This window comes from Ciceribacter lividus, from assembly GCF_003337715.1.
GTDB lineage: Bacteria > Pseudomonadota > Alphaproteobacteria > Rhizobiales > Rhizobiaceae > Allorhizobium > Allorhizobium lividum.
The window spans coordinates 115343-171650 of record NZ_QPIX01000006.1; the positions used below are offsets into that span (position 1 = coordinate 115343).

A 56308-nucleotide genomic window follows, 5' to 3' on the forward strand; every position below is an offset into this window, starting at 1 on the left:
GTCTGAACCGCGCGTTTGATATCATTCCCGGCAAAGAGAGATCCTCCCGGATGAGTCGTGATCGTTAGCGACCCCTTGGTCGCATCGGCCACGCACGTGGCGAATTTGGCGCCATTTTCGGAATGATAGTTGCTGGCCGGATAGGCCATCGGCATGTCCCAGCTCTCCGCGCGGGCCTGCACGGCAGCGAGCGCGAGCAATGAAACCCCAAGGAGTCCAATTTTCTTTATCATTTGAATGTTCCCACAAAATTCGTTGGCGTTGTTTCCGCGACTTTGAGCTTATTCATTTTTGGAGAACACGGCACCGATATTTTGCCGGAATTGCGGGCAAAACCGTCAAAGTGACGGTGGCACACCTCAAACTGTGGCTTCGCCTGGCCGTGACCGTCAATTTCCAACTTTTTGATGGGCCTCGATACTGGTACCCGTGAGGGCACCACAATGCCGACGAACTGAACTGAGGCCGGGGACGCCATGAACAAACAGGGATTACAACCGTTTATCGGCATTCTTGCGCTTGATACATCCTTCCCCAGGATCAGGGGTGATGTGGGCTGCCCGGACAGCTATCCGTTCTTGTCAAAAGTCGTGATCGTTAATGGTGCCGACAGTCCGGCAATCGTCCGCGACGGCGAGCCTGATGGAGCTTTGCTCGAGCGTTTTATCGCGGCGGCCATCGAACTCGAGCGGAACGGCGCGTGCGCGATCGTCTCGACTTGCGGTTTTCTGGTCAGCGCGCAAAGGAAGATTGCCGATGCCGTCAAGATTCCGGTTATGCTCTCCGGCCTTTCGCTCTATCCGGTCGTCGCGGCATCCTGCCCCGGTCGCGTCGGCATTTTGACGGCGTCGCGCAAGGCGCTTGGACCCAACGCACTCGCAGCAGCCGGCATTGATCCAAAGCAGGTGGCCATTGCAGGCATGGATGGTGCCTCCGTTTTTGCAGAGACATTTCTGGCGACCAAACAACGCCAGAACACGTCGTTCGACCGTGACTCCATGGAACGGGCCGTGTGCAATGCAGCCCTTGACCTGCAAAAGTCGGAACCTGACCTTTCCGCCATTCTTCTCGAATGCGGAAACCTGCCACCCTATGCGCCGGCAATCCGCAAGGTGACCGGACTTCCGGTCTTTCATCTGCTGGACGCGGCAGCTCTCTTGATGGCTGCAAACGCGAAAGACTGAGGATGCGGTCAACCGCTCGATTTGGCGGCGAGCAACTCGACGGGGTGTTGGGCGCGCTTGCCTGAAAACCGTTTCACCTGACAGCGACAGGAGAAACCGGTAACGAGCGCGGGGCCGTTACCTTCCTCGATCCGCTGACGCCACGACAGGTCATAAATCTTCCTCGACATTTCAGCGTGTTCACGTTCATGGCCGAAAGTGCCCGCCATGCCGCAGCAGCCGGTCGCCAACGGGTTCACAGACAGCCCGAACGCCGCGAAAATGGATTGCCATCGGTTTGCGCTGCCCGGATCAGAGGCCTTTTCTGTGCAATGAAGGTAAAGCGGCAAGTCGGTTCTATCGGACTGCGAGGTTCGCCGCCGGATGCGGCCCGCGAGAATTTCGCCTTCCAGAAAGCGGTCGATGGATACTATCGCAACTTTTCCGGCTTCTTGCGAACCATACTCATCGCTTTCCATTGCCTGCACGACAGGTTCGATGCCGATCAGCGGATATCCTTCTTTCGCCAAGGTTTCCAAGCCGGCCGATCTTCGGCCGGCTGTCTTTTCAAATGCATTCTTGAAACCCAGGACGTGCTGCGCCTTTCCGTTTGGCAGAGGAGCGGTTCTCACGACGCGATATCCCAGATTTTCCAGAAGCGCTTGGCAGGCGTCGATCACCGCGCCGTCGAAAGTCGCCAGAAACGTATCCTCAACGAGAACAACCGTCCTGTCATTGGCCCCATGGCACCTGAAGGCACCGCGCGCCGATTTCGGAGTGGAAACTCTTGGAAGATCGACCAACCCCATTGCTGACAACAGCGGCCCTGAAATGTGCATCAGCACATTGGTAAAAGCCGGCGACAGACGCATCAGCGGCCCGAGCGTTTCCAGCCCACCCAGAAGATAATGCCGCAGCGGCCGACGGTGGCGCTGGTAATAGGAAGCCCAGAAGCGCGAACGCATGGCGGGAATATCCACCTTCACCGGACATTGCGATGCGCAGGCCTTGCAGCCGAGACAATCCGAAAGGCTTTCATGGAGAGCGGCTTCAAGTTCCGGAAGCAGCCGCCTTGCGCCGTTGGCCCGAATGCCACCGCTTTCTATATCCGACCGCAGACGCAACCATTCGCGGATCAGCGCGGCACGGCCTTTCGGCGATTTGCTTCGATCACCGGTCGCTTTGTAGGAGGGGCACATCGCGTCGTCGAAATTGCGGTTGAAGCACTGGCCGTTGCCATTGCATCTGACCGAAAGCTCAAATCCTCCGAGCATTTTGCTGTCGATTTGCGCGTCGCGGCTCCCTCGGAAGGGGACTTCATCGATTGCCTTCAATGCCTGCTTCGGATTCGGGTTCGCGATCTTGCCGGGATTGAGAATGCCATGTGGATCGCACACATTCTTGATCCGGCAGAGGGCGTCGTAAAGCCTCGCCCCAAAAACCATCGGCACATATTCGCCGCGAACGCCTTTGCCATGTTCTCCCCAGATCAGGCCGCCGTGGGATTGCGCCAGTGCCGCGACAGCATCCGACACCTTGCGGATCATCGCGGCGTCATCCGGGCGGCGCATATCTAGTGCCGGACGAACATGCACGCAGCCGACATCGGCATGGCCGAACATGCCATAAGCCAGTCCATGGGAATCGAGAATGTCGCGGAAGCCTTTGACGAACGGCCCAAGGTTTTGCGGTGGCACAGCCGCGTCCTCGACAAAGGGTGTTCCCTGCCGGCTCTTGTCCATACGGCCAAGAAGGCCGACGCATTTTTCGCGCAGAGACCAGAGCTGCGAGATCACATGGGGGTCGCGAACCACGCGTTCATCGAGGACGGAGGATGGCCGTTTTTCAAAGATGGCTCCCAGCCTCTCGATGGCGCTCTCGAGTTCGGTGTCATCGTTGGCCTGCACCTCGACGAAATTCAATCCCCCGACTTTGGCTTTTCCGGAATGGGAGAGCACAGCTTCAATATCGGCCCAGACCGGATCGGACTGTGCAAGCCCGAGAATTTTGTCATCGATGAATTCGACAGCAACCGGATCGGCGGCCACCAGCCGCTCGACATCCGAAAGCGCGGCCATCGCATCGTCATAGGCGACGACCATCAGCGCGCGCAGCGGCTTCTTCTTCAAGAGACGCAAGTTGAGGCGCTTGGTCAGCGCCAGTGTACCCTCCGAACCGCAAAGCAGTTTCGAAAGGCGAAAAACACCATGATCGTCGCGTACTTCCTTCAGATTGTAGCCGGTGAGCCCCCGGTTCATGATCGGGAAAACACGCGCTATCTCATCGGTCTCGGCATCAAGAATATCCCGCAAGCTCCTGTGCAGTACTCCGGGCAGATCGTCACGCTCACACACGGCGGCAAATCCTTCCGCATCGAGCGGCGCAGCCTGCCAGTCGCTTCCGTCTGAGAGGACGACATCCATGGAAAGCACATGATCGGACGTGCGGCCGAAAATCCGCGATCCCTTGCCGGATGCATCGGTTGCCGCCATGCCGCCCAGCGTCGCGCGAGACGCGGTGGAGACCGTCGGGCCGAAAAAGAGCCCATGTGGCGCGGCGGCGCGGTTCAGTTCGTCAAGGATGACGCCGGGCTCCACTACCGCCGTTCGAGTTGCCGGATCTATCCCCAGAATGCGGTTCAGATAACGGGAACAATCGACAATGACGCTGTCGCTCAACGATTGCCCGTTCGTGCCCGTTCCACCGCCGCGCGCCGCAATGGCGGTTCGGGTTTCTCGAGCGGCCCGCATGATCCGATTGAGGTCTTCCGGCTCGCGCGGGAAAAGCACCGCCTTGGGCAAACGCTCGTAGATGGAATTGTCCGTAGCGAAAACCGTGCGCTGGGCGTGGCTCAATCCAAGTTCGCCGCCAAAATGCCAAGTCTCCAGCGCCTTGAGAAAGCGCTGGAGGTTACTGTCGTCTGTCGTGCCAGACAGGATTGCCTTCATTCAGGCAGCCTTGTCGACACTTGTCAGCAGGTGTGTCTGGCCGAGCGACATCAGCGCCGCTTTCAGGCTGTCGGCCTCTGTTTTTGAATAAAGGTCGAGCTCATAGATCACCTGTGCCCCCAACGCTTCTTCGAATGCAGCCTGATTGGCTTTTTCCAAATAGTTGGATTGCGCGTCGGAACCGAGATTGGACTGGAAGATCCCTGCTGCGGAAACCGGCAGGAAATCCTCATAAACCTGCGGATCGGCGATCAAGGCACCCGAGCCAAGAAGGTCTTCGAGACTCGAGACTTGCTTGTCAGACCTTGCACCCGGAGCCACGCGATAACGGAAATAGGCGAGCTTTTCGCGACGAAGCGTCTCAAATTCATCCGGGAATGCCTCGAACTGCTTTTCGAGTTCAGCTTCGTAGGAAGACGCGTCCTCCCCCTTGCGGCCGACGGCAACCGCCCGGCGGGTCTTGCCAAGCAGTTCGTCATAAAGGGCGCGGCCCTTCGGCGTCAGAGCTATCCCGCGTTGTTCGATTTCGCCGAAACGCGCGGTGTGGGTGCCTTGGTTGCCGCCATTCTCTCCGGCAAAATTGACCTCTTCCTCGAGCGCCTTGAAAGAGGTCTGACGCAACAGGATGTCGGCCTTGCGGCGCGGCGGCCCTTCAACGATGGCCTTCGGAGCAATGCCCCGCTCCGGCATACCTTTTTGAACCGCATCGATGTCCAGTGTGCGCGGTGTCAGATGGTTAATGTGCGGGCCGCGGAAGCTGACGACATCTGCAATCAGGCGGTGGGCGTCATGTAGCCGTTTGTAGGTATTTGCCGAAACGGTCGCCTCAGAATGCCAGCGGAATGTTTCCAGCGCTTCGGCCACGAATTCCCTGGCTTGCTCTTCCGTAAGGCCTCCGTTCTTCTCGGCGGTCGCGATCAGCTCGAGCGCGCGGTCGGTAACGATCTTGCGCTTGGCGAGAATGCCCGCCGCTTCTTCCGCAAGTCCGCGGTCCTCCAGCAGCTCAAGCCGGATGAGCGAGGTGAAGACGCGGAAGGGATTGCGTGCAAGCGCGGCCTCATCGACGGGGCGGAAGGCCGTCGAATGGACTGGGAGACCGGCGACCGAGAGATCGTAATAGCCGACCGGAAACATGCCCATGACGGCAAACATGCGGCGAATGTTGAACAGCTCTTCTGCGGTTCCAAGCCGGATCGCGCCATGGCGTTCAACATCGAGGCGCTCCAGCTCGTCCGCCGCTTCCAGCCGGGTCTTCAAGGCGGGATCGGCGGCAAGGACGGCTTCGTTGACGTCGCGCACCAGGTCGATCAGCGTGCCGTATTGCGGGACCTCCTTGCGGTACATGTCGGACATGGCGCTGGAAAACAATGTGCGGATAGTGTCGGAATGAACGAGGTTTGACATGGTATTCTTGTCGGTTCCGTTTCTCAGAGGTCGAACTTCACGCCCTGGGCGAGCGGCAGTTCGGAAGAATAGTTTACGGTGGAGGTCTGCCGACGCATGTAGCCCTTCCAGGCATCCGAGCCGGATTCGCGGCCGCCGCCGGTTTCCTTCTCACCACCGAACGCACCGCCGATTTCAGCACCCGACGGGCCGATATTGACATTGGCGATGCCGCAGTCGGAGCCGACTGCGGAGAGGAAGGTTTCGGCTTCGCGCACATTGAGCGTGAAGATGCAGGAGGAAAGCCCCTGCGGTACATCGTTTTGAATTTCGATTGCCTCTTCCAGCGTGTCGTAGCCGAGCACATAGAGGATCGGTGCGAAGGTTTCTTCCCGAACGGTATCGGTCTGCCGGGGCATCTCGACGAGTGCGGGCTCTACATAGGCGCCGCCCTGCGGAACATTCGTGGTCACCGTGCGTCCACCTTGAACCTTGCCGCCTTCGGCCTTGGCCTTTTCGATCTGGGCCAGCATACGGTCGCGTGCGCCATGATCGACTAGCGGGCCGATGAGCGTGGTGCTCTGACGCGGGTCGCCGATGGGAAGCGATGCGTAAGCCTTTGCCAGCCGCTCGACCAGTTCTTCGCGGATGGAATGATGCGCGATCAGGCGGCGAAGCGAGGTGCAGCGCTGACCGGCAGTACCGACGGCGGAGAACACGATGGCGCGAACGGCCATGTCGAGGTCGGCGGAGGGGGCGACGATCATGGCGTTGTTGCCGCCAAGCTCGAGGATCGGACGGCCCCAGCGCGCCATCACCTTCGGGCCGACAATGCCGCCCATGCGGGTCGAACCGGTCGCCGAAATGATCGGTACGTCTTTCGAGGCGACGAGTGCTTCGCCGATTTCGGCGCCGCCGATAACGAGCTGAACCAGGCCTTCCGGCGCATCCGCACCAAAACGCTTGACTGCGCGATCCATGATCTTCATGCAGGCAATGGCCGTCAGCGGCGTCTTTTCAGACGGCTTCCAGATGACGGGATCGCCGCAAACCAGAGCGAGCGCCGCATTCCAGCTCCACACGGCGACGGGGAAGTTGAAGGCGGAAATGACGCCGCAAGGCCCCATCGGATGCCAGGTTTCCGACATCTTGTGGCCGGGGCGCTCGGAGGCGATCGTCAGGCCGTAGAGCTGACGCGACAGGCCGACAGCGAAATCGCAGATGTCGATCATTTCCTGCACTTCGCCGAGACCCTCGGAGACGATCTTGCCCGCTTCCAGCGTCACCAGCGCGCCGAGTTCCTTCTTGGAAGCGCGCAGCTCCTCGCCGAGGATGCGCACGAGTTCGCCGCGGCGCGGCGCCGGAAGCTTGCGCCATGCCTTGAAGGCGGCCTGCGATTTGGCGATGACGGCCGGCATTTCGCTCGCCGCCGTTTCCTTGACCTTGGCGATTTCGGCGCCGTCGATGGGGCTGAAAACGGCAAGCGTACCGCCGTTGAGTTCCTGCTCGCTCAAGCCAGTCGCCGCGAGAATATCGTGATGGTTCATCTTTGGGCTCCTTCGAGATTACTGGGCGATCCGGCTGGAAACCGTCGCGGAAATGCGGGCAAGGCCGGCATCAAGTTCCTTGTCTGAATAGGCGAATGACAGCCGTGCGTGGCCGGGCAGTCCAAAGGCGCGGCCGGGCACAATCGCAATGCCCGCTTCGTCGAGAAGCCATGCGCAGAATTCCGCGTCGGAAGAAAATCCGCATGCCGCCATGGCGCCCTCGATATTGGGGAAAGCATAGAATGCGCCATCGGGAACGGGGCATTCGATCCCGGGAACGGCATTCAGCGCACTGACGACCTTGTCGCGCCGGGCCAGCAATGTGGCGCGGCGGTCGTCCAGAAGCGCCTGATCTCCTGTCAGAGCTGCAAGCGCCGCAGCCTGAGCGATCGAGCAGGCGCCGGAAGTAATCTGACCCTGCACGGCGCCCATCGCCTTGATCAGTTCGGTCGGGCCGATGCCCCAGCCGATGCGCCAGCCGGTCATGGAATACGCCTTGGAAACGCCATTGACGATCAGCGTCCGCTCAGAAAGCTCCGGTGCCACGGCGGTGAAGGAATGAAACGGGACGAAATTCAGATGCTCGTATATCTCGTCCGCCACGATCCAGACATTGGGGTAGCGCGCGAGAACCTCCGCAAGCGCCTTGATCTCCTGCCGACCATAAATCGCGCCGGAAGGGTTCGAGGGTGAATTGAGCATCAGCCAGCGTGTGCGCGGCGTGATCTGGGCTTCGAGCGCGGCCGGGGAGAGCTTGAAACCCTCCGTCATCGGACACGGGACGACGACCGGCCTGCCCTCGGCCATCGATACGATGTCGGAATAGCTGGTCCAATAGGGAGCCGGCATGATCACTTCGTCGCCCGGTTCAAGCGTTGCCAGCATGGCATTGGCCAGAACCTGTTTGGCGCCTGTCGAAACGATCACCTCTTTCGGGGTGACGCCATTGATTTTGGCAATGGCGGCGCGAAGTTCAGGCGTCCCGACCGTCGCCGGATAGCGCGTCTTGCCGGCAAGTGCCGCTGCATGGGCGCCTTCAACGACATGCTGCGGGGTTGGAAAATCCGGCTCTCCCGTTGCAAATGAAATGACGTCCCGGCCTTCGGCCCGCAGCACGGCCGACCGTTCGGCAAGCTGAACGATCTCGGATATTTCGAGTGATGCGATCCGGGATGCGCGCCGGAACCCGGCCGCTCCGGCTTGTACCTCAGTTTCCGGCATAGCAGGTTCCGTTCTTCGTCTTGAGGAAGGCTTCCAGTGAGATATCTTCCTGCTTCAGGAAACCGGTTCCCAGCAGAAGTTCGGCGGCCAACGCGCCAACCTTTCCAGGACCAAGAACAGCAACCTTCTCCATGTTCACCTCACGACGTTGACCCAGCTGATCGTAGCCAATTTACGCTTGAACAAAATGCCACATTTATGCATTTTTCGATGAGTATATGTAATGAATGGAACTTCGCCATGGACACGCCTCTGCATCTTCCAAGCCTTGCGGTTCTTCGCTGCTTCGAAGCTGCGGCAAAGCACGAGAGTTTTACGGCGGCAGCCGAAGAACTCGGCCTGACCCAGGGCGCGATCAGCAGGCATGTGAAGGAGCTGGAAGACCAGATCGGGGTCGCCCTCTTCCGCCGCGAGGGCCGGGGCGTCCGCCTCACCGACGCCGGGCGCAGTTTTGCCGGGGAGCTGCTCGGCGATCTCGACCGCTTGCGGCGGACCATTGCGCATGCCGTCGCGGCGGGCAGTTCCACCCAGTTGCTGTCGATCGCGGTCTTGCCGACATTCGGATCGCGCTGGCTGGTGCCACGGTTGCCGGACTTCAAGAGCGGACGCGAGAATCTCGAACTGGTGGTCTATAGCCGTTCCGAACCATTCGAATTTGCCGAAAGCGGTATCGACCTCGCCATTCACACAGGCCCGAACGACTGGCCGGGGGCGCAGTTGACCCCCCTTTGCCCGGAAGGGCTTGTAGCGGTTGCTGCGCCGCAGCTTGTCGAAAGGTTCGGCTTGAGCTGTGCGGAAGATGTATTCGAAATGCCGCTGCTGCATTTGTCTTCCCGCCCCTTGCTATGGGAAAAATTTCGCCAGACCATGCCGGGCGTTGATCACCCGGTGCGCAAGGGAAGTTATTTCGACCAGTTCGCGCTGGTGATTGCCGCAGCGGTTGCCGGTCTAGGGGCCGCGATCCTGCCCACCTATCTCATCGAGAAGGAACTGCAGTCCGGCGCGCTGTGTCAGGTCTCGACATTGCCGGAAACCTTTGGGCGTAACTATTACATTGCCACGCCTGCCGGCGCGGGAAAGCCGCTGGCGACGCAATTCTCAGTCTGGATACGCAAGCAGGTCAGCCGTCCCCTCAGACTCTAGAGTATCCGTATTGGCCAAGTCAGGGCTCATGAAGCGAGTTGAAGTCTCGGAGCGGGTTGCGGCGCCGAAATCGTGGCGTTTCGAGCAAATTTGCTTGCGAGTACAACCATCGTGTCGATGGTCGTGATACCTGGAATCGCCGCGACCTCTTCCACGAGCGCATCGAGGTCTTCCGCGCACGGTGTACGCACCGTGCACATCAGGCTGTAATTGCCGCTGACGGTGACGCATTCGTGAATTTCGGGATAGGATTCGAGCGTCGAAACGATCCGGCTCCAATGCGCCCGGTTGCACGTGATGAAGAGCATGGTGCGCGTTTCCTGAACATCGAGTTCAGGCCGCACGATGGCTGAATATCCCATGATCACCCCTTCGCGCTCCAGTCGGGCGATCCGCTCATTCACCGTCGATCTTGCCACTCCCAGTTTGCGGGCAAGTTCCGAGGTCGAAATTCTGGCGTCTTCTTCGAGTGCTGCGATCAGGTTCCGGTCGATCGCGTCCCGCTTGCGAATATACATGTTCTGAACCCCTCATGCTTTTTGTCAATTACACTGCCAAGAAGCCATCCTGACAAAAACCGTGGAATTCGCATTCTATCATGTATATAAGTCATGATTATGCGGCGCTTTCTTCCCTCTCTCACAGCCCTGACAGCTTTCGAAGCGGCGGCCACCTACCGCAACTTCACCCGCGCGGGCGAAGATATCGGACTGACCCAAAGCGGCGTGAGCCGGCAGGTCAGCAATCTGGAGAACTTGCTCGGCGTGCGTCTTTTTGAACGCATCGGTCCGCGTCTCCTGCTCACGGAGGCGGGGCGCAACTATCTGGAATCGATAACAAAATACCTTGACGGGTTGGAAGAGGCCTCCATCGACGCGGTGCGCGGTTCCAAATTGCAGGACGCAACACGTATCGGCGTTCAGGACAGTTTCGCCAGCCAGTGGCTGGTGCCCCGCATGGCCGGGTTCATGAAGCGATTTCCCGATACGCAATTCAACATGGTGCCGACCACGGACACCCCGGATTTTTCGGAGAACAACATCGATGTCGCAGTGCTGCGCGGCCGCGGTGCATGGACCGATGCGCATGCCTACAAGCTTTTTGAAGAGATGATAACGGTTGTCGCCGCCCCGTCTCTGATACCAAAGGGAGAGAAGCTGGAGCCGCAACTCTACAATAAATTTCAGAAAATTCAGAACGCGCGCCGCCCCGACAGCTGGCTGCGCTGGCTGGAAGCGATGAAGATGGCGCATGAAGGGCCGATTTTCGGCCCGCGTTTCGCCCAAACAACCATGGTCATCAAGGCTGCGGTCTCGGGACTGGGGCTGGCCGTCGTCCCCATGGTCATGGTCGAAGATCTGTTGCGGGATGGGCAGTTGCATTGTCCGTTTGGCGATCCGGTGCCAAGCGGCTACAGCTATTTTGTCGTCTACCCGATGAACAAGGGCGTTTCAAAACGCGTGATGGATTTCCGCGACTGGATTATTTCCGAAACCAGACGCCTGCGATTGAAACCGGCCCGAAGCGTCTCGCCGACAGTCTGAAACGCTCATTGTCCATCGCTATGTCGACGCATCCGGCGATCCGGAATCACGCTACCCTTTTCCGGCCGGAAGCTTAAGAAGCTCGGCGGGTAATGAAACGCTCCGGATTGAACGGCGCCGCATCGATGGCCGGCGTTTTACCTTCCATGAGATCGGCGAGAACAAGCGCCGTACCCGGGCCGGTGGCAAAGCCGATATGCTGGTGTCCGAAGGCAAAATAGATATTGCGGCTCGATGGTGCCAGACCGATGGCCGGCCGGCTGTCTGGAAAGGTTGGACGGCGGCCAAGCCAGGATTCGTCCTGGACCGGTTCCCCCAGGAAAATGGCTTCACGCGCCGCCTTTTCCGCCTGCTTCAGCTGCCGGTCGGATTTTGGAGCGTCGCAGTCGGCGAGTTCCACCCCCGTCGTCAGGCGGAGACCTTGTGTCATCGGGGCGAGCACATAGCCGCCACCGGTATCGTAGACAGGCCGCGTCAGTCGTTTCCGGTCGGAGCGGGAAGCGCCGGAAAAATGCATATGATAGCCGCGTTCGTAGGCCATCGTGACATCGTAGCCCGATTGCTTGAGGAAATTGCGCGACCAGGGCCCAAGGCAGACGATGAGCTTGTCTGCACGCAGTGTCTCACCGGAACTCAAGCGAGCTTCCGTTCCGTCGTCGTTTTCAGATATTCTCTCGACCCCTGATTGAACGAAGACGCCACCCGTCTCGGCAAAACGCCGGGCATAGCCGGTGACGATAGCGCCGGGATCATTCACCGAATAACTTCCCTTGATCCAGAGCCCGTGCTTGAAAATCGGCATCAGCGCCGGTTCCAGCTCGGAAATCTCCTGCGGGCGCAAGTGCGAAACAGGCACTTCATGCGCGGCAAGCGTTTGCCTCAAAAGGGCTGTCCGTTCAAAACTCTCCTGCTCACGGTACAGAAAGATCCAGCCCTGATCGGAAAGGTGCCCCCGCATTCCGGTTTGATCGAGAAGCTGCAAATGTTTTTCGATGGAAAGCCGGATCAGCGAATCGAGCGCCTGCGTTGTCTTTCGAAACACGCTTGGCCGGGATGAAAGCATGAAGCGTACGGCCCATTTCAGATTGGCTGCCAGAAACCAGGGATCATAGCGCAAGCCGGCCCCGCGATTTCCTATGAGACCCGGGAGCTGCGAAAGCAGCGTGGGATTGTTGATCGGCATGAGTGAAGACCGCGCCAGAACGCCGGCATTGCCGTATGACGTTTCTCGGCCGGGCTCACTTTTATCAAGTAGCGTGACCTTCGCCCCGCGTTTCGAAAGCTCGAGGGCGGTGCTGACGCCCACCATGCCAGCTCCCACGACAATGATCGATTTTCCCGTGACGCTCATGGGCTCTTGGCTCTTCCTGTTGCTTTTCTTGAGCTGCACAAGTCCTGGTGGCGCGCCTTGCGCAGGCACAAGTTCAAGTCAGAGATACTGGATTTCGGCAGCCTCGAGGCTGAGAGGATCGTGCCCGCGTTTCGTCAGCCACGAATAGACCGGCGGCACGCGATCGGCAATCGACTCGACATGAACGTCAATGAAGCAGGGTCCTTGTTCATGTGCGAACGCCTTGGCAAGCGCGTCGTCGAGCTCGTCCGCCGATTTCGCGGGCCATGCCTTGAGATCGAACGCCTCTGCGATTGCCTGCCCGCGCGGCGGCGTGAAATCGACACCGAAGCACTGATTGTGACCCTTGAGACGGTGCAACCCCTTGATCCAGCCAAAATGCCCATTGTTGAAAAGGATCAGGATTGCCGGAATTTTCAGGCGCACCAGTGTTTCCAGTTCGCCAACGGTCATCCCGAACGAGCCATCGCCGAACATTCCGATAGGACGCCGCGTCGGATCAGCCCGCCAGGCCCCTACCGTTGCCGGAAGTGCCGATCCCAATCCGCCAAACGCGCGCGGGATGGCAAACCGCGTACGGGGATCGTTGATCTTCAGGAAACGCGTCATGTGCGGGGTCGGCGTGCCGGCATCGGAATAGATCAAAGCCGGCTTGCCGGATGCTTCCAGTGCCTGATTGAAGCAGCGCACGGCCCGCTCGGGGCGCAGGGGAACGCTGCTTTTGCTCAGAAGGCTTTCAGCATTTTCCCAGAAGTTGGAGCGCATTTCGTTGAGATGGTCGATCCACGGCTGATAGTGTTCTCCGGTGAAGCTGCCGGGTATGGCGGTCAACAGATCGTTCAGCACGAGCTTTGCATCGCCGGCGATCGAAATCACGTTTTCATAGTTGTTCGCCATGATTTCAGGATCGATGTCGATCTGTGCGACGCGCTTGTTCAGCGTGATCTTCGGAAAGGTCCAGCCGATGGTGACGACAGATCCCATCTTCGAGCCGACGAAAAGCACGAAATCGCTTTCCTCCATCGCCCGGTTTGCATGGGGGTGATACCCGTTGTCGCCAATCACGCCGATGGAAAGGGTGTGGTCGTCGGGCATCGTGCCCTGGCCAGTCATGGTCGTGCAGACCGGGATATTCAGCCGCTCGGCGACGGCGAGAATATTGTCGCCGGCACAGGAGCGGATGACGCCGCCGCCCGAAACGATCAATGGACGCTCGGCTTTAGACAGCTTCTCGAGAAGGCTCTCCACCAGTCCGGGCGCGGGCCGTGTCGGGAATGCCGGGAAGGTCTTGCAGTCTTCCTCAATGTGCACCGAAACTCGGGCGGGATCGACATCCGCCTTCAACATGTCTTCCGGGATTTGCAAATGGACCGCGCCGGGCTTTCCGGAGCAAGCTGCGCGGAACGCGCGGCGAATGATTTCCGGCAGTTTTTCCGCCGACTTGACCTGAACAGACATTTTGGTCACCGGCTCGAAGAGCCTGGCGCAGTCGAGCTCGGTCAGTACGCCGCGCCCTTCGCCGGGCAGCGGAATGTCGATGGTCAGCAGGATGACCGGCACGGAGGACGCATTCGATTCGGCAATCGGCGGGAGCGAATACATTGCGCCCGCGCCGGACGGGCATTCCACGATCCCCGGCTTGTTCGTGAAGCGTCCATAGGCGTCCGCCATGAAGCCGGCGGAGCGCTCGTCGCGCGCCATGACATGCGTGATCCTGTCCTCGCGCATCTGCAAGGCTTCGTAGAGCGGCACGTTCGTATCGCCGGGCACCCCGAAAATCGTGTCCACGCCATAGCCGATCAGCATTTCGACAAGAATGTCAGCACCCTTCATGATTCACCAGTTCCTCAATCGCCTTTTCAGCAATCTAGGAGGAACGCCTGCCGCCACCTACAGGCAGATTGGCGGATAAAGTTTGACGATCCGGCGATTTGGCGGCACCACAACTTGGCCATCTGGATCCTATTTTGGCGCTACGGACCTGCCCCTGAACTTTCATCCGGCTGCGATTATGAACCGCTCCAGGTTTGAACCGCTATTAAATACGCTGCCTGACAGCCGTGGGGGTTGAGCCGATTCCGGCATTCATACGGACGGTGGGCGATGTTCGCGAAAGGCGGTCGCAAGCGTCCGGAGCGCCTGACGGGATTTGGCATCAGAGAGCGTGGAAAGCAGCACGATCTCCGAAGAGGGAAGCGGAGGGAGTCCAAACCGCTCGGTGACTTCCATCGTCCCGGCCGGGGCAAGCCGGCAGGAGAAAACGGCGGTAGCCAAACCGGCAGCGACCGCATCTGCGACGACAGAGGAGCCGCCCCCGAGGAATACCTCCGTCCAGGCGATTCCCGCCGCATCGAGTGCGCGCGTGGCGATGTCGCGAACGCCGCAGGATGGCGACAGCGCGGCTAGACGTAGCGGCTCGCCTTCCCGATAAACGAAGGTCGGCGTCGCGAACCAGCCGAAATGTTCCGGTGCCAGCACCTGGCCGTCGCGCCGGTCATCCTCTCGCCGAATGATCGCCGCATCGATATCGCCGCGATCGAATGCGTCCAATAGATTGCGTGAATTGTCGAGCCTGACTTCGATGGTGAGCGCAGGATCGTGCGCATTCAGGCGTGCCAATAGCGTCGGGATCTCCGGGCCTGCGACATGGGTGGCGATCCCGAGTGAAAACCGGCGGCGGACCGAGGAGAGCCCCGCGATGGCGCGATCATGCGCCGCGAGCAGGTCGCGCGCCGAGTCGAGAAACACAGCGCCTTGGGCCGACAAACGCACAAGCCGCGGTGTGCGCTCGATCAGCTTTAGGCCGAGACGCTCCTCCAGTCGCTTCAGCTTGACGCTGATCGCGCCCTGCGTGGTGCCAAGCACCTCTGCAGCGCGGGTGAAGCTTCGGTGGTCTACGATGGTCACGAAGGCCTTGACGGCATCGATGTCCAGAGCGGTCATTCCAGTCATCCGATTTTGTTGTCTTTGAAATATCAAATCATCCCATATTCGAATGATCAAGCGACATCTATGTTGAGCCGCACTGCAGCAGGCGAGCCGGATACGCTTCAGTGACGTCAACACCGGACTTCGCCGTCGCCACTCGTAACGTCGAAAGGCCGAACCATGATCCCAGCTTTCACCCGCCGAAGCACGATCGCTTTGGCTGCAGTCTGCCTATCTTCACTCATGTTCGGTCTGGAGATCTCCAGCATCCCGGCGATCCTGCCGACACTCGAGCAGGTGCTGCACGCTGATTTTCCGCAGTTGCAATGGATTATGAACGCCTACACCATCGCAGTGACGACCGTCCTGATGGCAATCGGAACATTGGCCGACCGCTACGGGCGCAAACGAATCTTCCTGATCGCCATCGCCGCATTTGGCGCCACGTCACTGATTTGCGGGCTGACCGGCAATGTCTCAGTGCTGATCCTCGCTCGGTTCCTTCAAGGCCTCAGCGGTGGCGCGATGCTGATCTGCCAGATCGCCATACTCTCTCATCAGTTCCGGGAGGGGCAGCCACGCGCTGTCGCTTTCGGCTGGTGGGGGATCATCTTCGGTATCGGTCTCGGTTTTGGTCCGATCATCGGCGGTGCGATCGTTGCGGTATCGAGCTGGGAGTGGGTTTTCCTCGTCCACGTGCTGCTCGGCGCTCTGACGTTCATCCTCGCCCTCGGCGGTGTTCAGGAATCGAGAGACCCGCAGGCAAGCAGCCTCGACATCGCCGGCATGGCGACTTTGTCGCTGTCCGTCTTCTTTCTCGCCTTCTTCATTACGCAGGGACCGGAACTGGGCTTCACCAGCACGGCAGCCCTTAGCGTTATCGGGATTTCGATCGGAAGCTTCATCGCCTTCCTCGTAGCCGAAAAGACCAGCCAGCGGCCGATGTTCGCCTTCTCGGTCTTTCGCATTCGCGCGTTCTCCGGCGCCATTATCGGCTCGGTGGCGATGAATATCAGCTTCTGGCCTTTCATGATCTATCTGCCAATCTGGTTTCAGGCGGGACTCGGCTACGACAGTGTCTCGGCTGGTCTGGCATTGCTCGCATACACGCTTCCGACGCTCGTCGTGCCGCCGCTTGCCGAGAGGCTTTCGCTTCGATACCAGCCTGGTGCCATCATTCCCGCCGGTCTGTTCACGATCGGCCTCGGCTTCATCCTGATGAAGCTGGGCAGTGCGGCGACTCCGGCGAGTTGGCTAACGATGTTGCCGGGCTGTGTGCTCGCCGGCGTCGGGCTGGGCTTGACCAACACGCCTGTCACCAACACCACGACTGGCTCAGTACCGAGTGAGCGCGTCGGAATGGCGTCTGGCATCGACATGAGCGCCAGGATGATCTCGCTTGCGCTCAACATCGCGATCATGGGCTTCATCCTGGTCAGCGGTGTGCTCGCACATCTTAAGGACGCACTGCCGACGCCATCGGATACAGCGCATCTGCGTTCTCTTGCAAAGAGGATTGCGGCCAGCAGTGTCGGTTCTGTCCCGGAACGTTCCGGCGCCTTGATCCACGAAGCTCTCGCCCAGGGCTTTGGCTGGGTGATGCTCTACGGCGGCGTTGGCGCCTGGGGGCTCGCTCTCTTCAGCTTTCTCGTGTTCCGGCATCGGACATGTCGCCCAGGCACCACGCCGCAGACAGGCGAGACAGTGCCATGCACCAAATAGCCTCTAGCAGGTCCTGCGGTGCAGTCGAAGCGGAACCTCCGAGGGCGGGCAAATTACCTTTGGTTCGCCGCCGCAGGTGTCCTCGTAAGGCTGTTCGGGCCTTCGCCCTGCCGGCCAAGACCATGGCTGTCGCCGAATGATGAGGAACACGTGGCAAATGGGACAGCCATGGCGTTTAGCACCGATGGTTAGATCTGGTCGAATCGGGATCACAGAGAGCCGTTTGATGCGCTCATCGGAATCGAAGCCGGGGCTGCAACAGGCAAAATCCGTCAGTCGTCCCGGGCCGCTATTTCGCCGTGATGGCGCCTGTCATCGACGGGTGAATCATGCACCTGAAATCGTGCTTGCCGGCGACGGTAATCTTCACGGTCGCAGTCCTGCCTGTAGCAAGTCTTCCAGTGTCGAACGAACCGTCCAGTGCGGTGGCTGTATGGCGGATGGAATCGGCGTTGGTAAAGGTGACAGTGTCGCCGACCGCGACTTGAAGCCTCGCCGGACTGAATTTCATTCCCTTGATTTGGACCGTGTGACCCGCGGCATAGGCCGGCAGCGCAAGGACAAGCATGACAAACGTAAGAGCAATGCGCATCTGATTGTTCCTCCTCGTCCAGTGAGGTAGCGATATCCTGCCGCCCGGATCTTTCTTCGACAAGGCCGGTGACGGCTACGCCGACAAGGTATCACTTGGCGAGCAGCACAAGGCCACCCCTTAGTACGCAGCAGGATAGCACTCAATCGTCCGTGCCGGTAGGATCGACATCACGCGATCAACCAACGCCGTGCTGGTACACCATCTCGACCTTGGCTTTCAGACGCTCGAGCGGCCCATGAAACAGGCCGCTCAGGCAATGCGACCGAAACCGGACCGCGTCAGCTCGCCTTCGCGTGCCGGATTGGCGACTGTGTCCAGCCGGGCAACCATTCCCGGTGGGCGAGGAGGAGATCGTCGACGAGCGACCATATCTGGTCGAGGTCGAGTTCGGCGGCGGTGTGCGGGTCCATCATCGCGGCATGGAAGATGTGCTCGCGGTTTTCCGTCATCAGGGCGGCGACCGTCAGCTCCTGGACATTGATGTTGGTGCGCATCAGCGCGGTCAGCTGCGGCGGCAGCGTGCCGACGGACGTCGGCTGGATGCCGCTGCGGTCCACGAGACACGGCACCTCCACCGCGCAATTGTCGGGCAGCGAGGCAATGCAGCCGTTATTGCGCAGATTGCCGTAGATGACAGAAGGTTCGCCAGTCCAGACCGAGTTGATGATCGACGAGGCATACTCCTTCGACGGGCTGACCTCGATCGTCTCGGCCGAGCGATAGGCCTCTGCCTGGCCTTTCCAGCGCTCGATCTGCTCGACGCAGCGTTTCGGATATTCGTCGAGCGGAATACCGAACCTCTCGATCAGGTCCTCGCGCCCCTCCTTGATGAAGTAGGGCGTATACTCGGCGAAGTGCTCCGAACTCTCGGTCACGAAATAGCCGAGCCGCGTCAGCATCTCGTAGCGCACCTTGTTCGGGCAGCGCGGGTTCCAGCCGGGCTTCGGCGCCCGCCCCTCACGATAGGCGCGCACCAGTTCCGGGTAGAGATTGCGATAGCTGCCGTCCGCCTGGCGGTGCTCGAACTCCAGGAAGAACGCCATGTGGTTGATGCCGGCCGAGCGGTAGCGGATCTCCTCATATGGGATGTCGAGATCGTGGGCCAGTTCATGTGCCGTGCCCTGCACGGAATGGCAAAGTCCCACCTGGCGGATCTCCGGGTATTTCTCCGCAATCGCCCAGGTATTGATCGCCATCGGGTTCACATATTGCAGCATGATCGCGTCGGGGCAGACCGCAAGCATGTCCTCGCAGATCTTCCAGAGGTGCGGCACGGTTCTCAGGCCCCGCATGATCCCGCCCACCCCGAGCGTGTCGGCGATCGTCTGGCGGAGCCCGTATTTCTTCGGGACCTCGAAATCCGTGACGGTGCAGGGCTCGTAGCCGCCGATCTGGAAGGCGACGACAACGAAATCGGCACCGGCGAGCGCCTTGCGCTGGTCGCTATAGGTCTCCGCCCTCGCCTTCACCCCCAGCGTGGCGATCAGCTTGTTGACGACGAGCGCGCTCTCTTCGAGCCGTTGCGGATCGATATCCATCAGCGCGATCGTCGCGCCGGCGAGCGCCGGGCGCTGCAACACGTCGCCGATGATGTTCTTCATGAACACCGTCGAGCCCGCACCGATGAACGTGATCTTGGGATGTCCTGCCATGTCTTACCTCCGGCAATGGGAAATCATGCGATATCGGTCAGGGCGAGTTCCACGTCTTGGAATTCGCGAACACAAAGAATGTCGGCGGCAAGCTCCTTGGTGAGGCCGATACGGCCGGCCCCCATGATAGCGATTTTGAATCTCACTCGTCACACCCTTCTTGCGGAGATCAGACCACGACCGACGACGACAATTGCAGGATGACGATTCGTCGGCGGCGTGCAGCAGACAGGCCTGAAATCCGGTAATTCCTCGGTGTTCCCTTTCGGAAACTCGCTCTCCGACTTCTCCTGTGACGGCGATTATGCGTATATTCCCGGGCGGGGCCAGAGAAGGATTGTGCTATCATGGGTAATTTTGTGCTGCAGAATCTTCTCGACTTCGGGCCGGCAAGCCGCACCGTGTCACTCCCCAGGGGGCGCCAGAGCCTGCACACCATGCCGACCAGCTGCGGTTACGAGATCCGGCGCGGGGGAGATTATGACTGGGACGGACGCAAGCGCGGCCTCGCCCCTTTCACCGTCCTGCAACACACCATCGGCGGGCGGGGAAACCTGCACTACGAAAACCGGACGATGCACGTTCGGCCGGGTGAGACGTTGCTTCTGCTCGTCCCGCACAATCACCGCTACTGGCTGGAAAGGAATGAGACCTGGGAATTCTTCTGGATCTCCATGAACGGCGAGGAGGCACTGCGCATCCATCGCTCCATCCTCGCGATGACCGGCCCCATCCTGCGGCTGAAGCCCGATACGATCGATCAACTGGCGCATTGCTGTCACCGGCTGGTGACCGGGGCGGAAACACCGGGAGCGGCGTCTGCGATCGCCTACGAGGCCGCGATGGCCCTCTATGACGACGTCTTCGGCTCTCATCCGACGTTCGCCCAGGATTACCGCGCCCTCCAGCACGTCCTCAGCCATATCGAGAACCACCTCGATCAGGGTCTCACGGTCGGCGAGCTCGCGGCCGTTGCGGGCTTGAGCCGAGCCCATTTCTCGCGCATTTTCACCGCCAGCGAGGGTCTGCCGCCGGCGGAATTCGTCCTGCAGAAACGCCTTCGGCGGGCGGCGAGGCTGCTGACCAAGGCGGCTGAGATGCCGATCAAGGAAGTCTCCGCCCTCTGCGGCTTCGACGACCCGAACTACTTTTCAAAGGTCTTCCGCCGGCTCTACGGCACGAACCCGAGCGATTTCAGGACCAGCGGCATGTATGCGAGCGTCGCGAGCCCGACGGCAGGCAAGAGGCGGCAAGCCGCCCCGGCAGGCTGACCGGGCTCGCTGATCGGGGCGAAGACGGCCATCGTCCTGATCACACTCGTCGCATCAATGTCGCCGATACCGCTGCGGCAAGGAGGAAATCAGCGGGCACTTTCCGTCGTGTCAGCCTCGATTTCGCTTCGTCGCAGTTGCACCTCTTCGATGCGGAGACGGAACGGCGGCTCTGACCGGCTTCCTGTGGCGAAACGTCGGTGTCGGCGCTCAGCCTGCCCTCAATGCGCGCGCGCAGGCCTGAAGCTGCTCAAACGCGCGAAAGCGCCTTTCATGCGTATCGGCAATCGCACCGCCAGCCGGCTCGCAGGTGCCGGAGACACCGCACAATGCCTGCATTGCCGACGGCATGTCGGTGAAGACGCCGGATGCGACTGCGCCGAGGATGGCGGAGCCGAGCAGCACGGGCTCCTCCGCCCGCGGCGCCACGACCGGCTTGCCGCAGGCGTCGGCAAGAAGCTGGCGAACGAGGTCGCTCTGACCCGCCCCGCCGCTGATCACCACGCGCTCGACAGAGGCGCCTGCCTGCGCCTGGGTCTCGATGATCTGCCGAAGCCCGTAACCGATCCCGCAGAGGCCGGCCACGTAAAGCGCGACGAGGTTGTCGAAATCCCGCTCCATGCCGAGCCCGGCGATCACCGCACGGGCATGTGGATCGGCAAACGGCGCCCGGTTGCCGAGGAATTCCGGCACGACGTGGATATCTCCGGCCAGATCGACGGCGTCGGACAGCGTTGTGATCTTGCCCCCTACCGCCTCGGCCATCAGAACGGGAAGGGCAATGCCGCGCTCGCGGGCCTGTGCATTCGCCTCGGCAGCGGCCGGGTGGAAGGAGAGCAACTGGTCGATTGCGGCACCGGCAGCACTCTGCCCACCCTCGTTCAGCCACATGCCCGGGACCATCGCCGAATAATAGGGTCCCCAGACGCCGGGCACGAAGACCGGCGCCTCCGTCGAGGTCATGGTGCAGGATGAGGTGCCAAAGACATAGGCGAGGTTTTCGGTCGGACGACCGCCGACACCCACCGTGCCGATGCCGCCGGCATGGGCATCGATCATGCCCGCCGCGACCGCGGTTCCCGGCTTCAGTCCCATGGCATGGGCAGCGTCTTCCGTCAGCCCCTCACCCAGTCTCGTGCCGGGCGCGACGATCCGCCTGCCGATGCGCTCGAAGCCTTCGGCGGCGAGTTCGGAAAGGCCTATCCGCTCGAAATAGCTCGCGTCCCAACGCTGCTCATGCGCGAGATAGGTCCATTTGCAGGTGACGGTGCAGGTCGAGCGCGACAGATCACCCGTCGCCTTCCAGGTAAGGAAGTCGGCGAGGTCGAAGAACTGCCACGCGTCTTTGAAGGTCTCCGGCCTGTTCTCCTTGAGCCACAGGATCTTCGGCGTTTCCATTTCCGGTGAAATCCGCCCGCCGACATAGCGCAGGACATCGTGGCCGAGAGCATTGATGCGCTCGGCCTGCTCGATGGCTCGGTGATCCATCCAGACGATGATGTCGCGGTCCGGATCCCCGGAAGGACCGACTGCGAGCGACACACCGCCCTCACCGAGGACGACCAGCGAGCACGTCGCATCGAAACCGATGCCGATCACCGAGGCGGGATCGACCTTGGCGGACGCCACGACCTCGCGGACGACCGCACAGACCGCATTCCAGATTTCCGTGCTCGATTGCTCGACGATCGCGCCCGCCTCGCGGAAAAGAGAGATGTCACGCTTGGCGACGGCGAGCATATTGCCGGAAAGATCGAAGAGCCCGGCACGCGCACTGCCGGTGCCGACATCGACGCCGATGACGTGGCGCGCGTCTCCTGTCGCTGACATGGTTTCCTCCTCGGTCATCGTCACGGCTCGAAACATCGAAAGGTCATGGGCTTGAAGCTGATGTCGGTCACAGGTCGACGCTGTTCGGCAGGATCACCAGATCGCGGATGGTCACGTTGCGCGGCCTGGTCAGCATGAAGAGGACGGCATCCGCCACCTCTTTCGGCATCATCAGGCTGCCGTTGACGAGCGCCTCCTCCATCTTGGCCCTCGGCCAGTCGTCGACCCTTCCTCGTCAACCAACCTCGTCGATTGTGTATCGTCGCTCAATCGAAGAAGCATCAATTGCCACTTTCGCTTCTTGATGTCGAGGTGGTTCTGAAAGAAGTGATTCGTGGATGAGGACGACCGGCAAAGAAGAAGATGATGATGTTTCACAAACGTCCACCGCCCTTCGGCCTGCTTCAGCGGGAGCAAATATCCATTCACGCTCGCCGGCTGAGTTCACTCACTGGAACCGCTTGATCTGGTCGGCGCCGGCCGGCGCAAGGCCCATCTCCTCAAGCAAGCGCCGGACGGCGCCGGCTGCTATGATTTCTCGAGGTGGAGAGCCTCGCTGCAACGGCGAGCGGAAAGTCCACCCCATGCCTTACAGAAGGGGAGAAGTCGTCCGTGATAGACAGTGCCGAAGGACTGCCCGAGACATTCTGTTGACTTTTGTCAGCAATAATGAATAATGTCAAAATCAATTCATGAAAGGCCACCATGCCCATCCGTGCCGCTGATCAGATCATCCACAAGGCCGCCTGGCTCTACTACGCCCATGGCCTGCGCCAGGACGAAGTCGCCCAGAAGCTCGAGATCTCCCGCGCCTCAATTGCAATGTATCTGCGGCGCGCGCGAGAGATGGGCATCGTGACGATCACCACCTCGTCGGAACTCTTCTCCAACGACGTTCTGGCCCGAGAACTCGAGGACGCGACGGGACTGACGTCCGTCTGGATCGTGCCGGAGGACCGGCAGGCGCTCGATCCCGCAGCGGAGATGCCGGTGGTGGCGGCGTCGGTCTTTCTGGAACTCATCAACAAAGGTGACCGGATCGGCGTGGCATGGGGCCGCACCGTCTATCATATCGCCGATGTCATGCCGTTCGCGGACCTTCGGGGTGTCACCGTCGTGCAGCTTTGCGGCAATCTTGGTGCACCCTATTCCTATCGCCCCGACCAGTGCACGACGGAAATTGCCCGTCGCCTGAATGCCGAAGGCATCAACCTCTATGCACCTCTGGTTCTCTCTTCGGAACGGCTGGCTGATGAACTGCGCGCCGAGCCGGTCATCCGCGAGCAACTGGCAACCATTTCGGACTGCCAGTTGGCCCTCTACTCAGTCGGAGGAATCGAAGACGACAGCCATCTCGTGAAGTGCGGTGCACTTTCTCCGGAGGACATGCATGGGTTGGGGCAAATGGGCGCCGCTGGCGTCATCGCCGGACAACTGATCGACCGCGATGGCAATTGGATGGATTGCCAGCACAACCGCCGCTGCATATCCGCCGACCTCGATTCCATTCGCGCGATCAAGAAGCGCATGCTGGTCGTGCAGGAAGAGAACAAGTTCGAGCCGCTGGTGGCTGCGTTGAAAGGCAGCTTCGCTTCGCATCTCGTCGTCACCGAATCGATGGGACGGCGGCTCCTCGATCGCTGGAGCCGAGAAGGGCTCGGCAAGGGTGGCTCGGGCGTCGCCTGAGCACTGACGTTTGGCCCGCCAATACCGGCCGGGCCGGCTTATTGGGAGGCAATACACGATGGAAAATCTCTGGCGCGACGACGAGGCGGAAAACGTCGTTGCCGGCTATGCGGCAAAAGGCGTCAACCGCGATCTTGCGCTGCGCACTTACACGACGCGGCTCTTGGGGGGCGAACCGAGACTCGTCCTGCATGGCGGCGGAAACACCTCCGTCAAGACGGAGATGACGGACCTGGTCGGCGATACGCATGCGGTCCTCTGCGTGAAAGGCAGCGGATGGGACATGGGCACCGTCGAGCCGCCGGGACTGCCCGCCGTGAAAATTGCCCCTCTCTTGAAGAGCCGCACGCTTCCGAAGCTTTCAGACGAGGACATGGTGACGCTACTGCGCGCCAATCTCATCGATCCCAGCGCCCCGAACCCTTCGGTAGAGGCGTTGTTGCATGCCTTCTTGCCCCACAAATTCGTCGACCACACGCACTCCGCCGCCATTCTCGCCATTGCCGATCAGCCGAACAGCCGGGAAATGTGCGCAGAGCTCTTCGGCCGGAAGATGGGCTTCGTGCCCTATATCATGCCGGGCTTTGCGCTCGCCAAAGCGGCAGCCGAGGTCTACGACGCGGACCCCACCGTCGAAGGGCTGATCCTCGACAAGCATGGCATATTCACCCTCGGCGAGACGGCCAAGGAAGCTTACGACCGGATGATCCATTACGTCACGCTTGCGGAAGAGCACGTGAGGAAGAATGGCCGCAATCCGTTCACGCCGGCCGCCTTGCCCTCCTCTCTCGCAAGTCCTGAAGACATTTCTCCGATGCTGCGCGGCGCCGTCGCCGTCAACAGAGGTGAAGGCCGCTTCGACCGGATGATCAGCGTGTTTCGAACCTCTCCGGCGATCCTCGACTTCGTCAATGCGGCAGAAGTCAGGGATATGGCGGCCCGCGGCGTGTCTACACCCGACCTTTCGATCCGCATCAAGACGGGGCCGATGGTGCTGTCGGCGCCGGCGAAAGACGACCTTGCCGGCTACCGCGCCGTGATCGACCATCACGTCGCCGCCTTCGTTGCGGACTACACCGCGTATTTCTCCAGCAACGACGCCCGCGACGACGTCAAGCGCGTCATGCTCGATCCGATGCCGCGCCTGACACTCGTGCCGGGCCTCGGCATGTTCGGCCATGGGCGGACCTACAAGGACGCCACGATCGCCGTCGACGTTGGCGAAATGTGGATCGAGGCCGCGCGAGACGCGGAATCGATCGGCCGCTTCGAACCGGTGAGCCGTCCCGACCTCTTCGATCTCGAATACTGGTCGCTCGAGCAGGCCAAGCTCGCCGGTGCAAAACCGAAGCCGTTCACCGGCCAGATCGTGCTCGTCACCGGCGGTGCGGGGGCCATCGGCGCGGCGGTCGTCAAGGCCTTTGTGGCCGAGGGCGCACATGCGGTCGTGCTCGACCTCGACGGCGAGAAGGCGGCAGCGGTGGCAAAGAGTGCCGGCAACAATTCGATCGGTCTCGCCTGCGACATCACCGATCCAGCCTCCGTACGCTCCGCCTTCGACAGGACAGTCGCGACCTTCGGCGGCGTCGACATCGTCGTGTCCAATGCCGGCGCGGCCTGGGAAAGCCCGATCGCCACGATGGACGATGCCTTGCTACGCAAGAGCTTCGAGCTGAACTTCTTCGCTCACCAGACCGTGGCGCAGAATGCCGTGCGCATCATGAAGGCGCAGAAGACCGGTGGCGTCTTGCTCTTCAACGCTTCCAAGCAGGCGGTAAATCCTGGCGCAAAATTCGGTGCCTACGGCCTGCCGAAAGCAGCGACGCTGTTCCTGTCCCGCCAGTACGCGTTGGAACACGGCGCCGACCATATCCGCGTCAATGCCGTCAACGCCGACCGTATCCGCTCGGGCCTGCTCAATGATGAGATGATTGCCAACCGCTCGGCGTCGCGTGGCGTCTCCGTCAAGGAATACATGGCCGGCAACCTGCTCGGCCTCGAAGTGACGGCCGAGGATGTGGCGCGCGCTTTCGTGCACCATGCGCTCGCCGAACGAACCACCGCCGACGTCACGACTGTCGACGGCGGCAATATCGCAGCCGCGATGCGTTGAGCGTCCTGACCCCGGGATCGGAGCGGGTATAGAACTGCTCCGACCCCGGGGCCAACCGGGCAAGAACCCCTTGATCGGACTATGGCCTGAAGACGAGACCGACCACAGACACGAAACCACCCAGGTGGAGCGTCGCCTCGGCCGGTCCCTATCAGGTGATGATGACGGACGCTCACGACGACGTCCCGCCAGCCTCAGGGGCGAGCGGGATTCACACATCTCCGCTGTTGCGACGGCCGTCGGATCTTCGAGGCGTACAGTCAGACCGTACGGTAACGGGACGCCTCGCGCGCTCTACCCCTCTCAGATCCCGGCGTTGAATTCTTCCATGGACGCATGGGGCTGGCCCGCTCGAAATTCCTCCAGGTCACCATGGGTGAGAACACGGCTCTTCCGGTCGTCCCGATGAAGGGACCTCTCGGGGCACAGTGACAAAGAAAGGGGCGGCCCGTCGGACCGCCCCTTCTCTTTCCTTTGACGCGAAATCAGGGCTTCGGCATCCAGGCCGGCATGGCGACGTCGGCATGGGCGAACTGCGGCAGCTTCACGCCGAGTTCTTCCATGTTCTTGATGTCCTGGTCGTTCAGATCCTTCTGGGTGATCAGGGTCGGCGGCACGATGACCTGATGGCCGGGATCCTCGCCGGCGAGAAGCATGGCGAGCGCGCGGACGGAAACCTGACCGACAACGGCCGGATTCGTAGCTGCGGTCGCTGCCCACGCAGAGCCCGGCTCGCGCATGGCGGCAATGTCCGAAGTCGAGATGTCGGCCGAATAGATCTTTACGCTGGAAGAGAGACCTGCCTCGTCGACCGCGATCTTCACGCCCTTGGCGAATTCGTCATAGGGCGCAAACATCACGGTGATGTCCGGATTTGCCGAAATCACCGAACGGGCCTGATTGGCTACGGAATTGGCGATCGGATTGTCCATGGTACCGAACTGCGCGGCTTCGTTGATGCCGGGGTACTTCGCCTTGAAGGCCTTCCAGGTCTCGTCGCGGCGGTCGAGCGGCGCGATGCCGGCAACATAGACATATCCGGCCTTGAAGCTTTCGCCGTTGTCTTTGATCGCCTGTTCGAGGGCGAGGCGGGCAAGGTCGCGGTCGGACTGCTCGATCTGCGGAATCTTCTCGTTTTCGACGTTGACGTCGAAGGCGACGACCTTGATACCCGCGTCAACCGCGCGCTGCGCAGCTTCCTTCATCGATTCCGTCAGACCGTGCTGGATGATGATCCCCTGCACGCCGAGGGCAATCGCCTGATCGACCATGTCCGCCTGGAGCGCTGCATCCTGGCGGCTGTCGAGGACCTGCAACTGCACGCCCAGCGCCTTGGCCTGCGCTTCGACGCCGGCGAGGTACGACTGGAAGAAGTCACCGGTCGAAAGATATCGCACCAGTGCGATCTTAACGTCGCTGGGCTTGTCGAAGGGCTTCGGCATATCGGCAGCCAGGGACGGTACCGCGAATGCCGCCGCCCCCAACAGCCCGAGCGTCCATTTGCCCAGAGTTCTCCTATTGATGTTCATTTCAGTCTCCTCCACTGGTGAACTTTGGTTATCCGGCGGCGGATGCCGCCGTCAGCGTTTGCCTCTCTTCGAGAGTGCAAAGGTGAAGATCAGGGCGACGACGAGAACCGCGCCCTTGACGAAATCCTGTGTGTAGTAAGGGGCATTCATCATCGTCAGGCCCTGCAGGAGGATGCCGACGAAGAGGGCGCCGACGGCCGTTCCGAAGGCGTTCGGCTTGGCGGCTCCGAGAACGGCGAAACCGATCAATGCGGCCGCCACGGCATCGAGCAGCAGATTGTTGCCGGAGGCGATGTCACCGCGACCGAGACGCGCCGCGAGCAGGATGCCGCCGACAGAAGCGAAGACGCCGGAGATGATATAGGCCGAAATCTTGTAGGCATTGACCGGCGCACCAGCGAGGCCGGCAGCGCGCTCGTTCGACCCGACGGCATACATCATGCGGCCGAAGCGCGTGTACTCGAGGAAGAACCAGATTGCGATCGCGAGTACGACCAGCACCACGACCGAAACCGGCATGAGATTGGGCAGGACAAGGTCGAAGCGATGCCGCCCGAGCGCCAGAAATGCGGGACTGAAGGACCCCGTCGCGACTGATCCGTCCGGCAGGGTCATGCCGGCCGCGATCGAGCGACCTTCGGTCGGGATGCGCTGCAGGCCGAGCAGCAGGAACATCATGCCGAGCGTCGCCAACAGGTCCGGTACGCGCATATAGACGATGATGATACCATTGACCAAGCCAACCAATACGCCGATCGCAAGGCAGACGAGTGTCGCCGTAGCGGCATCACCACCCATGACCACCATCACATAGGAAGACGCCATCATCGCTGTGGTGGCGACCGAGCCGATCGACAGATCGAAACCGCCCACGACGAGTGTTGCCGTCACTCCGAGCGCGAGAATGCCGGTGATCGATACCGATTGCAGAATGAAGACGGCGCTCTGCGGCGAGGCAAAACCGCCGGTAACCAGCGAGAAATAGAGGACCATCCCGGCGAGAAGGACGAGAAAGCCGTATTTGATCGCCGTTTCCCTGAAGCCGGGCGCAGTCGGAAGAACGTGGGCTGAAGCCGCAGGTTTGCTCTGTTCGTTGCTCATGATGTACTGACCTGTTGATGGAATTGACCGGCGATCTCCGAGAGCAAGCGCTCGACATCGATGTCGGCGTTGCGATGCTCGCCAACGATGGTCTGCTCCGACATCACAAGGATGCGGTCCGCGACCTCGAAGACTTCATCGAGTTCGGTCAGAAAGAGAATCGTGGCACGCCCGGCGGCCGAAGCACGCAGCTTTGCGCCGACATCCCGACGGGCCGCGATGTCGACCCCCTGGAAGGGCTCGTCGAGAATGAGGAGGCGCGATGGTTCCGAGAGCCAGCGCCCGACCATCACCTTTTGCTGGTTGCCGCCGGACAGCGTCTGCATCTCGTCGCGTTCGCTGCGACACACGACCCCGAGTGATGCGATCTGAGCCCGCGCCTTGGCCCGTTCGGCCCGGCGGCTTGATATACCGAAGGAGGAAAGCCTGCGCAGGAAGGGCAGACTGATGTTCTCGTAGATGTTGAAGTCGGGCACGATGCCGCTTTCCGCCCGGTCCTTGGCAACGAGAAACACCCCCCGGGCAATCGCCTGGCCGGTACTTCTCGGCGCGTAGCGCGTACCGTCGAGCATCATTTCACCCGCGGCCGGGGCTCGTGCGCCAAACAGCGTCTCCGCAAGCGCCGTCTTGCCGACGCCGACAAGACCGGTGACTGCGACGATCTCGCCGTCGCCTACCTCGAAGTCGAAGGGGCGCGACTGTTCGGAAAGCTTCAGGCCGCGGACGTTGAAAATAGACGCCCCCCGTTCCTGCACCGTCACCGCACCTGCCGAGACTTTACGTCCGAGCATGGCATTGACCGCTCCCTCGTAATCGAGGTCCGGCCCCTCGAAGCGGCCGGCGATACGACCATCCCTCAGCGACACAATGCTGTCGGCCAGTCGGCGGATATCCGACATGCGATGGGAAATATAGAGGATCGCGACCCCGTGAGCCTTCAGCCGCTCAACGAGACTGAAGAGACGCTCGGCTTCAGCAGTCGACAGCGACGATGTCGGCTCATCGAGGATCAGCACCTTCGGTTCATGCGCCATGGCGCGAGCGATTGCGACCATCTGGCGGTCGGCAAGCGTGAGGTCGTTGATGTTTGCCGCAAGGTCTATGGTCAGCCCCATGCGAGAAGCTACCTCGGCAGCCTCGCGTCGCACGCGGCGCGGATTGAACAGAAGTCTGGCCCCTCGTCCGTTCAGCCGATCAAGTGTCAGATTGGTCGCAACGTCGAGATCGGCGACAACGCCGTCATTGATGTTCTGATGCACGGTGACGACGCCTGCCCGTATAGCCTCGGCGGGCGCCGAGGGCTCGAAGGGGCTACCCGCCAGCGTGATCTTGCCTGCGTCCTTCGTATAGACGCCGCTCAGGATACGCACCAGCGTTGATTTCCCGGCGCCGTTGGCGCCCATCAAGACCGTCACGGCACTGGCCTTGAGGCCGAGCTCCACCCCCCGAAGGACCGGTACGGCCCCGAAGGACTTGTGCACGCCCTCAACGCGAAACACTACCTGTTCGCTCATTGTCTCCTCCCAATGGCGGCAAGTTAGGATAGGTTGTAATCAAATGTCAAGGCTATTGACATTTGACAGAGCGACGTCTTAGCTGGGGCCACATCGCGGCACGGCGACGTGCAATGAAGCGGCGTCGTGCGCAGGAGGAGGACGATATGAACAAGCAAAGCTTCGAGGCGCTGAGCGCGGGGACGTTGCCGCATCGACTTGGCAGCAACGCTGTTTTGAAGGAAAAGATCGGGGACGATTTCACACGATGGAGTGTGCGGGAAGTCGGCGACGGCAACCTCAATCTCGTCTTCATCGTCACCGGCGCAAAGGGAGCTGCGATCGTCAAGCAGGCGCTGCCCTATGTGCGCCTCGTCGGCGAGAGCTGGCCGTTGCCGTTGAAGCGCTCCTTCTTCGAATACCACGCGCTCGTGCGTCAAGGTGCCCGCGATCCTGGCATGGTGCCGGAGATCTTCTTCTTCGATGCCGGCCAGGCGATCATCGTCATGGAGTACCTGACGCCCCACGTCATTCTGCGCCGCGCACTGATCGATGGCCGGCAATTGCCCAAGATCGGCCGCGACCTCGGCCTCTTCGTCGCTCGAACCCTCTTCCGCGGCTCGGACCTTTGCATGGTGACGCGCGACAAGAAGACCGATATGGCGCTCTTCGCCGACAATATCGAGCTATGCGACATCACGGAAAACCTCGTGTTCTCCGATCCCTATTTCGAGGCGGAGATGAACCGCCACACCTCGCCGCAGCTCGACCCTCTCGTGGCGGAGCTTCGCGCCGATCGCGACCTGAAGGTCGAAGCGCAACGGCTGAAGCATCTCTTTTCCGCCAAGGCCGAAACGCTCTGCCACGGCGACCTGCATACCGGTTCGATCATGGTCACCGACGATGAAACCCGGGTCATCGACCCGGAATTCGCCTTCTACGGACCGATCAGCTTCGACATCGGCATGCTGCTCGCCAACTTCTGGATGAGCTATTTCTCGCAAACCGGTCACGAGTCCGCGCCCGGCGCGCGCGATGCGATGCGTACCTACCTGCTCGACACCATCGAGACGATCTGGGAAACGTTCCGCGTTGAATTCGCGAACCTTTGGCGAAGCGAGCGCGAGGGTATCCTCTACCAGGCAAGCCTATTCGAAAACCGCGGCGACCCGCTCGGCGCCGAACAGGCGCTGAACATCGTCCTCAATGAGATTTATCACGAGATGCTGGGCTTTGCCGGCATCGAAATCCACCGCCGCATTCTCGGCCTTGCGCACAATGCCGACTTCGAGTCGATCACCGATCCCGGCCGTCGTGCCACCTGCGAAAGCAAAGCGCTGAAACTCGGGCGCCATCTCGCCGTGAACCGGCATCGCATCCCCAGCCTCAAGGACATCCGCGCCACGGCGGAGCGGCTTCAGAAGGAGACACTCGCGTGAAAGTCGGAGAACGACACTACCATACGATCTGGCTCAACGATGATGGTCGCACCGTCGATATCATCGACCAACGCTGGTTGCCGCATGAATTCCGTGTTGTGACGCTCGAGACGGTTGCCGACGTCGCCGTCGCAATCCGCGACATGTGGGTGCGCGGGGCCCCTCTCATCGGCGTCGCCGCCGCCTATGGCGTGGCCATCGCCATGGCAAAGGATCCGTCTGACACGCATCTCGATGCCGTCTGGGAAGAGCTGAACGAAACACGCCCGACGGCGATCAACCTGCGCTGGGCGTTGAACGCGATGCGCGATCACCTGCGCCCCCTCGCAGAGGACGACCGCGTCGAAGCCGCCTACAGGCGCGCTACGGAAATCGCGGAGGAGGATGTCGCGCTCAATCGCGCGATCGGCGCGAACGGACTGAACGTCATCCGAGACATCGCGGCAACGAAGAAGCCGGGTGAGCCGGTACGCATCCTCACCCACTGCAATGCCGGCTGGCTTGCGACCGTTGACTACGGCACCGCGACGGCGCCGATCTACATGGCCGTCGAGGAAGGCATTCCTGTCCACGTCTACGTTGACGAGACACGCCCACGTAACCAGGGCGCCTATCTGACCGCGTGGGAAATGAACGGCCACGGCGTGCCCCACACGCTGATCGTGGACAATGCCGGCGGGCATCTGATGCAACACGGCGATGTCGACATGGTGATTGTCGGTACCGACCGCACCACGGCCAACGGCGACGTCTGCAACAAGATCGGCACCTATCTGAAGGCGCTCGCGGCGCGCGACAACGGCGTTCCCTTCTACGTGGCACTCCCCTCGCCCACGATCGACTGGACGGTTCATGACGGGGTCAAGGAAATCCCGATCGAGGAACGAACCGGCGACGAGGTGAGCTTCGTCCAGGGGCGCGCATCCGACGGCACGATAGCAAGCGTGCGCATTTCGCCGGAGGGCAGCCCCGCCGCCAACCCGGCCTTCGACGTCACGCCGGCGCGCCTGATAACCGGCCTCATCACGGAACGCGGCATTGCCACCCCTTCCCCGGAAGGCCTGAAGGCGCTTTTCCCCGAACGGAGCTGAGATGATGACCCTCTCAAACCAGAAGACTACCGAGGACGTAGCGCTCGGCATCCGTCGGCGCGTCTTCTTTCACACCATGAAGAACAACGGCGGCTACCTCAGCCAGGCCTGTTCGGCCGCGGAAAGTCTGGCGCTGCTTTACAACGAACTCCTGACGCTCGGCGAACCCACGCTGCCGAAGGTTCCGCTGCCCTTCCGCGGTGTGCCCTCGGCCCAGAACCCCGATGCCTTCACTGGAGCCGGCTATCACGGTCCGTTCGGGCCGCATTTCGATCGCTTCTTCATTTCGCCTGCCCACTATGCGCTCGTCATCTATTCCGCATTGATCGAGATGGGTCGGATGGATGAACACGCGCTCGACCACTTCAACAAGGACGGGGGCTCGGTCGAGATGATTGGAGCCGAACACAGCCCCGGCATGGAAGTGACCACCGGCTCGCTGGCGCAGGGCCTCTCAATGGCCGCCGGTGTCGCTTGGGCGCGCCTCAGAAAGGACGAACCGGGCAAGGTCTGGGTCTATATGTCGGACGGCGAATTCCAGGAGGGGCAGACCTGGGAATGCCTGGCATCCATGGCCTATCACCGGATCGACAACATCCGCGTCGTCGTGGACGTGAACCGGCAGCAATGCGACGGCGCCATGTCCTCCGTGCTCGATCTCGGCGATCTCGCCGCCAGAGTGGGCGCTTTCGGCGTCACCTGCCGGTCGGTCGACGGACACGATCTCGAGGCGTTGCGCAATGCCGCGGCGAGCGCGGAAGCGGGCAAGCCACTCATTATCCTCGCCAATACCTCGCCCTATCAGGGCATGAACTTCCTGAAGAAGCGCTTTCCTCGCCTGCACTACGTGCGGTTCAAGACTACAGAGGAGCGGTTGGAGATGCAGGCAGCGCTCGCAGCAGAACTCGGCGTCGACATGAACGCAGCGGAAAGGGCCTGAACATGGTCGAAATCGTCAATCGTCCCTATGCAAAGGCTTTCGAGACGTTCGCCACGGCGCGGCCCGAAGTGCTCTGCCTCTCGGCCGATCTCACCTCCTCCTGCGAGGTCGACGGCTTCCGTGATCGACATCCGGACCAGTTTCTTTCGCTCGGCATGGCCGAGCAGAACATGCTCTCCTTCGCCGGCGGCCTCGCCATGCAGGGATACCGGCCGTTCATCCACACGTTCTCGGTGTTCCTCTATCGCCGGCCCTACGATCAGCTGATCAACTCGATCGCCTATTCCAACCGCAAGGTGAGGCTGATGGGCTTCCTGCCCGGCATCACCACGCCCGGCGGGATCACCCATCAGGCGATCGAGGATATCGCGGTTCTTCGCGCAGTGCCGAACATGACCATCCTCGAAACGGGGGATGCGACGGAGGTGGAAACGGTGCTCGAGGTTGCCGACGCCGTCGACGGCCCTGTCTATGTGCGCGTCCTGCGTGGTGAGGTACCACGGCTCTTCTCCACGCCCTTCGAGTTCAACAAATTACGCGTCCTCTCGGAAGGCGACGATATTCTCGTCGTCTCCTCCGGTGTCTGTACGGAGGAAGCCCTGCGGGCCGTCCAGCCCCTGAAGGAACGCGGCATTGGCCTCATGCACCTCCATGCTTCGACGCTGAAACCTTTCGATCGCGACGGCCTGCTGAAAGCGGCGCGCGGCAAGAAGGGTGTCGTCACGTTGGAGAACCACACGATCGTTGGCGGCCTCGGCTCGCTGGTGGCCGAAATCCTCGCGGAGGAGGGGCTCGGCATCAAGCTAAAACGTCTCGGCCTCAACGACACCTTCGCCCACGGCGCCTCAAAGCCTTACCTCATGAAGAAGTACGGGCTCGACGCCGGGGCGCTCGTTACCGCGGTCGGAGAACTGCTCGGTACGTCGCTTGAGATCGGCGAGGACGAGTTGGCGGAAATCCGCCTCGACCACGTCCATTCGGCCCAGAAAGCGGAGGCACTCTGATGGCTCCGCGCTTTACCGTCACCTATTTCGTCCGCGCTGCCGACGCGGCAGAGGCGAAGGCGCGCGCCCTCGACATCGCGCTCGAACAGACGGTCGAAATCCCGCGCGACGCGGTTCCGAAGGGTTATGTCGAAGATGAAATCCTGGGCAGGCTGGAAAACCTGGAGCAAGACCCAGCCGGACGGCCGGGCTATCTTGCGGCCATCTCCTATTCCGAGGACGATGTCGGCAACGATTTTCTACAGTTCCTCAACATTGTTTTCGGCAACAGCTCGATCAAGCCCGGCCTGAAGGTCGAGGATATCGGCCTCTCTCCCGGCATTCTTGACCTCTGCAAAGGACCGCGCCACGGCATCGCCGGGCTGCGTAGCCGGGCGGGAATTGGCGACAGCCCACTTTTGATGTCGGCGATCAAGCCGGTGGGGCTGTCGACAACGGCACTCGCCCGGCTCGCCCATGACTTCGCGCTCGGCGGAATGCATTACGTGAAGGATGACCATGGCCTCGTCGACCAGAGGACGTCGCCATTCGAAGAGCGGCTGAGGGCCTGTGTCGACGCCGTCGGCGAAGCCAACGCCAAACGTGGCGGCAGGACAAGTTATGTGCCCAACGTCACAGGTCCGGCGACGGCGGTCATCGAGCGAGCAAAGCAGGCGCAGGAAGCCGGTGCCGGCGCGGTTATGATCGCCCCCGCCCTCACCGGCTATGATGTCGTGCGTACACTTGCCGCCGATCCGGACTTTACACTTCCCATCATCTCGCATCCCGCCTTTTCCGGCGCGAATGTCGTCTCACCGGATTGCGGCTTCTCGCACCGGACCTTCTTCGGCACCCTGCACCGGCTGATGGGCGCGGATGCTGTTATCTACCCGAATTTCGGCGGCCGGTTCGGCTTCACCCGAGAAGAATGCCTGTCAATTGCCCGCGTCTGCGCGGCAGATATCGGCGGGCCGAAAACCATCGTCGCAGCTCCGGGCGGGGGCATGACCTTCGCCCGTCTGCCGGAAATGCGGGCGGCCTATGGCAACGACGTCATGTACCTGATCGGCGGCGCACTTCTTCAAGAGCCCGATCTCGTCGAGGCCTGCCGCCGTTTCATCGAGGCCGCGCGTGGCGCAGGCTCAGCCCGCGATAGCACGGATTCGGTAGGCGGAAGTTCCGTGCCCGGCACCGTTACCGGGTAGCGTCTGCAAAGGCGTTCTGCCGCGGGCGGCGGGCGCCGAACCACCCGACCTCCTGCCCCGTTGTCGCAACGCCGGGTATTGCCTCGACCGTCACGCCCCTTTGCCGCAACCAGCCGGCCTGCGCCGCCTCACGAACCGGGTCCACCACATCCGAAGAGCAGAGCCGCACGACCCGTTTTCCTGCGAGCACGCGGTCGACGAGGCCGGCATCCGAAATCCCGCAGTCGGCCGCATCCAGTGGATGGATCTCAGCGAACGGCGTTCTCGTCAATCACAAGGATGGTCAGGTCAGGATGCGACATCCCCTATTGACGGTGCATCGCAGCAATCCTGACGAGTGGGTTCTTGCCGCGGCACCAGCTGGACGGGCCGGCATCCCGCCACTACTCCGGTATGTTGAAGGAGCGGCGGAAATAGGAGCGCACCGCCTCCATCGCCGGCGTGAACTCGGCATTCCGGCGCCAGGCAAGCCCGACATCCATCGAGGGGATCGGATCCTTGAGCGCGATCGTCTCGATGCGACGTCCTTCCAGCGACCAGGGGCGGTGAACCATGTCCGACAGGATCGCGACGCCTTGTCCGTTGGCGACCAGCGAGCGCACCGCCTCGACGGAAGAGGTTCGAAGCGTGATCCTCGGCAGATAGGGCGTCTGGCTCCAGTAGCGCAGCGAGGTGTGGGACGCCTCGTCGACGGTCAGCATGATATAGTTCTCCTCCGCCACTTCCTTGAACCCGATGCTTTCCTGCTCGAGCAGACGATGACGAGCCGAGACCCAGAGCCGGCGCTGCGAACTCAGGAGTTTCTCCGTCGCCAGTTCCGGGTTGAGGATGTTGGACGTCAGCATCACCGCCAGATCGTAACGATTGGTCAGGAGCCCCTCTTCTACGGATTCACGGTTGAGCTCGAAGAGCTGGATCTCGATCCCCGGAAACTGCCGCCGCATGCGCTCGATGTGAAAGGGCAGGAAGTAGCCGATGACGGTGTAGGTGGCGGCAATCGTGAGCGTGCCCTTGACCTCCGCGGATACCAGATTGAGCTGCGTCGCCTCGTCGATCTTCTGCAGGATCTCGTAGGCCTGCGAAAGAAAGCGCCGGCCGGCGACCGTCAGATCCATGCCGTGGGGCGTGCGGTCGAAGAGGCTCGCACCGACCGTCTCCTCGAGATCCTTGATCGCGGTCGTCACAGCCGATTGGGAAATTGCAAGGTTCACCGCGGCCTGCGAGACCTGACCGGATTCGGCGGTGGCGACGAAATAGCGAATTTGACGAAGGCTCAGCGGCATCGGACATCCATATGATCTGAATCCACGATAACCTATATCAATTTTTCAGAATGAGAAGCGCGATGATTGCAGCGCAATCAGATTTCACCCACACGCCCCAATGGCAAATGTCTGATTTTACGACCTTCAGCGGAATGACACCGTCCCGGTGGTGATTCTCTTTTTCAGATATCCTTCTTTGAAAAATAGAATTTTTCAAATGAAACTTTTCTTCATACGGTCTTCTGACAAGAAAGAAGGCATTGCGCTGCATTGCACAAAATGCGGGCAGAACAGGGAAGAAAAGTGGCACTCGAGATCGTGGACATCAATTGTGATCTGGGCGAGGCGTTCGGCCGTTGGCATGTCGGCGATACCGACGATGCCGCCCTGATGGGACTCATCAGTTCAGCCAACATTGCAGCCGGTTTCCATGGTGGTGATCCGAACCTTATGGATCACACGGTGCGCCTCGCGGTCGAACATGGCGTCGGCGTCGGAGCCCATCCCGGCTACCATGACCTCCAGGGCTTCGGCCGGAGAAAGATCAACGGCACGGCCCGCGAACTCGTCAACGACATCGTCTACCAGGTGGGCGCATTGCGTGAGTTTGCCCGCCGCCACGGCACCAACCTGCAGCATGTGAAGCCGCACGGCGCGCTCTACATGGAGATGGCGGTCAACCCGGAGCTCGCACAGCTCTTCGTCACCTACATGCGCACCGTTGCGCCGAACGCCTACGTCTTCTGCATGGCCGGGTCCGCGACGGAGAAGGCCGCGATCGAGGCCGGCCATCCCGTTGTCCGCGAGTTCTACGCCGACCGTGACTACGACGAGAGCGGCTCCATCGTCTTCACCCGCGATGCGGGACGTCCCGACCCCGCAGCGATCGCCCGCAAGGTGGTGCGCGCCTGCACCGAGGGCCGCGTGACGGCCGTCACCGGCAAGGACATTGCGGTCCCCTTCGAGAGCATCTGCTTCCATTCCGACACGCTGGGCGCCCTCGATATCGTCCGCCACATGCGCGAAGCCCTGATCGCCGCGGGCATCCGCATCGCCCCCATTTCAGAAATCGTCAGATAACGGGAGACCACGATGAGCAAGCTCGAAATCAAATCGCCCCTGCCGGGAACCTTCTACCGCCGGTCGTCTCCCGACGCCGCACCCTACAAGCAGGATGGAGAGAGCGTGGCAGCCGGCGACGTCCTCGGCCTTATCGAAGTGATGAAGACCTTCCACGAAGTCCGCGCCGACGCGAGCGGAAGCTCGATCACCTTCGTTGCCGACGACAACGAGCCGATCATGGCCGGCCAGGTCATTGCCGAGGTCGAAGCATGAGCATTTCCTCGATCCTCGTCGCCAACCGGGGCGAGATCGCCGTCCGGATCATCCGCGCCGCCCAGGCGCTCGGGATCAGGACCGTGCAGGTCCATTCCGCTGCAGACCGCGACATGCTGGCGGTGAAGCTCGCCGACCAGGCAGTCGAAATCGGACCGCCGTCCGCGGCGAAGTCCTACCTCAACATTGAGGCCGTGCTGAAGGCCGCACGCGAAACCGGCGTTGACGCCGTTCATCCCGGCTATGGCTTCCTCTCGGAGAACGCCGCCTTCGCGAAGGCCGTCGAAGACGCCGGCCTGATCTTCATCGGGCCGCGCCATGATGCGATCAGCCTGCTCGGCGACAAGGTCGAGGCGCGCAAGGTCGCAAGCCGCGCCGGCGTCCCGACCGTGCCCGGCTCCAACGGCCGGATCGACGATATCGCCGCCGCACGCGAAATCGTCGAGGAGATCGGCTTTCCGGTGATGATCAAGGCAGCGGCTGGCGGTGGTGGCCGCGGCATCCGCATCGCCGAAAGCATGGAGGATTTCGAACGGCACTTCCCGCAGGCCTCGACCGAGGCACTCGCCGCCTTCGGCGATGGTGGCCTCTATGTCGAGAAGGTGATCACCCGCGCCCGTCATGTCGAGGTCCAGATCCTCGGCGACGGCCGGAACGCGATCCATTGTTTCGAGCGCGAGTGCTCGCTCCAGCGACGCCGCCAGAAGGTCTGGGAAGAGGCCCCCTCCTTCCGCCTGCCGGAGAGCGTCCGCAAGGCCCTCTGCGAAAGTGCCGTCGCGCTGGCCCGCGAGGTCGGCTATCGCGGGGCGGGTACCGTCGAATACCTCTATGACGACGAAACGGGCGCGTTCTACTTCATCGAAGTCAACACCCGCATCCAGGTCGAGCATCCGGTGACCGAGATGATCACCGGCATCGACCTGGTGCAGGAAATGATCCGCATCGCCGGCGGCGCGGAGCTCTCGATCCGTCAGGAAGATGTCGCGATCCGCGGCCACGCGATCGAGTGCCGGATCAACGCCGAGGACCCCATGCGCGGATTTCTGCCCGGTCCCGGCCTGGTCGAGGCGCTCGGCGTTCCGGAAGGCGACGGCGTCCGTTTCGACACCATGCTCTACGACGGCTACCAGGTCCCGCCCTTCTACGATTCCCTGCTCGGCAAGCTGATCGTCTGGGGTGAGAGCCGCGACCACTGCCTCGACCGGCTCGGAGAGGCCCTCGACAATTTCGAGATCCGCGGGCTCGCAACGACCATTCCTCTCCACAAGGCGCTGGCATCCGATCCGTCGGTGGCCGCCGGTGACGTCCACACCCGCTTCCTCGAACCGTGGCTGGAGACGGAGTTCAAGGCCTTTGTCGCATCCAAGGAGGTTGCCTGATGCCCATGCGCTATACGTTCGGAGGTGACGAACACCTCTTCGTCGAATGCTCCGAGGACATGTCGCTCGAGGCCTTCTTCAACTCGCTGTCGATGACGACGGGCATCAAGCAGGCGAAGATCAAGGGCGTGACCGAAATCTGCCCGGCAAACGCCTCCTTCCAGATCAAGTTCGACCCCGACGTCATCCATCCGAACGACATCCTGAAGGAAGTCCAGGCGATCGAGGCGGCGGCTGCGAAGTCGGAGCCGGTGATCACCACCCGCATCATCGAGATTCCGGTCTTCTACAACGACCCGTGGACGCACGAGACGCTGATGCGTTTCCGCGAACGCCATCAGGATCCGGCGAGCACCGACCTCGAATACGCTGCCCGCATTAACGACTACGGCTCGGTCGACGATTTCATCGCAGCCCATTCCGGTTCGCCCTGGTTCGTATCGATGGTCGGCTTCGTTTCGGGCCTGCCCTTCATGTACCAGATGGTCGAGCGCCAAAGGCAGATCGAGGTGCCGAAATACCTGCGGCCCCGCACCGATACGCCGAAGCTCACCGTCGGCCATGGCGGCTGTTTCGGCTGCATCTATTCGGTGCGTGGCGCCGGCGGCTACCAGATGTTCGGCATCACCCCGATGCCGATCTACGATCCGACCCAGACGACGTCCTACCTCAAGGACTTCATGGTCTTCTTCCGCCCCGGCGACATCGTCAAGTTCAAGCCGGTCGACCGCGACGGCTACGACCAGGCGGTGGAAGACGTCGACAAGGGACGCTTTGCCCCGCCGATCCGCGAGGTGAAGTTCGACCTCAGGGAATTCCAAAAAGACATCGACGGCTACAACGCGAAGCTGGAGGGCATTCTCCATGGCCATTAAGGTTCAACATCCAGGTCTCGCCACCACCGTCCAGGATCTCGGCCGGCCCGGCTATTTCCATCTCGGCATCCCGCTCGGCGGCGCCATGGACCGCCTTGCACTCAAGGCCGCCAACCTTCTCGTCGGCAACGAGGAAGGGGCTGCCGGCCTCGAGGCGGTCTTCGTCGGACCGAAGCTCGAATTCACCGAAGATGCGATGGTCGCCGTGACCGGAGCCGAGATGCCGATCAGGGTCGACGGCGAGGAGAAGCCGGGCTGGACCGCCTTCAAGGTCAAGGCCGGCCAGGTGCTCTCCTTCGATTTCCTGAAGACGGGCGCACGCATCTATATTGCCATCTCCGGCGGCATCGACGTGCCGCTCGCTCTCGGCTCCCGCTCGACCTACGCGATCGGGGCACTCGGCGGCTTCAAGGGCCGGCCGATCGCCGCCGGCGACGAACTGCCGGTCGGTGCCGCGGGCGCGGCCGTCGACGGCAAGTCGATCCCGGAAACGCTCCGTCGTCGTCCCGGCATGCCGGCCGAGCTGCGGGTCCTGCCGGGTCTCTACTGGCACCGCATCACGGAGGAGTCGGGGAAGAACTTCTTCGAAGACACCTGGAAGGTGGCGCCGGAAGCCGACCGCATGGGCTACCGCTTCCGTGGCGGACGCAAGCTCGATTTCGTCCCGCGCACGCCGCCGTTCGGCGCCGGCTCCGATCCGTCGAACATCGTCGACAGCTGCTATCCCTACGGCTCCATCCAGGTGCCGGGTGGCACCGAGCCGATCATCCTGCACCGTGATGCCGTCTCCGGCGGCGGCTATTTCATGCTCGGCACCGTGATCTCCGCCGACATGGACCTGATCGGTCAGCTTCAGCCGCATACGCCGACCCGCTTCGTGAAGGTCGACATGGAAACCGCGCTCTCCGCACGAAAGGAGCGAGCCGCCCTGATCAACCAGATCCGCAATCTCTTCTGACCCGCAGCAACCAACTCGAAAAAAGGGGAACAACCATGAAAAACAGAATTGCACTCACACTGGCGAGTTCCGCGCTCGCCCTGACGCTGGCGACGCCGGCGCTGGCGGAAGCCTGGTATCCCTATCCGGCGCAGGCCGTCGAACCGCCGTTCGCAGCCGACGGCAAGGCCGTCGACATGTCCTATTCGCCGCTCGAAAAGGCGGAAAAGCCCTGGAACATCTGCGTCTCGTTCCCGCACATGAAGGATGCCTACTGGCTCGGCGTCGACTACGGCGTCGCCGAAGAGGCGAAGGACCTCGGCGTCAAGATGAACCTTGTCGAGGCGGGCGGCTATACCGAGCTCTCCAAGCAGATCAGCCAGATCGAGGACTGCGTCGCCGGCGGAGCCCAGGCCGTCGTCATCGGCGCCATCTCCTTTGACGGCCTCAACAACCTCGTCAGCGAGATCAAGAAGAAGAACATTCCGGTGATCGACGTCATCAACGGCATTTCTTCGACCGACATCACCGCCAAGTCGCTCGTTTCCTTCTACACCATGGGGTACGAGACCGGCACCTACCTCGCCAAGAAGCATCCCGCCGGCTCGGAAGAGGTGAAGGTCGGGTGGTTCCCAGGCCCGGCCGGCGCCGGCTGGGTCGAGGCCGCCAACAAGGGCTTCCTCGAAGCGATCAAGGGTTCGGCCGTCAAGGCTCTCGAGCCGAAATACGGAGACACCGGCAAGGAAGCTCAGCTGAAGCTGGTCGAGGACGTGCTGCAGGCCGAGCCGGACATCCGCTATATCGCCGGCACGGCGGTGACGGCGGAAGCCGCCCAGGGGCTCATCCGCGAGCGCGGCCTGAAGGGCAAGGTCGACCTTCTCGCCTTCTACATGACGCCCGGTGTCTACGAAGGCATCAAGCGGGGCTTCATTCTCGCCGCCCCGGCGGATTCGATGGTCGTCCAGGGCCGTATCGCCATCGACCAGGCAGTGCGTGCGCTGGAAGGCAAGGAGTTCGTCAAGCACGTCGGGCCGAAGATCTTCGTCGTCGATCCGTCCAACGTCAAGACGGTGCCGCAGACCAACATTCTGCCCCCGGACGGCTACAAGCCGGTCTTCTCGGTCAATTGATCGCGCGCAGGTTCCGGCGTCTTGTGGGCGCCGGAACCTCTCCCGACAGCAATGATTGGACTGATACGAAAATGACTTCGCGGCCACCGCTGGTGGAAATGACCGGCATTGCCAAATCCTATCCCGGCGTGCGGGCGCTCGATGGCGTCGACTTCACGCTGCAAGCCGGCGAAGTGCACGTCCTCTTCGGCGAGAACGGCGCCGGCAAATCGACGCTGATCTCCATCCTCGCCGGAGTCACCACTCCGACCGAAGGCGTGGTCCGGATCGACGGCGAGGAGAAGCACTTCCATTCGGTCAATGATGCGCGTGCTGCCGGCATCGGCGCCGTGTTCCAGGAATTTTCGCTGGTGCCGACGATGACGGTCGCCGAGAACATCTTCCTCGGCCAGGAACCGCGAAAGATGGGCCTCGTCCAGCACCGGCGCATGTATGCCGAGGCGCATGTCCTCTTCACCGGCCTCGGCTTTCCGATCGACGTCCGCCGATCCGTGATTTCACTGTCGCGCGCCGAACAGCAGATGGTCGAGATCGCCAAGGCACTGCATCAGCAAGCCCGCATCCTCATCCTGGACGAGCCGACCGCCTCGCTCACCGAGCGAGAGACGCAGAAGCTCTTCGAGTTCATCGACCGTGCCAAGGGGCGCGGCGTCGGCATCGTCTACATTTCCCACCGCATTCAGGAATTCAAGGCAATCGCCGACCGCATTACCGTGCTGCGTGACGGTCGCCTGATCGGTACGATCAGCGCCGAGAACCTGTCGGAAAAGGCTCTCGTCGAAATGATGACAGGCCGCAAGATCGACGAAATCTACCCACACATCACGCGCAGCCCGCAACCGGAACCTGTCCTGACCATTCGCGGACTGAGGGCCTGGGGCGTTGACGGCGTCGACATCGACGTCCGCCGCGGCGAGGTTCTCGGCGTTGCAGGCCTCGTCGGCTCCGGAAAATCGCGCACCTTCCGCGCCGTCATGGGCCTGCTGCCGACGGCGGACGGTACGGTCACGCTGATGGGATGCGACAAAACCGGTGCGACAACGCCCGAAATGATGCAAAGCGGCGTCTTCTTTCTTCCCTCCGACCGAAAGGAGGAGGGGCTCCTGCTCGGGGCAAGTGCACGCGCCAACATCGCGCTTTCCATTCTCGACCGGCGCGACACGCGCAATGCGCTCGGCCTCGTCTCGCCCGCAGCGCTGCGCCGCCAGTCGAGCGAGATCGGACGCAAGGTTGATCTCAGCGAGGCATTCCTCGAGCGCGGCACCTCGAAACTCTCAGGCGGCAACCAGCAGAAGATCCTCTTCGGCAAGAGCTTCGGCAGGGACTACGACGTCTACATCTTCGACGAGCCGACCGTCGGCGTCGACATGGGCACCCGCGCCGCCCTCTACCGCATCATCAAGTCCATTGCCGAGGCCGGCAAGGCGGTCGTGGTGATCTCCTCCGACCTGCCGGAGGCCATGCACCTCGCCCACCGGCTGATCGTCTTCCGCAACGGCCGCATCTCGGCCGAGCTGGAAGGCGAGGCCATCCAGGAACAGGCAGTCCTCGGCGCCTTCTTCGATCAGGAAAGAAAATCGGCATGACCAGCAAGCTCGAAACCGCGTCGGTCTCGGACGCCAAGCAGACCCTCTCCCCGACGGCGGCACTGAAAGCCGTCTTCGTCAGGCTCGGTGCCCTGCCCTTCTTCCTGATCGCGGCGCTGATCCTCTTTTCTCTCGCGTCCCGGCAATTTCTGACCCTCGACAACCTGACGAACGTTGCCCGCCAATCGGTCTATCTCGTCCTCGTCTCGCTGGGTCAGATGGTGGTTCTGGTGACGGGCGGCTTCGACCTTGCGGTCGGCACCTCGATCGCGCTCACCTCGGTCGTCTCGGCTTCGGTCATGGTGTATTTTGCAGCCCAGTTTCCCGACATGGTCTGGCTCGTCATCGTCCTCGGCGTGTCGGCGGGCTTCCTCGCGGCTCTGGCACTCGGCATGCTGAACGGCATCGGCATCGCACAGTTCGGAGTCTCACCCTTCATCATGACGCTGGGCGTGCAATCCGTCGGTGCCGGCATCGCGCTCTTCCTGACCGGCGGCGTGCCGATCGGCAATCTCCCCTTCGAATTCGGGGATTTCTTCGGTTTCGGTCGCGTGCTCGGCATACCCGTCCCGGTCCTGATCGCCGTCGTCGCCATCGCGGTCATGTGGGTCCTCATGAACCGGACACGCAGCGGCGCCCGCATCTACGCGATCGGCGGCAACATCAAGGCGGCCAATCTCTCCGGCATCAACACGAAGCAGACACTCTTTCTCGCCTATATCCTCTGCGCGCTCCTGGCATCCGTCGCGGGCGTTCTGCTCACCGCGCGGGTCGAAAGCGGCGAGACCAATCTCGGCGGCACGATCGCGCTCGAATCGATTGCGGCCTGCGTCATCGCCGGCGTCTCGCTGCGTGGCGGCATCGGTCGGGTGGAAAGCGTGGTGCTCGGGGCCTTCTTCATCGTGCTCGTCCAGAACGGCATGAACCTGATGCAGATCGGCTCCTACATGCAGATGGTGCTCCTCGGCTCGCTGCTGATCCTCGCCGTCGTCATCGACCAGTTCCGCTACCGCATGCTCGTCGGGAACCGGTGAGAGCAGCGCCACCCTGCTATAGTTGTTGTACGTTGCCGCCACAGAGGATCGTCGCCACGGATCGCTCCTCGAGCCTTTCCCGGTGTTCCAGTGCGGCGGCCACGCCCGCCGCGCCGGCAGGCTCGACGACGAGGCCGTAATGCTGCCGGCAGAAGCGCATCGCCGACCGGATCGTGTCCTCGCCGACCGGCCACACATCGTCCACTGTGGTCGTCATCGATTCGAGCGCATAGGGGACCGGTTCACGCACGGCGATGCCGTCGGCGATCGTCGGCGCCGACGGGGTGGCGAAGCAGGTGCCGCGCTGCCAGGAAAGAAGCATCGCCGGGGCTTCCGCGGCGACGACGCCGATCACGCGACAGGAGGGCATTCTGGCCTTGATCCACGTGCCTACACCCGTCAGCAGTGCGCCGTTGCCGAGGGGCACGAGGATGGCGTCGAGCGAAATGCCCCGTTCCTCGGCCTGCCGCGTGATCTCGAGTGCGATCGTGCCTGCACCCTCGGCAATAGCCGCATGGGCCCCGTCCTCGACGAAGGCATACCCCTTCTCGGCAGAGAAGCGGCGCGCCTCGACCTTCGCGGCATCAAAATCCTCGCCGTGGAGGAGCACCTCGGCGCCGAGCCCGCGCATCGCGGCGATCTTCAGCGGGTTGGCATTTGTCGCCGCGAAGATGATCGCCTTGCGTCCCCGCTTGGCAGCCGCATGGGCGAGCCCCTGGCCGAAGTTTCCGGCAGAGGCCGTCACGAGCGGCACGTCGGTGGAAGGCATCGTCTGGAGAAGCCAATCGGTTCCGCGCCCCTTGAAGGCGCGGATCGGGTTCAGCGTTTCCACCTTGGCGTGAAGCGCGAACCGGAGTTCGGCATCGGCCGCGGCATGCCGGACGAGCGGCGTGTCGAGAAAGAGCGGATCGATCGCATCATAGGCAGAGAGGATACCGTCGATGCTGGGAAGATGTTGCAAATCAGTCATGGGGGCAGCATAGCTGTCGGAGACGGGAAAATTCATCAAATGAAGTCGTAGAAATGGATAGTTTACCCAGAAGGCGTGCAGGTTCGAACGGATCACCCGAAAATGTCACCGCCGTCGACCGGGAAATCCTGGCGATCCTGCAGGAGGATGCCCGCGCGACCATCGAGGACATCGCGGCCCGCACCGGTCTTTCGCCGTCCTCGGCGCAGCGGCGTCTGCAGCGGTTGCGAGAGCAGAAAGTCATTCTTGGTGACGTTTCGATCATCGACCCGAAGAAGGTGGGGCTCGGCGTCACCCTGCTCGTCGAGCTCGAACTCGAGCGGGACAGGCCGGAGCTGATGGTCAACCTGCATCAGTGGATCGCGAAGACGCCGGAGGTCCAGGAAGCCTGGTGCATCACCGGCCGCGGCGACTACACGCTTGTCGTCGTCTGTGGATCGATCGACGATTTCGACACGCTCGCCGAGCGGCTGGTGAACGAGAACCCGAATGTCCGCAAGTTCACCACCCATGTCGTCCTGAAGACCTTGAAGCGCGGGCTCGCCGTTCCGTTGAAGTGACGAAGGCTTACACGACGCGCGGCGTCTCCCCGGCCAGAACCGTCCGGAACACCTCGGCATCCACATTGGCGCCGCTGAGGATGATGCCGACCCTCCTGCCGCGCATGGCGTTGCGCTCCTGGAGAAGGGCCGCGAGCGACGCGGCGCCCGCCCCCTCGGCGACGTTGTGGGTGGTGCGATAGAGGACGCGCATCGCGTCGGCCACTTCGTCGTCGGTGACGGCGACGATGCGGGACGCGCCCCTCGCGTAGATTGCAAAGGCATCCTCCACGGGCACGCGAACGGCCATGCCGTCGGCGAATGTCCGCGCCGTTTCCGTCTCGATCAGCCGTCCCGCCTCGAAGGAAAGCTTCGCGGCGGGCGCGGGCGCGGAGACCACGCCGATGACCTCGGTCTCGAGGCCGAGCGCATCGCGCGCGGCGATGACGCCGCAGATGCCGGAACCGCAGCCGATCGGCACATAAACCGCATCGAGGTCGGGCACCGCCGTGAAGAACTCCAAAGCGTAGGTCGCGACACCACGGACGATTTCTTCATGGAAAGGCGGCACAAGGAAGAAGCCGGTCTCGGCGGCGAGGCGCCGCGCTTCGATTCGCGCCTCGTCGAAATCCTCTCCGAACTCGATGACCTCACCACCCCAGGCACGCATGGCAGCATTCTTTTCAACGGAATTGCCGCGCGGGACGACGATCCGCGCTTCGAGGCCGCATGCCCTTGCGGCGCGTGCCTGGCTCTGACCGTGATTACCGCGCGTCGCAGTGACGATCCCTCGGGTCTCCGGCAATGCGCGGCAGAGCCAGTCCATGAAGGTAATACCGCCGCGAACCTTGAACGCGCCTGCCGGCGTGTGGTTTTCGTGCTTCACCCAGACGGTCGCCCCGACCTCGCCTGAAAGCTGCGGCCACACATATTGCGGCGTGGGCAGCATATGCCGATAGACAAGCGCGGCCGCCTCTTCGATGTCCTTGCGGGTAAACTGCTTCATGCCTCGCTCCGTCTTATGTTGCTGGTCACGAAACTGGCATGCCAAGATGCGTGACGCTTTCAGATTCCTGACGTAAAAGGTCGTCTGAACCTGGTCCGAAGAGTGGATGAGCGTATGGGAGGAACCGTGGCTTTGAAGCCTGAGCCAACGCGGCGGGTAACGGTCGGACGCTGGACGGCGGAGCTGCTGCCGCGCCAAGCTTACGAAGCCCGCTACACGGCGGAACGCGCTCTGCTCGGCTTTGCCTTCGACAGTCAGGAGGGCGTGCATGCCTATGCCGGCGATCGCATCCGGCCGTTTCGCGCGACACCGAATGGTCTTGCCTATGTGCCGGAGGGCTGCGACGTCTACTCACGGTCGCCTGCGGGCGGAGAGTACCTCGCCGTGACGGGCTTCGATCTCGACGGAGCCGGCGGTTTTCCCTTCAGCGACCGCATGGATCCACCTGCTATTGCGGCCGCGCACGGGACAAGGCGCTTGCTACTTGCCTTCCCCGCCGCCGACCTGCTGCATTTCGAAGCTCTTATGGGCTTCCTCATCGAGCGCCTCCATGTGCAGATACGTGGTCGCCAAGCCCCGGCGGACAGTGCACGATGGATGACTGCGCAGCGTCTGCGGCGGGTCGACGAGATCATCGAGGCCCGTCTCGACCTAACGCTGACGGTGCAGGATCTCGCTGACGAACTCGGCCTTTCCGCCGGATTCTTTTCCCGGGCCTTCAGGCAAGCGACCGGCCGCTCACCTCATGCCTATATTCTTGATCGAAAGATCGCGCGGGCCCGGGCGCTGATTGCCGCCGGGGCGGAGGACCTGAGCGCGGTTGCACTGGCGGCCGGCTTTTCCTCCCATGCGCACTTCACGACCGTGTTTCGACAGAAGCTGGGCGTCAGCCCGAGTGTCCTGCGCGCAAACCTCGTCACGCCTCATCCCTCGCTGGTCTCATAACCGGCAAAACGCGACCGCCCTGCAGCACGAACGGACAAGGTCCGGCTACTAAGACACACCTCGACCACGAAGAGCGTGATTCGGGTCAAAGGCAGTACCATCGTCAGCGGCATCGATAGCGCTCAAGAAGCCATCCCTGCCGCCATTCGCATCCATCCAGTGCAGCACACGACACACCGCATCTGCATTACAGCATTGAATCCTTGCCGGCTTTGGAAGTCCATTCAAAGGGCGTGGTGGGCAACGGTCTCTCGGAGTCACGCACACATGGTTCCGAAGCGGTCGGTGCGGACCTCATATATCGCTGGTCGGCGGAAACGAGAACAGCGATCCCTTCGTCGAACCAGGCGGGAAACGCGCCGGTGAGCCGCGCCCATAAACCGACCCTGCGATGCAATTCGACATGCAGACGCGCCTGAACGGTACGGTCGTCCAGGATGCTACTTTCGATCAGATGATCTTCGACGTAGCCCGACAGATCGAATACTGCTCGACGTTTACGCGACTGGAGGTCGGTGATGTCATTGCTACGGGGACACCGGGGGGCGTCGGAGCGAAACGCAACCCACCTCTCTGGATGAAGCCGGGGGATGTCGTCGAGGTCGAAATCGAAAAGCTGGGCGTCCTAAGAAACCCGATCGCAGACGAAGAGTGACAGCCTGATGTGGCAGGCGCGAGGTCCCGACCTTCTGCCGCACGTTCTGTCGCAGGCGACGGCTTTGAGAATTCCGGCCAATGCTATGGGGCCATTCTGTTCGACTCCGAGACTGGCCGGATACTCTATGTAGAAGCGACAACCGTCACGAACCGGCCGGCTGAAGCTGTTCCTTGAGGCGCGGAAAGGCCAGGTGGCTGGTCAGGGCCGCCGCCGCCGCACAAACCGCGATCATCGCGATCATCGGAGTCGCGGTACCGTCCTCGAAGACACCGAGCAGCAGGCTGGCCAGCGCGCCCGCGCCGAAGCCGAGCGCACCCATCAGAGCCGCCGCGACGCCGGAGATCGCGCCGTGACCCTCGAGGCTCAGCACGTTGCAGGTCGGCATGATGCCGCCAAGCGACGAGATCATGAGGAACAGCAGGATCGAGGTCGGAACGACGCCGCCGGCGCCGGCAAGCTGGATCGCCAGCAACAGGATCGCGGCGGCGGCATAGATGCCGGTCGAGGCACGAGCGATCGCCCGCAGGCCGAAACGGGAGACCTGCCGCGTGGCGATTTGCGCCCCTGCTCCAAGACCGAGGGCGTTCAGGCTGAAGACGAGCGAGTAGGCCATGGGTGACAGGCCATAGAGATCGATGAAAATGAACGAAGACCCGGCAATATAGGCAAAGAAGCCGCCCTGGGCGAGCGCGAGCGTGCCGGCGTAGGGAATGAAATCCCGGCGCAGCACGAGATGCACATACCATTTCAAGGCGTCGCCCGGCCTGCTCGTCTCCCGCAGCTCGCGCATGCGGGTTTCCGGGAGCATGGTCCAGGCGACCACGGCGGCCAACAGGCCGAAACATGCCAGCACCATGAAGATAAGCCGCCAGGACCCGACGCCCAGCAGCATGCTGCCGACAAGCGGCGCCACGATCGGCGCGACGCCGTTGATGAGCACCACGACCGACATCAGCCTGGCGGCCTGCACTCCGGTGTAGAGATCGCGGATCACGGCCGCCGCCATCACCATGCCGATCGAACCGCCGATACCCTGCAGCAAGCGCCATGCCAGCAATTGCCGGACATCGCCCGCGAAGATGCAGCCGATCGACGCGACGACGAAGATCGCCAGCGCCAGATAGATCATCGGCTTGCGGCCCGTCCGGTCCGAGATCGGGCCGTAGAACAATTGCCCGACGGTAAAGCCCAGGAAAAAGGCCATGACACTCATCTGGACGCCCGCCGCCGAGCCGTTCAGCGAGGTGGCGATGTCAGGCATTGCGCCGAGATACATGTCAGTTGCCATTGGCCCGACACCGCACATCAGGCCGAGAGCGATGCCAATCCGGGATGCGCCTTTTTCCATGGGGTATTCCTTTGTCGCCAAGTGAGGTATAGAAACGATATCGTTTCCTAAATTTAATTGGAAACGCATTCGTTTCCAAATGTCAACAGGGAATTGCTGCGCCATGTCGAATTCCGTCGCTTCTCCCGGCCGACCGCCGGTTCTGGATGAAACCAAGCGTCGGGAGTTGATCCTGCAGGCGGCAGAGGAGGTCTTCGCCTCCCTCGGCTATGGCGACGCCACCATGGAAGAGATTGCGCGCGCCTGCGGCATGGCCAAGAAATCGGTCTACAAGCTGTTTCCCGACAAGCCGGCGCTGTTCCGCGCCTTGATCCAGAGCCACGATCCCGTCGATGCCTGGGTGGCGAGCCCCGACGAGGCGGCTGATCCGCGCGACAGGCTGCGCAAGCTGCTGATCGGCCTCGCCGCCTTCATCCTTTCGCCGCGCCAGCTGGCGCTGACGCGCCTCGTCATCTCGGAAGCACGCAAGTCGCCAGATCTGGCCGATCTCTTCTACCGCGAATGCATGGACAGGGCACAAACGCTTATGGTCGAGCGGCTCCAGCCGACAAACCTGCTCTCCGACGCCGCCGACATGGAGCGGAAGAAACTGCTCGTGGACGTATTCCTGGGCGCCATTCTCGGGCAGTTGCATCTCCAGGCGCTCATTCTCGATATGGATCAGGACACGCTCATGCGGCAGCTCCAAATTCGCATCGACGTCGCACTTGCGGCCCTGTGCCCTCCGGCCACGTAAGGGCAGGCTCGACTTCACGGGTTGCGCAGGGCCGCCGCCACTTCCCCGAAACAAACCGCGCGCCCGGGGCCGATCGGGCGCGCGTCCAGAAGCGGGAAGATGCGATCGGCGTCCGCCCGCGCTACCAGATCTTTCGAATGAAGCTGAGCTGCAGATAGTCGCCGTCGAAAGCGCTGCGGCTGTAGACGTCGGTCAGATATTTCAGCGTCACGGTGGTGCGATGCTCGGAGAAATCGACCGCCAGGATAGGACCGAGCCGGATGGATTTATGCCTCTGCCCGTCAGTCGCCGGCACAGCCGGCGAACCTTCGTCGTCCTCGATCTGCCAGCGGATGTTCCCGGTCAATCCGAACTGGAAGCGATTGTAGCACCGAGCCCGTCAAAAGAAGCAGCCCACCGACTGCGGTGAACCCGGCGAAGAAGGCCATCGCGGCAACCATACCACCGCCAAGCGTGGAGACGGCGGCAACCCAGAGCGGGCAGACGAACTGGCCGATGAAGAACATCGACGTCCAAATGCCCGAGGCCCGGCCACGATAGCCGCCCGGCAGCTTGCTCATGGTGAAGGCGAGCACGAGCGGCAGCGAGATCCCGCACCCGACATTGTTGACGAACCATGCCGATAATGCCGCCGGTCAGCGACGACTGCGTATAGAGAATGGCAAAGCCAGCGGCCTGCATGATCATCGCGCCGACGGAGTGCTTGGACTGGAAGCGGAAGAACGTCGCCCCGGCCACCACGCCGAGCGAGCCGATCGCACTCGCCCGTTCGCGCGGCTTCTCCGCTGTGATCCTCGCTCGATGCTGGCGCGCTGATGCATTGTCGAAGCTCGCCTGCGGCTCTCCGCGTGCAGCCTCCCTCTCACCTCTCGGAGGGGCCATGCCCCTCCGAGAGGTGCTCGAGCCTAAAACTTGGTGGCAAAGTTGACCCAGACAGCGTCACCTTGAGCTCGATTCTCCGCGAGAACGTCGTGCTGCCAGGAGGCGCTGAGCTGCAAACCCGGATTGAAAGAATAGGTTAGCGACGGACCGATGGCAAAACCTTTGCCGCGATGTCCGTCTGCGGCAACCGCCGGGCCGTCGTCATCCGAGAGCTGCTCGAGATAGTAGCCCACAGCGCCAATGCGCCACTTGTCGAAGTTCCAGCCGACCGCGTAATCCAGGACGAATTCCGTACCGGACGTGTAGTTGGTTTCGGTATTTTCCGTGTTGAAGATCAGGCGGGCCGTGGCGCCGAGTTCCAGGCCCTGCGGATCCGAATAGTGGTAGCCGACGGTCGGCTGAACGGACCAGTGGTTGGTGCCGATATTGGCGATCTCGGAGACGTCGTACTTGCCGGTTGGCATTGCCACGTCGACACCCACGACGAACGTGTTGTTGCGATCCGGGTGCCAGGCGAGTCCCACGGAGGTGGTGATGTCGGCGAGGCCGAGCGTGGTGTCCTGGCCGAATGGCAGCGACATGTCGAGATGAACGACCGGAACGACGAGTTGTCCCCAGAGCTGGGCGCCGCCGATTTCGATGTCACTCACGTAGAGGAAGCGGAAGGTTTCCGCCAGCGCCTTGACCTCGAAGTCGATCGGCACCTTGTCGCCGTTCGAGTCGTTGGTCCGGTCGGCGGTGAAATAGTTGGTCTGGGAAAGAAAATAGAGACCGGGGTAGGGTGGAATGCCCGCAGCGAAGAATTGCGGTGAACCCGGCGAATACTGCGTGTTGCCGTTCTCGGCAGCCTGCGCCTGACAGAGCGTCGTTGCCGATAGCGCCGCGGCAAGCCCGAATTTCCTGAATTTCATTATCCATCCTCCTCACATGAACAACGACAACGATACCCGCGCGAAGAGGCTCCGGGTCGCAAACGCGCGCACGACGTCATCCTCGCGGTAAGCGAGTCTGGTCATCCAGATTGTCTGCTGTCCTTCCCCCTCGGCGGCCTCCTCGCCACCGGTGCATCGAGATTCTCTAGGGAAACCCGATACCACCCGAAATCCGGACTAAGCCGGCACTTGACGAATGTAAAATGGTCATTGGCAATACGAGCTATTCGCAGAATAAATACCCGGCTCAGGCATATTCATCATGTCGCAAGATCTATGCCTTCGACCTCGCCACTCTCAGCAATCGCGCGGACCGTCTCGTGGATCTGCTCGCGGATCCACGAGAGGGCCGGATCGCGTGTCCGATAACTGTGCCACTGAAGCGACTGCTGCAGCGCGGGCAGCGGAAACGGCGGCTCCACGATCTTGACACCGCCGAGCTTCACCAAGACCTGCGCCAGACTCCGCTGGACCAGCCCGACCCGCCGGCTGCCCCGAACGAGCAAGGGCAGCGACGAGAAGAAATAGGTGGTTACCTCGATCCTGAGCTTGATACCGACGCGATCGAAGGCCCGCTGGGCGAAGCTTTCCCCGCCATTGGGCGGTTGCATCACGACATGGCCGGCGGACAGAAAGTCGGCCTGCGACATCACGCCGGAGGAGAACGGCCCGTCCGCATCGACGACGCAGCAAAGCCGGTCCTCAAGCAGCGTCTCCATCGGATGATTGGTGGAACAGAATACGGTGGGCGCGATCAGCAGGTCGGCCTCACCACGTTCCAGCAGAAGGTGCGGATAGTTCTGTTGCGGCTTGAATTGGATCTGGATGGCGGGCGCCAGTTTCTCCAGGCGCTGGAGAAACGCCGGCATGATCGTTAGGACGGTGTAGTCCGACACGATGAAGCTGAAGCTCCGGTTCGATTCCTCAGGTGAGAACGACGGGGTTGAAACGACCGCGGCCTCGATCCGGACGATGATGTCGCGCACCGGCTGTTCGAGCGATGCGGCCAATGGCGACAATTCCATGGATCGCCCGACCTGGATGAGAAGCGGATCGTCGAAATAGTCCCGCAGCCGCCCGAGCGCATTGCTCATCGCCGACTGTGTGATGAACATTTCCTCGGCCGCACGGCTGACGTTGCGGATACGGATCAGCGTATCGAGCGCGGCCAGCAGGTTCAGATCGAGGTTCTTGAACCGCATGAGTGTCCTCCCAGATATTCACAGCGTAAATATAAATCATTCATCAAAGCAATTTTGTAAACAGATTGATTTTCGTTAAGTCTCGCCTCGGGAGGAGATGATGTCATGTGGCCGGTTGAGCCATGCCGTCAGCCCAATCTCCTCCCGATGAAATCTGCGCCGCTCGCGGCGACCTCGAGGAGACCTAATGTTCAAGTATTTTCCGACCAACTACGTCTGGAACCTCTCGGTCAATCTGTCGATCGAGATGGGCGCCCGGATGGGAGAGATCGAGGAAATGTGCGCCCCGCTGCAGGACGCAGCCAAGGCGCCGGATGCGGCCGGAACGCAGGCGTTCCGCGAAACATGGATTCATATGGCGGACAAGCTGGTTTCCCTTGCGGACGAGGACGAAGCCAAGGGTCGGCTGATTTCGGCCGGCGACAAGCTGATCCGCGCCGGGAACTACATGCTGACCGCCGAGCGCCTGCTGGCACATGGTTCGGAAGGTCGCGTGGCTCTCTACGAGCGCTTTCTTGCCACCTTCGAGAAAGGTCTGGCGCTGTCCGGCTCGCCCTGTCGCCGGGTGGACATCCCCTACGAGGGAACGCATCTTTCGGCGCTCTACGTGCCCGCCGAAGGCGTCGAGGGCCCCGCACCGCTGCTGGTCCAGGTCAACGGCCTCGACAGCACCAAGGAGATGAAATTCCTCGTCGGCCTGCCGGGCTGGCTCGCCAAGCGGGGCGTGGCCTCGCTGATCGTAGACCAGCCGGGTACCGGCGAAGCGCTTCGCCTGCAGGGGCTCACCGCCCGCTTCGACAGCGAGCACTGGGCCAGCCGCGTCGTCGATTGGCTGGAGGGCCGGCCGGACGTTGACCCCAGGCGCATCGGCATGGAAGGCGTGTCGCTCGGCGGCTACTACTGTCCGCGTGCGGTCGCCTTCGAACCGCGGTTTGCCTGCGGTGTTGTCTGGGGTGCCAACCACGACTGGCGCGACGTGCAGAAGAAGCGCCTTGCCCGCGAGGGCAACTTCCCGGTCCCCCACTACTGGAGCCACGTCATGTGGGTCTGGGGCGCCAAGGACATGGACGAATTCATGCAGATCGCCGAAAACGTTCATCTGAACGGCATCCTCGACCGGATCCGCGTGCCCTTCCTCGTGACCCATGGCGAGAAGGACAGCCAGATCCCCCTTCAGTGGGCGCATGCCACCTACGATCAGCTGGTCAACAGCCCGAGGCGCGAACTGAAGATCTTCGATGAACGCACCGGCGGCGTGCAGCATTCGAGCTTCGACAATTCCGCCAATGCCGGCGCCTATATCGCCGACTGGGTCGCGGAAACCCTCGGCGGACGCACGGTCGCGGAGCAAGCAGCATGACGATCAAGACAATGATCTGCGGACGGCGGCGTCTCGGGCAGACGCTTGGCGAAAACCGTGCGCACATGAAGGACCATCACGGCAGGCTGGTGCTGGACTATATCGCCCGCGAACCGTCCCAGGCGCCGCGTCGCTACGTTCAGAACCATATCTTCGACGGCATTTATTTCGGCGGTGACGGGCAGCCCAAGGCCCTCTCGCTCGGCCTGGATTTTGTCACCGAGGTCTGGTTTCCGGACATGGCGGCGGCGAATTCCTCGCGCGAGACGCCCTTTTATCTCGAGCAGCTGCAGCCGGACGAACCCAAGATG

The 56308-nt window shown here is 61.9% G+C and carries 51 protein-coding genes and 3 pseudogenes (2 of these 54 cut by a window edge); 27 read left to right on the forward strand and 27 right to left on the reverse strand.

All coding sequences use genetic code 11. The annotated features are described in order from the left end of the window. Positions 1 to 233, reverse strand: the 5' portion of a protein-coding gene (locus tag DFR48_RS12050; protein ID WP_114363399.1) for a TRAP transporter substrate-binding protein. It extends 742 nt beyond the left edge of the window; the window shows 233 of its 975 coding nt (coding positions 1-233); it begins with the start codon at positions 231 to 233; the stop codon falls past the left edge of the window. A 243-nt stretch (positions 234 to 476) separates the two neighbouring features. Here DFR48_RS12050 and DFR48_RS12055 point away from each other — a divergent pair, with 243 nt between their 5' ends. After that, positions 477 to 1184 carry an aspartate/glutamate racemase family protein gene (locus tag DFR48_RS12055; protein WP_147273534.1) on the forward strand — a complete coding sequence of 236 codons (708 nt, stop codon included), beginning with the start codon at positions 477 to 479 and terminating at the stop codon, positions 1182 to 1184. A gap of 8 nt (positions 1185 to 1192) precedes the next feature. Here the strand turns inward: DFR48_RS12055 and DFR48_RS12060 are convergent, their stop codons facing one another. Genes DFR48_RS12060 through DFR48_RS21950 form a run of 5 tightly spaced genes read right to left on the reverse strand, consistent with a single transcriptional unit; the run spans position 1193 to position 8395 of the window. Continuing rightward, positions 1193 to 4111 carry an FAD-binding and (Fe-S)-binding domain-containing protein gene (locus DFR48_RS12060; RefSeq protein ID WP_114363401.1) on the reverse strand — a complete coding sequence of 973 codons (2919 nt, stop codon included), beginning with the start codon at positions 4109 to 4111 and terminating at the stop codon, positions 1193 to 1195. Next, on the reverse strand, positions 4112 to 5515 hold the full coding sequence (gene hglS, locus DFR48_RS12065) for a 2-oxoadipate dioxygenase/decarboxylase HglS (RefSeq protein WP_114363402.1): 1404 nt from the start codon (positions 5513 to 5515) through the stop codon (positions 4112 to 4114). A 23-nt stretch (positions 5516 to 5538) separates the two neighbouring features. Continuing rightward, positions 5539 to 7041 carry an L-piperidine-6-carboxylate dehydrogenase gene (gene amaB, locus DFR48_RS12070; protein ID WP_114363403.1) on the reverse strand — a complete coding sequence of 501 codons (1503 nt, stop codon included), beginning with the start codon at positions 7039 to 7041 and terminating at the stop codon, positions 5539 to 5541. 18 nt (positions 7042 to 7059) lie between these two features. Beyond that, positions 7060 to 8262 carry a pyridoxal phosphate-dependent aminotransferase gene (locus tag DFR48_RS12075; protein WP_114363404.1) on the reverse strand — a complete coding sequence of 401 codons (1203 nt, stop codon included), beginning with the start codon at positions 8260 to 8262 and terminating at the stop codon, positions 7060 to 7062. Then, positions 8249 to 8395: a hypothetical protein gene (locus tag DFR48_RS21950; RefSeq protein ID WP_170141858.1), complete on the reverse strand. Its 147-nt coding sequence runs from the start codon at positions 8393 to 8395 to the stop codon at positions 8249 to 8251. Before DFR48_RS21950 ends, DFR48_RS12075 begins: the two co-directional genes overlap by 14 nt. Positions 8396 to 8460: 65 nt before the next feature. Between DFR48_RS21950 and DFR48_RS12080 the strand changes: the two genes are divergently transcribed. Continuing rightward, a complete protein-coding gene (locus DFR48_RS12080; protein ID WP_245415597.1) occupies positions 8461 to 9405 on the forward strand; it encodes a LysR substrate-binding domain-containing protein in 945 nt (314 codons plus the stop codon). Positions 9406 to 9431: 26 nt separating this feature from the next. Here DFR48_RS12080 and DFR48_RS12085 read toward each other — a convergent pair whose 3' ends face one another. Beyond that, complete coding sequence (locus DFR48_RS12085) at positions 9432 to 9923, reverse strand: Lrp/AsnC family transcriptional regulator (protein ID WP_114363406.1); 492 nt, start codon at positions 9921 to 9923, stop codon at positions 9432 to 9434. A gap of 93 nt (positions 9924 to 10016) precedes the next feature. Between DFR48_RS12085 and DFR48_RS12090 the strand changes: the two genes are divergently transcribed. Then, positions 10017 to 10949 carry a LysR substrate-binding domain-containing protein gene (locus DFR48_RS12090; RefSeq protein WP_245415598.1) on the forward strand — a complete coding sequence of 311 codons (933 nt, stop codon included), beginning with the start codon at positions 10017 to 10019 and terminating at the stop codon, positions 10947 to 10949. A gap of 73 nt (positions 10950 to 11022) precedes the next feature. Here DFR48_RS12090 and DFR48_RS12095 read toward each other — a convergent pair whose 3' ends face one another. The 3 genes from DFR48_RS12095 to DFR48_RS12105 form a co-directional block, all read right to left on the reverse strand. Then, a complete protein-coding gene (locus DFR48_RS12095; RefSeq protein ID WP_114363407.1) occupies positions 11023 to 12300 on the reverse strand; it encodes an NAD(P)/FAD-dependent oxidoreductase in 1278 nt (425 codons plus the stop codon). A gap of 78 nt (positions 12301 to 12378) precedes the next feature. After that, positions 12379 to 14133 carry a thiamine pyrophosphate-binding protein gene (locus tag DFR48_RS12100; RefSeq protein ID WP_114363408.1) on the reverse strand — a complete coding sequence of 585 codons (1755 nt, stop codon included), beginning with the start codon at positions 14131 to 14133 and terminating at the stop codon, positions 12379 to 12381. Positions 14134 to 14385: 252 nt separating this feature from the next. Then, on the reverse strand, positions 14386 to 15243 hold the full coding sequence (locus tag DFR48_RS12105; protein WP_170141859.1) for a LysR family transcriptional regulator: 858 nt from the start codon (positions 15241 to 15243) through the stop codon (positions 14386 to 14388). 165 nt (positions 15244 to 15408) lie between these two features. Between DFR48_RS12105 and DFR48_RS12110 the strand changes: the two genes are divergently transcribed. After that, positions 15409 to 16950, forward strand: a complete 1542-nt coding sequence (locus DFR48_RS12110) for an MFS transporter (protein ID WP_114363410.1) — start codon at positions 15409 to 15411, stop codon at positions 16948 to 16950. Between the two features lie 289 nt (positions 16951 to 17239). On the opposite strand, the gene DFR48_RS12115 is transcribed toward DFR48_RS12110, so the two are convergent. The 3 genes from DFR48_RS12115 to DFR48_RS22360 all read right to left on the reverse strand — a co-directional run bounded on the left by DFR48_RS12115 (position 17240) and on the right by DFR48_RS22360 (position 19343). After that, positions 17240 to 17542 (reverse strand): cupredoxin domain-containing protein, encoded by a 303-nt coding sequence (locus DFR48_RS12115; RefSeq protein ID WP_114363411.1) that lies wholly within the window; start codon positions 17540 to 17542, stop codon positions 17240 to 17242. 281 nt (positions 17543 to 17823) lie between these two features. Then, a complete protein-coding gene (gene melA / locus DFR48_RS12120) occupies positions 17824 to 19197 on the reverse strand; it encodes an alpha-glucosidase/alpha-galactosidase (protein ID WP_114363412.1) in 1374 nt (457 codons plus the stop codon). A 23-nt stretch (positions 19198 to 19220) separates the two neighbouring features. Further along, positions 19221 to 19343 (reverse strand): hypothetical protein, encoded by a 123-nt coding sequence (locus DFR48_RS22360; RefSeq protein ID WP_280956428.1) that lies wholly within the window; start codon positions 19341 to 19343, stop codon positions 19221 to 19223. 201 nt (positions 19344 to 19544) lie between these two features. Here DFR48_RS22360 and DFR48_RS12125 point away from each other — a divergent pair, with 201 nt between their 5' ends. After that, positions 19545 to 20468 (forward strand): AraC family transcriptional regulator, encoded by a 924-nt coding sequence (locus DFR48_RS12125; protein ID WP_114363413.1) that lies wholly within the window; start codon positions 19545 to 19547, stop codon positions 20466 to 20468. A 210-nt stretch (positions 20469 to 20678) separates the two neighbouring features. Here DFR48_RS12125 and DFR48_RS12130 read toward each other — a convergent pair whose 3' ends face one another. Both DFR48_RS12130 and DFR48_RS12135 read right to left on the reverse strand, forming a co-directional pair. Next, positions 20679 to 22298, reverse strand: a complete 1620-nt coding sequence (locus tag DFR48_RS12130) for an FGGY-family carbohydrate kinase (protein ID WP_114363414.1) — start codon at positions 22296 to 22298, stop codon at positions 20679 to 20681. Positions 22299 to 22365: 67 nt separating this feature from the next. Then, positions 22366 to 22524, reverse strand: a pseudogene (locus tag DFR48_RS12135) (glucose dehydrogenase); the annotation flags it as partial. 479 nt (positions 22525 to 23003) lie between these two features. Here DFR48_RS12135 and DFR48_RS12140 point away from each other — a divergent pair. Together DFR48_RS12140 and DFR48_RS12145 are read left to right on the forward strand one after the other, a co-directional pair. Next, positions 23004 to 23984 carry a sugar-binding transcriptional regulator gene (locus DFR48_RS12140; RefSeq protein ID WP_114363415.1) on the forward strand — a complete coding sequence of 327 codons (981 nt, stop codon included), beginning with the start codon at positions 23004 to 23006 and terminating at the stop codon, positions 23982 to 23984. 58 nt (positions 23985 to 24042) lie between these two features. After that, a complete protein-coding gene (locus tag DFR48_RS12145; protein WP_114363416.1) occupies positions 24043 to 26097 on the forward strand; it encodes a bifunctional aldolase/short-chain dehydrogenase in 2055 nt (684 codons plus the stop codon). A 485-nt stretch (positions 26098 to 26582) separates the two neighbouring features. Here the strand turns inward: DFR48_RS12145 and DFR48_RS12150 are convergent, their stop codons facing one another. The 3 genes from DFR48_RS12150 to DFR48_RS12160 are packed head-to-tail and all read right to left on the reverse strand — an operon-like array spanning position 26583 to position 30241. After that, the gene (locus DFR48_RS12150) at positions 26583 to 27626 is read right to left on the reverse strand and encodes a substrate-binding domain-containing protein (protein WP_114363417.1); all 1044 of its coding nucleotides are present in this window, start codon (positions 27624 to 27626) and stop codon (positions 26583 to 26585) included. 51 nt (positions 27627 to 27677) lie between these two features. Then, complete coding sequence (locus DFR48_RS12155; protein WP_114363418.1) at positions 27678 to 28727, reverse strand: ABC transporter permease; 1050 nt, start codon at positions 28725 to 28727, stop codon at positions 27678 to 27680. Then, the gene (locus DFR48_RS12160; protein ID WP_114363419.1) at positions 28724 to 30241 is read right to left on the reverse strand and encodes a sugar ABC transporter ATP-binding protein; all 1518 of its coding nucleotides are present in this window, start codon (positions 30239 to 30241) and stop codon (positions 28724 to 28726) included. The genes DFR48_RS12155 and DFR48_RS12160 overlap by 4 nt, the downstream gene beginning before the upstream one ends. Positions 30242 to 30387: 146 nt before the next feature. Here DFR48_RS12160 and mtnK point away from each other — a divergent pair, with 146 nt between their 5' ends. Genes mtnK through DFR48_RS12185 form a run of 5 tightly spaced genes read left to right on the forward strand, consistent with a single transcriptional unit; the run spans position 30388 to position 35878 of the window. After that, complete coding sequence (gene mtnK, locus DFR48_RS12165) at positions 30388 to 31659, forward strand: S-methyl-5-thioribose kinase (RefSeq protein WP_114363420.1); 1272 nt, start codon at positions 30388 to 30390, stop codon at positions 31657 to 31659. After that, on the forward strand, positions 31656 to 32750 hold the full coding sequence (gene mtnA / locus DFR48_RS12170; RefSeq protein ID WP_114363421.1) for an S-methyl-5-thioribose-1-phosphate isomerase: 1095 nt from the start codon (positions 31656 to 31658) through the stop codon (positions 32748 to 32750). Before mtnK ends, mtnA begins: the two co-directional genes overlap by 4 nt. 4 nt (positions 32751 to 32754) lie before the next feature. Further along, positions 32755 to 33690 (forward strand): transketolase, encoded by a 936-nt coding sequence (locus tag DFR48_RS12175; protein WP_114363564.1) that lies wholly within the window; start codon positions 32755 to 32757, stop codon positions 33688 to 33690. A gap of 2 nt (positions 33691 to 33692) precedes the next feature. Next, on the forward strand, positions 33693 to 34694 hold the full coding sequence (locus tag DFR48_RS12180; RefSeq protein ID WP_114363422.1) for a transketolase family protein: 1002 nt from the start codon (positions 33693 to 33695) through the stop codon (positions 34692 to 34694). Continuing rightward, entirely contained in the window at positions 34694 to 35878 is a 1185-nt protein-coding gene (locus DFR48_RS12185; RefSeq protein ID WP_114363423.1) for a RuBisCO large subunit C-terminal-like domain-containing protein, read from the forward strand. The genes DFR48_RS12180 and DFR48_RS12185 overlap by 1 nt, the downstream gene beginning before the upstream one ends. Here DFR48_RS12185 and DFR48_RS12190 read toward each other — a convergent pair. The 3 genes from DFR48_RS12190 to DFR48_RS21955 all read right to left on the reverse strand — a co-directional run bounded on the left by DFR48_RS12190 (position 35868) and on the right by DFR48_RS21955 (position 37453). Further along, positions 35868 to 36149: a hypothetical protein gene (locus tag DFR48_RS12190; protein WP_114363424.1), complete on the reverse strand. Its 282-nt coding sequence runs from the start codon at positions 36147 to 36149 to the stop codon at positions 35868 to 35870. The two genes, DFR48_RS12185 and DFR48_RS12190, sit on opposite strands and share 11 nt — an antisense overlap. A gap of 112 nt (positions 36150 to 36261) precedes the next feature. After that, positions 36262 to 37161, reverse strand: a complete 900-nt coding sequence (locus DFR48_RS12195; protein ID WP_114363425.1) for a LysR family transcriptional regulator — start codon at positions 37159 to 37161, stop codon at positions 36262 to 36264. 37 nt (positions 37162 to 37198) lie between these two features. Continuing rightward, a complete protein-coding gene (locus DFR48_RS21955; protein ID WP_170141853.1) occupies positions 37199 to 37453 on the reverse strand; it encodes a hypothetical protein in 255 nt (84 codons plus the stop codon). On the opposite strand from DFR48_RS21955, the gene DFR48_RS12200 reads away from it, so the two are divergent. The 8 genes from DFR48_RS12200 (at position 37423) to DFR48_RS12235 (ending at position 45419) form a co-directional block, all read left to right on the forward strand. Then, complete coding sequence (locus DFR48_RS12200) at positions 37423 to 38223, forward strand: 5-oxoprolinase subunit PxpA (RefSeq protein ID WP_114363426.1); 801 nt, start codon at positions 37423 to 37425, stop codon at positions 38221 to 38223. The two genes, DFR48_RS21955 and DFR48_RS12200, sit on opposite strands and share 31 nt — an antisense overlap. 12 nt (positions 38224 to 38235) lie before the next feature. Beyond that, positions 38236 to 38478, forward strand: a complete 243-nt coding sequence (locus DFR48_RS12205; protein ID WP_114363427.1) for an acetyl-CoA carboxylase — start codon at positions 38236 to 38238, stop codon at positions 38476 to 38478. Continuing rightward, on the forward strand, positions 38475 to 39857 hold the full coding sequence (locus DFR48_RS12210; protein WP_114363428.1) for an acetyl-CoA carboxylase biotin carboxylase subunit: 1383 nt from the start codon (positions 38475 to 38477) through the stop codon (positions 39855 to 39857). Before DFR48_RS12205 ends, DFR48_RS12210 begins: the two co-directional genes overlap by 4 nt. Continuing rightward, complete coding sequence (locus tag DFR48_RS12215) at positions 39857 to 40732, forward strand: 5-oxoprolinase subunit B family protein (RefSeq protein ID WP_114363429.1); 876 nt, start codon at positions 39857 to 39859, stop codon at positions 40730 to 40732. Before DFR48_RS12210 ends, DFR48_RS12215 begins: the two co-directional genes overlap by 1 nt. Next, positions 40722 to 41690, forward strand: a complete 969-nt coding sequence (locus DFR48_RS12220) for a 5-oxoprolinase subunit C family protein (RefSeq protein WP_114363430.1) — start codon at positions 40722 to 40724, stop codon at positions 41688 to 41690. Before DFR48_RS12215 ends, DFR48_RS12220 begins: the two co-directional genes overlap by 11 nt. Before the next feature lie 35 nt (positions 41691 to 41725). Then, complete coding sequence (gene torT, locus DFR48_RS12225) at positions 41726 to 42799, forward strand: TMAO reductase system periplasmic protein TorT (protein WP_114363431.1); 1074 nt, start codon at positions 41726 to 41728, stop codon at positions 42797 to 42799. A 71-nt stretch (positions 42800 to 42870) separates the two neighbouring features. Further along, a complete protein-coding gene (locus tag DFR48_RS12230) occupies positions 42871 to 44385 on the forward strand; it encodes a sugar ABC transporter ATP-binding protein (protein ID WP_114363432.1) in 1515 nt (504 codons plus the stop codon). Further along, entirely contained in the window at positions 44382 to 45419 is a 1038-nt protein-coding gene (locus DFR48_RS12235; protein ID WP_114363433.1) for an ABC transporter permease, read from the forward strand. The genes DFR48_RS12230 and DFR48_RS12235 overlap by 4 nt, the downstream gene beginning before the upstream one ends. Before the next feature lie 16 nt (positions 45420 to 45435). Here the strand turns inward: DFR48_RS12235 and DFR48_RS12240 are convergent, their stop codons facing one another. Then, on the reverse strand, positions 45436 to 46389 hold the full coding sequence (locus DFR48_RS12240; RefSeq protein ID WP_114363565.1) for a threonine ammonia-lyase: 954 nt from the start codon (positions 46387 to 46389) through the stop codon (positions 45436 to 45438). A 53-nt stretch (positions 46390 to 46442) separates the two neighbouring features. On the opposite strand from DFR48_RS12240, the gene DFR48_RS12245 reads away from it, so the two are divergent. Beyond that, complete coding sequence (locus DFR48_RS12245; RefSeq protein ID WP_114363434.1) at positions 46443 to 46949, forward strand: Lrp/AsnC family transcriptional regulator; 507 nt, start codon at positions 46443 to 46445, stop codon at positions 46947 to 46949. A gap of 7 nt (positions 46950 to 46956) precedes the next feature. Here DFR48_RS12245 and DFR48_RS12250 read toward each other — a convergent pair whose 3' ends face one another. Further along, positions 46957 to 47934: a threonine dehydratase gene (locus DFR48_RS12250; protein WP_114363435.1), complete on the reverse strand. Its 978-nt coding sequence runs from the start codon at positions 47932 to 47934 to the stop codon at positions 46957 to 46959. A 132-nt stretch (positions 47935 to 48066) separates the two neighbouring features. On the opposite strand from DFR48_RS12250, the gene DFR48_RS12255 reads away from it, so the two are divergent. Next, entirely contained in the window at positions 48067 to 48879 is an 813-nt protein-coding gene (locus tag DFR48_RS12255; RefSeq protein WP_210205987.1) for a helix-turn-helix transcriptional regulator, read from the forward strand. A gap of 403 nt (positions 48880 to 49282) precedes the next feature. After that, positions 49283 to 49534, forward strand: a pseudogene (locus tag DFR48_RS12260) (fumarylacetoacetate hydrolase family protein); the annotation flags it as partial. Positions 49535 to 49679: 145 nt separating this feature from the next. Here DFR48_RS12260 and DFR48_RS12265 read toward each other — a convergent pair. Further along, positions 49680 to 50885: a multidrug effflux MFS transporter gene (locus tag DFR48_RS12265; protein ID WP_114363437.1), complete on the reverse strand. Its 1206-nt coding sequence runs from the start codon at positions 50883 to 50885 to the stop codon at positions 49680 to 49682. Between the two features lie 103 nt (positions 50886 to 50988). Here DFR48_RS12265 and DFR48_RS12270 point away from each other — a divergent pair, with 103 nt between their 5' ends. Next, the gene (locus DFR48_RS12270) at positions 50989 to 51621 is read left to right on the forward strand and encodes a TetR/AcrR family transcriptional regulator (RefSeq protein ID WP_170141860.1); all 633 of its coding nucleotides are present in this window, start codon (positions 50989 to 50991) and stop codon (positions 51619 to 51621) included. A gap of 121 nt (positions 51622 to 51742) precedes the next feature. Here the strand turns inward: DFR48_RS12270 and DFR48_RS12275 are convergent. Further along, positions 51743 to 51970 (reverse strand): annotated as a pseudogene (locus DFR48_RS12275) (transporter); the annotation flags it as partial. A 209-nt stretch (positions 51971 to 52179) separates the two neighbouring features. Between DFR48_RS12275 and DFR48_RS21780 the strand changes: the two are divergent. Beyond that, complete coding sequence (locus DFR48_RS21780; protein ID WP_147273535.1) at positions 52180 to 52437, forward strand: hypothetical protein; 258 nt, start codon at positions 52180 to 52182, stop codon at positions 52435 to 52437. Between the two features lie 89 nt (positions 52438 to 52526). Here DFR48_RS21780 and DFR48_RS12285 read toward each other — a convergent pair whose 3' ends face one another. Together DFR48_RS12285 and DFR48_RS12290 are read right to left on the reverse strand one after the other, a co-directional pair. After that, positions 52527 to 53414: a SphA family protein gene (locus DFR48_RS12285; protein WP_114363441.1), complete on the reverse strand. Its 888-nt coding sequence runs from the start codon at positions 53412 to 53414 to the stop codon at positions 52527 to 52529. Between the two features lie 281 nt (positions 53415 to 53695). After that, entirely contained in the window at positions 53696 to 54637 is a 942-nt protein-coding gene (locus tag DFR48_RS12290) for a LysR family transcriptional regulator (RefSeq protein ID WP_114363442.1), read from the reverse strand. Between the two features lie 187 nt (positions 54638 to 54824). Between DFR48_RS12290 and DFR48_RS12295 the strand changes: the two genes are divergently transcribed. Both DFR48_RS12295 and DFR48_RS12300 read left to right on the forward strand, forming a co-directional pair. Continuing rightward, on the forward strand, positions 54825 to 55997 hold the full coding sequence (locus DFR48_RS12295; RefSeq protein WP_114363443.1) for an alpha/beta hydrolase family protein: 1173 nt from the start codon (positions 54825 to 54827) through the stop codon (positions 55995 to 55997). Continuing rightward, positions 55994 to 56308, forward strand: the 5' end (the start) of a protein-coding gene (locus tag DFR48_RS12300) for an EthD domain-containing protein (protein WP_114363444.1). 348 nt of this gene lie beyond the right edge of the window; only the first 315 of its 663 coding nucleotides appear in the window; its start codon is at positions 55994 to 55996; its stop codon lies off the right edge, out of view. The genes DFR48_RS12295 and DFR48_RS12300 overlap by 4 nt, the downstream gene beginning before the upstream one ends.

Excerpts from the sequence above, each read along its gene's own strand:
- DFR48_RS12060 (WP_114363401.1), bottom strand. The coding sequence starts at position 4,111 with ATGAAGGCAATCCTGTCTGGCACGACAGACGACAGTAACCTCCAGCGC.
- amaB (WP_114363403.1), bottom strand. The coding sequence starts at position 7,041 with ATGAACCATCACGATATTCTCGCGGCGACTGGCTTGAGCGAGCAGGAA.
- DFR48_RS12115 (WP_114363411.1), bottom strand. The coding sequence starts at position 17,542 with ATGCGCATTGCTCTTACGTTTGTCATGCTTGTCCTTGCGCTGCCGGCC.
- DFR48_RS12200 (WP_114363426.1), top strand. The coding sequence starts at position 37,423 with ATGCGGGCAGAACAGGGAAGAAAAGTGGCACTCGAGATCGTGGACATC.
- DFR48_RS12150 (WP_114363417.1), bottom strand. The coding sequence starts at position 27,626 with ATGAACATCAATAGGAGAACTCTGGGCAAATGGACGCTCGGGCTGTTG.
- DFR48_RS12080 (WP_245415597.1), top strand. The coding sequence starts at position 8,461 with ATGCATTTTTCGATGAGTATATGTAATGAATGGAACTTCGCCATGGAC.
- DFR48_RS12125 (WP_114363413.1), top strand. The coding sequence starts at position 19,545 with ATGGGTAATTTTGTGCTGCAGAATCTTCTCGACTTCGGGCCGGCAAGC.
- DFR48_RS12100 (WP_114363408.1), bottom strand. The coding sequence starts at position 14,133 with ATGAAGGGTGCTGACATTCTTGTCGAAATGCTGATCGGCTATGGCGTG.
- DFR48_RS12230 (WP_114363432.1), top strand. The coding sequence starts at position 42,871 with ATGACTTCGCGGCCACCGCTGGTGGAAATGACCGGCATTGCCAAATCC.
- DFR48_RS12210 (WP_114363428.1), top strand. The coding sequence starts at position 38,475 with ATGAGCATTTCCTCGATCCTCGTCGCCAACCGGGGCGAGATCGCCGTC.
- torT (WP_114363431.1), top strand. The coding sequence starts at position 41,726 with ATGAAAAACAGAATTGCACTCACACTGGCGAGTTCCGCGCTCGCCCTG.
- melA (WP_114363412.1), bottom strand. The coding sequence starts at position 19,197 with ATGGCAGGACATCCCAAGATCACGTTCATCGGTGCGGGCTCGACGGTG.
- DFR48_RS12295 (WP_114363443.1), top strand. The coding sequence starts at position 54,825 with ATGTTCAAGTATTTTCCGACCAACTACGTCTGGAACCTCTCGGTCAAT.
- DFR48_RS12185 (WP_114363423.1), top strand. The coding sequence starts at position 34,694 with ATGGCTCCGCGCTTTACCGTCACCTATTTCGTCCGCGCTGCCGACGCG.
- DFR48_RS12130 (WP_114363414.1), bottom strand. The coding sequence starts at position 22,298 with ATGTCAGCGACAGGAGACGCGCGCCACGTCATCGGCGTCGATGTCGGC.
- DFR48_RS12240 (WP_114363565.1), bottom strand. The coding sequence starts at position 46,389 with ATGACTGATTTGCAACATCTTCCCAGCATCGACGGTATCCTCTCTGCC.
- DFR48_RS12110 (WP_114363410.1), top strand. The coding sequence starts at position 15,409 with ATGATCCCAGCTTTCACCCGCCGAAGCACGATCGCTTTGGCTGCAGTC.
- DFR48_RS12085 (WP_114363406.1), bottom strand. The coding sequence starts at position 9,923 with ATGTATATTCGCAAGCGGGACGCGATCGACCGGAACCTGATCGCAGCA.
- DFR48_RS12265 (WP_114363437.1), bottom strand. The coding sequence starts at position 50,885 with ATGGAAAAAGGCGCATCCCGGATTGGCATCGCTCTCGGCCTGATGTGC.
- DFR48_RS12220 (WP_114363430.1), top strand. The coding sequence starts at position 40,722 with ATGGCCATTAAGGTTCAACATCCAGGTCTCGCCACCACCGTCCAGGAT.
- DFR48_RS12175 (WP_114363564.1), top strand. The coding sequence starts at position 32,755 with ATGACCCTCTCAAACCAGAAGACTACCGAGGACGTAGCGCTCGGCATC.
- DFR48_RS12250 (WP_114363435.1), bottom strand. The coding sequence starts at position 47,934 with ATGAAGCAGTTTACCCGCAAGGACATCGAAGAGGCGGCCGCGCTTGTC.
- mtnK (WP_114363420.1), top strand. The coding sequence starts at position 30,388 with ATGAACAAGCAAAGCTTCGAGGCGCTGAGCGCGGGGACGTTGCCGCAT.
- DFR48_RS21950 (WP_170141858.1), bottom strand. The coding sequence starts at position 8,395 with ATGGAGAAGGTTGCTGTTCTTGGTCCTGGAAAGGTTGGCGCGTTGGCC.
- DFR48_RS12285 (WP_114363441.1), bottom strand. The coding sequence starts at position 53,414 with ATGAAATTCAGGAAATTCGGGCTTGCCGCGGCGCTATCGGCAACGACG.
- DFR48_RS12105 (WP_170141859.1), bottom strand. The coding sequence starts at position 15,243 with ATGACCGCTCTGGACATCGATGCCGTCAAGGCCTTCGTGACCATCGTA.
- DFR48_RS12205 (WP_114363427.1), top strand. The coding sequence starts at position 38,236 with ATGAGCAAGCTCGAAATCAAATCGCCCCTGCCGGGAACCTTCTACCGC.
- DFR48_RS12235 (WP_114363433.1), top strand. The coding sequence starts at position 44,382 with ATGACCAGCAAGCTCGAAACCGCGTCGGTCTCGGACGCCAAGCAGACC.
- DFR48_RS12270 (WP_170141860.1), top strand. The coding sequence starts at position 50,989 with ATGTCGAATTCCGTCGCTTCTCCCGGCCGACCGCCGGTTCTGGATGAA.
- DFR48_RS12140 (WP_114363415.1), top strand. The coding sequence starts at position 23,004 with ATGCCCATCCGTGCCGCTGATCAGATCATCCACAAGGCCGCCTGGCTC.
- DFR48_RS12075 (WP_114363404.1), bottom strand. The coding sequence starts at position 8,262 with ATGCCGGAAACTGAGGTACAAGCCGGAGCGGCCGGGTTCCGGCGCGCA.
- DFR48_RS12095 (WP_114363407.1), bottom strand. The coding sequence starts at position 12,300 with ATGAGCGTCACGGGAAAATCGATCATTGTCGTGGGAGCTGGCATGGTG.
- DFR48_RS12245 (WP_114363434.1), top strand. The coding sequence starts at position 46,443 with ATGGATAGTTTACCCAGAAGGCGTGCAGGTTCGAACGGATCACCCGAA.
- DFR48_RS12145 (WP_114363416.1), top strand. The coding sequence starts at position 24,043 with ATGGAAAATCTCTGGCGCGACGACGAGGCGGAAAACGTCGTTGCCGGC.
- DFR48_RS12215 (WP_114363429.1), top strand. The coding sequence starts at position 39,857 with ATGCCCATGCGCTATACGTTCGGAGGTGACGAACACCTCTTCGTCGAA.
- hglS (WP_114363402.1), bottom strand. The coding sequence starts at position 5,515 with ATGTCAAACCTCGTTCATTCCGACACTATCCGCACATTGTTTTCCAGC.
- DFR48_RS12055 (WP_147273534.1), top strand. The coding sequence starts at position 477 with ATGAACAAACAGGGATTACAACCGTTTATCGGCATTCTTGCGCTTGAT.
- DFR48_RS12290 (WP_114363442.1), bottom strand. The coding sequence starts at position 54,637 with ATGCGGTTCAAGAACCTCGATCTGAACCTGCTGGCCGCGCTCGATACG.
- DFR48_RS12180 (WP_114363422.1), top strand. The coding sequence starts at position 33,693 with ATGGTCGAAATCGTCAATCGTCCCTATGCAAAGGCTTTCGAGACGTTC.
- DFR48_RS12155 (WP_114363418.1), bottom strand. The coding sequence starts at position 28,727 with ATGAGCAACGAACAGAGCAAACCTGCGGCTTCAGCCCACGTTCTTCCG.
- DFR48_RS12195 (WP_114363425.1), bottom strand. The coding sequence starts at position 37,161 with ATGCCGCTGAGCCTTCGTCAAATTCGCTATTTCGTCGCCACCGCCGAA.
- DFR48_RS12160 (WP_114363419.1), bottom strand. The coding sequence starts at position 30,241 with ATGAGCGAACAGGTAGTGTTTCGCGTTGAGGGCGTGCACAAGTCCTTC.
- DFR48_RS12090 (WP_245415598.1), top strand. The coding sequence starts at position 10,017 with ATGATTATGCGGCGCTTTCTTCCCTCTCTCACAGCCCTGACAGCTTTC.
- DFR48_RS21780 (WP_147273535.1), top strand. The coding sequence starts at position 52,180 with ATGGTGAAGGCGAGCACGAGCGGCAGCGAGATCCCGCACCCGACATTG.